This is a genomic window from Anaerococcus lactolyticus S7-1-13, from assembly GCF_000758765.1.
Classification (GTDB): domain Bacteria; phylum Bacillota; class Clostridia; order Tissierellales; family Peptoniphilaceae; genus Anaerococcus; species Anaerococcus lactolyticus.
Window position 1 is genome coordinate 1 of record NZ_JRMW01000033.1, and the last position, 57,671, is coordinate 57,671.

Genomic DNA, 57,671 nt, shown 5'->3' on the forward strand with positions numbered 1-57,671 from the left:
TACAAAATTACTCCACAAAAAGGGGCTGTTGCATAAGTCCCAACATAGAAAAAAGACGAGGAAACTAAACATCCTCGTCTTTTTCTGATACAATGTATTTATGAAACAAAATAGTAATACATCATCACTAACCAATTTTACACTAGTTAATGATACAATTCAATTAAAATTAAACTTTAACACAGAAATATACGTCCAAGATGATATAAAACTAAGGCTTGTAAAAAATATAATTGAAAGGATAGAACTAACAGAACTAAATAAAGTCTACTCATCATTTGGAAGAAAACCTACTGTAAATCCAGTAACCATGCTTCAAATAATAGTATTCTGCTATTCAGAAGGAATATTCTCATCAAGGGAAATAGAAAAATCATGCAAATATGATCTAAGAATAAAATATCTCCTAGATGGACAAACTCCACCAGATCACTCCACAATAAATAGATTTAGACAGAAAATAGTAAAACTAGCTCCTAATCTATTAAATCAAATGGTCCAAATACTAATAGAAGAAAAACAAATAGACCTATCAAGCATCTACATAGATGGAACAAAAATAGAAGCCTATGCCAATAGATACAGCTTTGTATGGCGAGGAAGCATAGAAAAATGGCAAGAAAAATTAAGAGTAAAAATAATAAAACACTTTGATTTAAATAAAGACTTAAGTCCATCTCAAGTACTAGAAGTAGTAAAAATAGCCTTTAATCAAGTAAGTAAAGAATGTACAGAAAAGAAAATAAACTTCGTATATGGGCAGGGCAAAAGAAAACATCAACTTCAACGAAACTATGAACAGCTAAAAGATTGGAAAACCAAGCTAGAAACTTATCAAGAGCATTTAGAAATAATGGGAGATTACAGAAACTCCTACTCAAAAACAGACCATGATGCAACATTCATGAGAATGAAAGAAGACCACATGAGAAATGGTCAGTTAAAACCAGCCTACAATATTCAACTAGCAAGTGCCTCAGGCTTCATCATAGGAGAAAATGTATCTCATCACCCAAATGATATGTATACCCTAAAACCATTCTTAAAAAAACTAATAGAAAAATATCCAAATAGTTTAGATAGGATAGTAGCAGACGCAGGGTATGAAAGTGAAGAAAACTATGTATACTTAGAAGAAAACAATCTAAAATCCTACATAAAACCATCAAACTACGAACAATCCAAAACAAGAAAATATAAAAAAGAGCAAGAATTTAGGGAAAGCTTAGTCTATGATGACATTCAAGACAAATACATATCACCAGAAGGAAAAATCTTTGTTAGATGTAAAGACAAGTACGATAAAAAGAAAAGTGGTTATGTAAGTATAAGTAAAGTCTACAGATGCTTTGACCGGAACAAAGGTGGCCAAAAAACCAAAGGAATCTACATAGCAGAAACATTCCAAAAATACAGAAAAGAATCCTTAGAAAATATAAAATCTGACCAAGGAATAGAAGAAAGATTAAATAGATCAATCCAAGCTGAAGGAGCTTTTTCTAAAATAAAGTCAGGCTTAAACTACAATAGATTTCATCACAGAGGAAAAGCAAATATAATAAGTGAAATATGCCTTCTATCAATGGCACTAAACTTAAATAAATTAGCTTCAAAAATTAAAAATAGGAACTTAGAAATCATAAAATACAAAGCTGCCTAAGAAAAAAATGTTAAAATGAGGAGCTCTATTACTTGAGCCTATTTTTAGGAAAATTGTGGAAAAATTTATCTTTACCTTTAAAATTTCTATATAATTAAATAGCTTGATACAAATATCCAAGAAAAAAGTGATGAGCAGAATAGTTTTAACTATTCTGCAACATCACCTATAATTTATTACATGTTCATTTGGCTTGCAACTTCAGCAGCGAAGTCTTCTTCTTTTTTCTCAAGACCTTCCCCAACTTGGAATCTTGCAAATCTTCTAATCTTAATGTTTTCTCCAACTTCATTAGCTGTATGTCTAAGTAGTTGTTCAATTGTTAAATCTGGATCCTTGATGAATGGTTGATCTAATAAGCAAACTTCAGAGAACCATTTTTTAAGTCTTCCTTCAACTTTTTTCTCAGCTATCATTTTTTTCTTATCTTCAGGCATATTATCGCTTGATTCATTGATAGCTTGGTTGATTAGAATTTCTTTTTGTTCTGCTACATCAGCTTCGTCAGCATCAGCTTCAGAGATGTATTTAGGAGCACTTGCAGCAATGTGCATTGCAATGTCTCTTGCAAAATCTTTTACAGTATCAGTATTTGCAGAAAAATCAGTTTCTGTATTAATTTCTACAATTACGCCGATTTTATCATTGTGAATGTAAGAACCAATAACACCTTCTGCAGCAACTCTACCAGATTTCTTATCAAGAGTTGCTTGTCCTTTTTCTTTTAGGATCTTTTGAGCTTTGTCAATGTCCCCACCTGCTTCTTCTAGGGCTTTTTTGCAGTCCATCATTCCAGCGGCAGTTCTCTCTCTTAATTCTTTAACTAATTTTGCACTAATTGCCATCTATATCTCCTCTATTTATTCAGCTTCGTTTTCTTCAAATGCTTGTGTTTCTATTTCTTTAGCTGCTTCTTCTAAATCTTCGTCAGAAAGATTTTCATCTTCAACTTCTACTTCAGAATCTTCTTCAAATTCATCTTCTTCAACTTCTTCGTTAGAAGGATCAAATTCGTTGCCTTGATTTGCTTCAATAACAGCATCTGCCATTACAGAAGTTATAAGTTTTACAGCTCTAATAGCATCATCATTTCCTGGTATTGGAACATCAACTTCGTCAGGGTCACAGTTTGTATCAACTATTGCTATTACTGGAATACCTAGGATTTTAGCTTCGTGTACAGCTATAGCTTCTTCGCCTGGATCAACTACAAATAATACATCTGGTAGTTCTTCCATATCTTTTATACCACCAAGATTCTTTTCTAGTTTGTCCATTTCTTTTTGGTATTGTAGAACTTCTTTCTTTGGTAGAAGATCAAATGTACCATCTTCTTCCATTCTTTCATATCTTTGAAGTTTCTCTACGCTTTTTCTAATTGTTTTAAAGTTAGTAAGCATACCACCCAACCATCTGTGAGATACATAGTATTGACCAGATCTCTTAGCTTCTGATTGAATTGAGTCTTGCGCTTGTTTTTTTGTACCAACAAATAAAACTCTACCACCATCAGCAACTATATCTCTCATAACTTTGTAAGCTTCTTCGATTTGGTTAGCTGTTTTTTGTAGATCTACTATGTAGATACCATTTCTTTCTGTGAAGATGAATCTTGCCATTTTTGGGTTCCATCTTCTAGTTTGGTGTCCGAAATGTACACCTGCTTCTAATAATTTTTTCATTGAAACTACTGCCATATTTACCTCCGTTTTTTCTTCCACCCATCTCAACTGAATATTAAACCACAATTGGCAACGCAATATCCATCCATGAGTGTGATTGTTGTAGTACCTAGATAATATACCACCTAAAACTTAAATTTCAACATTAAAACATCGCTTCTACAAAAGAATTTGAGTCGAACTTTTGTAGGTGATTAATACCTTCACCGACCCCTATATATTTAACAGGAACTTCCACCTCTACTTGCAAAGGAAAGATTACTCCACCCTTTGCAGTACCATCTAATTTAGTCAATATTAAGCCTGTAATATCAGTAACATTTTTAAATTCCTTAAGTTGGCTTACTGCATTTTGACCTGTTGTAGCGTCAAGAACTAAGAGATTTTCTCTATTTGCATTTACAGCGTGAGTGTCAATAGTTCTATTAATTTTTTCAAGTTCCTGCATTAGATTCTTCTTATTGTGAAGCCTACCAGCAGTATCACAAATAAGGATATCAACATCCTTACTACGTGCTGATTTAATTGCATCAAAAATAACTGCGGATGGGTCAGCTCCCTCCTTATGTGCTATAAGCTCAACTTCTGCTCTTACCGCCCATTCTTGAAGTTGATCAATAGCAGCAGCTCTGAAGGTATCAGCTGCTGCTAACATGACTTTTTTGCCATCATTTTTAAAGTTATTTGCAAGTTTACCGATAGTTGTAGTTTTTCCAACCCCATTTACGCCTATAACTAGAATTACAGTTAATTTTCCTTTTTCAAACTTAATCCCATTATCAAGATTTTTCTCATCTAACTTTTGTATCATTATTTCTTTTAAAACTGGATATATTTTATCTGAATCTTTAATAGACCTTTTCTTAATTTCGGATCTTAAATTGTCCACAATTTCAATAGTTGATGACATACCAATATCAGCAGAAATTAATATTTCCTCAAGTTCATCATACAAATCATCATCAATTTTTACGTTTCTAGTAAAAAGATTTGAAAGACTTGATGTAAAACTATCCCTTGTTTTACTTAGACCTTTTTTAAGCCTATCGAAAATAGATTCTTTTTCTTCAATAAATTCTTCACCTTCCGCTAGATTTTCATCATGTAATTCTTCATAAGCTTCATTGGGATTTTCTTCAGATCTATCCTCTTCATTTTCTTTATTAGTGTTTTCTAAGGTTAAATCTTCAGTTTTTAGAGTTTTTTTTTCCGTATTTTCAGACTTAGTTAAATCTATAAATCTGCCTGCTTTGATTTTATTTGATTTTTCTTCATCCTTGATTTCTTCGACTACTTCTTTGGCCTTTTCTTCTACTTTTTCAACCTCAGATTTAATCTCCTCTTTAACTTCACTTGCTTTTTCTTCAACTTCTTCGATTAAATTGTTGTTTTTATTAGCTTCATTAAATTTATTAAATTCTTCGTTAGTCTTGTCATCATCATTTGAATTAGAAAAACAATCACAAGTCATTTTCTCTTCAGTATCTTTTATAATATTTTTGTTTTCAAGTTCTTCAGTTTTTTTCTTTTTTTTCTTAAAAAAATTAAACATACCGACTCCTTAATTAATATTTGCAGGATTGATTGCTACAATAAATGATGTATCTGTGTATTTATTGATAAGATGATTTCTAATCCTGCCTATGGTATCTCTACAAATATCGAGGTCCTTGTCATAAACCTTCATAAGTATATTATACCTGTATTTATTATTTATTCTTGATATTTTACATGGATTTGGTCCTATTATTTCAATATCCAGTAGATCTTTCATGGCCTTTTTTAACATATTGGTAAATTCCTTAGAAATATCTATAGTATTTACTCTGTCTTCATTTAAGATCTTAACCGTAATTATATTTTTAAATGGCGGGTAGGAAAATGCTTTTCGAATTTTAAGCTCACTTTCAAAAAAACTTTGATAGTCATTTTTCTTAACAGCCTGGATTACAAAATTCTCAGGTTTATAGGTTTGTATGATAGCCCTGCCAGATTTATTAGCTCTTCCAGCTCTTCCTGCAACTTGAGTTAGAAGTTGAAAACTTGTCTCTTGGGCAGAAAAATCACCAACATTTAAAGATAAATCTGCAGATATGATGCCAACAAGGGTTACATTGTCAAAATCAAGGCCCTTAGCAATCATCTGTGTGCCGAGGAGTATGTCAATTTTTCCGGCCTTCATATCTTTATACATATGCTCATACCTTGCCTTACTTGTTGCCACCATGGAGTCCATTCTAAGGATATTTGCATTAGGGAAAAGTGTTCTTACTTCTTCTTCAAGCTTTTCTGTCCCAGCACCAAATTCTTTTATCTTTTTTGAATGACAGTTTGGACAAATCTTAACTTGATTTTTTGTTCTTCCACAGTAATGGCATACAAGTTTATTTACTCGTTTGTGAAAGGTCATAGCTACATCACATGCCTCACATTTTACAACATAACCACAAGCTCTACAAAAAGTAAAAGAATCGTGACCAATCTTATTTAAGAACAAAATTGTTTGTTCACCGTTTTTTAGATTGTGGCTAATTTGTCTTTGAAGTTCGTTTGAAAGCATGGAATAATTAGAATTTTTTAATTCTTCTCTCATGTCAACAATTAAAATGTCTGGCATACTTTTATTAACCCTAGTTCTGAGATGAAGAAGGTCTAACTTACCATCTCTAACCTCATTCATTGTTTGGATAGAAGGTGTGGCAGATGCCATAATAAGATTACAACAATGATAATTAGCTCTGAATTTGGCAATTTCTCTTGTATGATACTTAGGATCTTTAGAAGATATATAAGAGCTATCATGTTCTTCATCTATAATAATTGCTCCTAGGTTCTTAAAGGGAGCAAATATTGCAGATCGTGCACCTATAGCTATTTTAACTTCGCCATTTTTTATCATCATCCATTGATTAAATTTTTCTTTTGGAGTTAATCTTGAATGAATTATTGCTATTTTCTCTTTAAATCTGCCTGAAAATCTCTCTATAGTCTGAGGTGTTAAAGAAATTTCTGGAACTAATATAATAGCTTCCTTTCCTTGTTTAATCACTTCTTCTACGACTTGTAAAAATATCTCTGTCTTACCTGATCCAGTAACTCCAAATAAAAGAAATTTTCCATCTGGTTTTGCAAGAATCTTTTGATAGGCAAGGGCTTGCTCTTTATTTAATTGATGTTTATCATAATTTTTTACATCTAATTTAATTTCCTTGTTTGCTTCCTTTTGGACTTCCTCTATAATATTTTTTTTAATAAGAGATTTTAAGGAAGATAAGGAAGATGAAGTATTTTTAAGCAAATCACTCTGCTTGGTCAAGCCGTTGACTTTTAGATATTCTATAATTTTTTTCTGTTTTATAGCATTATTAGAAATTGTCGCATTAAAATCTTTAAGTTTAATATAGGTATCAAAGGAGATTTTTATTTTATCCCTGGCCTCATAAAAGATTTTAACTTTATCATTTTTTATCAAATCATTTAGTAGGTCCAAAGAATCAGGATAATATCTTATGATATCTTCCCTACTTCTTTCTACTTGTAAAAAATTAAGAAAATCATCACCTTTTACCTTTGCCTTATAAAAGGTTTTTATTTTATCAATACTTGTGGGTGGTAGTACCTGTTTGAGAGAAAGTTGGATTGGAGAAAGATACTCTTTTGACATATAAAAAGCTAAATCTAAAAGTTCATCACTTACTAACTTACTATCGTCAATAATAGAAATTATATCCTTGATCCCATAATCGCAATTAAATTCTTCTACTATCTGATAAACAAAAGCAACGACAGTCTTGTTGCCTTTACCAAATGGTACCAATACTCTCATTGCTCTTTGTAATTTATTATTTAATTTTTCTGGTATACGATAGGTAAAAGATCTATTTAAAAATCTGCTTTTACTATCAATAATTACTTCTGCGTACAAATCATCACCTTAATAGGTCTAATATTTTATTGGCAAGCTCGCTTTTTGGCATAATATCGAAATTAACAACTTTATCTTTAGATATAATTGATGCAACGTTGGTATCGACATCAAAACCAGCTCCCCATTTTTTTAAGTCATTTGCAATAATATAATCTAAATTCTTCTTCTCAAGCTTAGCTTTTGCATTATTTATTAAATCATCAGTTTCTGCGGCAAATCCGATTATAGTCTGGTTTTTCTTTATAGAACCGAAGTACTTTATAATATCAGTATTTTCTATCAATTCTAATTTTAAGCTCGAACCAGTCTTTTTAATTTTTTTATCACTTGCTTTTTCAACCTTATAATCTACAGGAGCAGCTGACATAATCAAAGCATCAGCATCTTCAAAATCTCTAGCAATGGCATCTTTCATTTCAGTATTTGTTTTAATCTGAATCTTTTTAATTCCATTTATCTTGAAAGGATTTACTGGACCAGAAATTAAAATCACCTCTGCTCCACGCTTACGAGCTTCATTGGCAATATTATAGCCCATCTTACCACTAGAATTATTTGATATGTAGCGAACAAAATCAATTTGCTCAACAGTAGGACCAGCTGTGATAATTATTTTCTTTCCTGATAAATCTTTTTCTGTGAAGTATTCATCCAGAAAGTCAACAATTTCAATAGGCTCTTCTAGCCTTCCATCTCCAACGGTATTGCAAGCAAGGATCCCTGGTTCGGGTTTGATGATTTTAATACCATCTTCTTTAAGAATTTTTAAATTTCTTTGTGTTGCCTTTGCCTTTAGCATGTTGTTATTCATAGCAGGAGCTATTACAACATCCTTATCGCAAGCAAGGTAAGTTGATAGAAGAAAATTATCTGCTATACCATTTGCCATTTTAGCAATTGTATTTGCACTTGCTGGTGCTATAAGCATAATATCTGCCCACTTAGCTAGTTCAATGTGGTGAACTTCTTCATGGTGGCCAACAAATAAATCTGTATAAACCTTACATTTTCCCATAGTTTCAAAACTTAATGGATTAACAAATTCTGTAGCAGACTTAGTCATAATTATCTTTAAATTTGCGCCTGCTTTTTTTAGGCGAGAACATAAATCTAAGACTTTATAGGCTGCTATTCCTCCACTTACCCCTAGGAGAATGTTTTTATTTTCTAGCATATTAGTGTTTTTTAGTTACCTTTCCCTGTATTATCTCATTTAAGGCTTGAGTAACAGGTTTTGCTTCAATTTCTTTTGTCAAAGGTGCTGAGCCATTAACAATTCTTCTCGCTCTTTTTGCACACATCATGCAGATTTCATACCTGCTAGGACTTACTTCTGATAATGTTTTAAATGATGGATTTTTCATTAATCCTCCTTGAATTCTAAATTTTCTTCCCTAAACACCTTATGTTTTTCTGCATTAATTATTTCATTTACAGATGTAATAGCTGAGTTTAGGTGGTCATTAATAACTATATAATCATAATCTTTAATATGTTGAAGCTCTTTTTTAGCGTTATTCATTCTGATTTTTATGTCTTCGTCGGTTTCAGTACCACGCCCTACAATTCTCTTTTTTAATTCTTTAAGGCTAGGAGGGGCTAAAAAAATAAAAACTCCGTTATCAGTATTTTTCTTGATATTAAGAGCTCCTTGTACATCAATTTCTAGTATTACGATTTTGCCTTCATTTATCTTTTTTTCCACAAATTCTTTGGGTGTTCCATAATAATTATTATGGACATGAGCATATTCAAGGAACTTGTCTTCTTCAATCATTTTTTCAAACTCGTCGTGGTTTAAATAAAAATAACTTACTCCTTCTATCTCACCATCCCTTTTCTTTCTTGTTGTGGCAGATACAGAATATACTAAGTTTGTTTGAGTATTCATCAAATCGTGAAGAACAGTACCTTTACCGACTCCAGATGGACCTGATATAACTAATAAAAATCCCTTTTTCATCACTCCCCCTTATTTAAATCATTTTACTTTTATATGCTTTTACTTCAAGTATCATCTATGATGTCATAGAGTATAATAAGAGTGAGGTGAATTATGAGTTTTGACGGAATAGTAACAAGAAAAATTGTAAATGAATTAAAAAAAGAGATTTTAGGTGGTAAAATTCAAAAAATATCTCAGCCTTCTAAAAATGATCTTATTTTTAATATATACTCAATGGGAAAGTCTTATAAATTATTTGTTAGCGCAAATAATAATGAAGCTAGAATTAATTTTACAGAAAAAAAATACGAGAATCCAGAAAAACCTGACAATTTTTGTATGGTTTTGAGAAAACATATTAACCAGGGAAAAATTATTGATATAAAACAATATGGACTCGATAGGGTTGTTGAACTTTCTATAGTTTCTATCGATGAAATGGGATTTGATACTAGCAAAAAACTAATTATTGAAATTATGGGAAAACATTCAAATGTAATTCTTACGGATACTAGTTACAAGATAATTGATTCTATAAAAAGAATTAATGAGCAGATGTCTTCTGTCAGACAAATTTTCCCATCTTTAACTTACGAGCGTATAAAAAGCGAAAAGATAGATATTACTGATGAAAACTTTAATAAAGATATTTTTTATCTAAACCCAAAACTCCCAAATAGTTTTCAGCCTTATAAGATCTTTTACACCTATTACGAGGGCTTCTCTCCTATTATAGGTAAAGAATTAGTCCACAGGGCTAAGATTGATCCTAGGATAAATTGGGGGCTTGTAAGCGAAGATGAAAAGAAGGAATTGAATAATCTATTTCTTGCTTTAAGAAATGATATTTTAAATGATAACTTAGGAGCTTATGACTATAGGGATGAAAGAAAAATTAAAGAATACCATGCAATTAGGTTAAGCCATTTAAATTTTACAGAGAATAAATATGATTTGATGAGTCTTGCTATAGATAATTTCTATTCTACAAATAAGTCTAATGACAGATTAGATCAAATGAAAGATTCTCTACTAAAAAAGATAAATAGTCATAAAAAATCAGTAAAGAAGAAAATTACCATCCTAAATGAAAATATCGCCAAAGAAGCCCTAGCCGATGATGCCAAAAAGAACGCAGACCTACTTGCAGCCAATCTCTACAGGATAGAAAATAAGGCAAAAGAAATAATTCTCGAAGATTTTTATAATGAAAATAAGCCTATAAAAATTTCTTTAAATCCGATGAATAGCGCCTGGGAAAATATTAACGGCTATTATAATAGGGCAAAAAAAATTAAAGCAGCTATTGTTTATGCTCAAGCAGACCTACCTAACCAAAAATCTTTACTTACCTATCTTGAACAATTAGAGGATTTTATTACTAGAGCAGACTCAATTTCTGATTTAGAGGATATAAGAGATGAGATGCAAGAAAACAAACTTATAAAGAAAAAAGCAAAGGATAAAAAGAAATCGAAACCTTCAAAACCTCTTCATTATCAAACCGAGAGTGGTGCGGATATATATGTAGGTAAGAACTCTAAACAAAACGATTATATCACCCTTAAAGTCGCAAGAAAAGATGATTTATGGTTCCATGTTAAGGATAGTCCAGGTAGCCATGTAGTATTAAAAACTGACCATATATACGAGGAAGATATACTAACAGCCGCCTACCTAGCAGCTAAAAATTCTTCACTAACAAATGATAATAAAGTTGATGTAGATTATACAGAGAAGAAAAACGTCAACAAGGCTAAGGGAGCAAAAGAAGGAATGGTATATTACGAAAAATTCTCAACTATAACCATAGACTTAGATAAAGAAACAAAATTTAATTTAAAAAAAATATAATATAAAAAACCGGCTCTTTATTTCAAGATCCGGTTTTTAAATTTCTAAAATATTTTCTTATTTATTAACAGCTTCTTTAAGAGTTTTACCAGCTTTGAATACTGGAGCTTTTGAAGCTGGGATTTGGATTACTTCTTCAGGTTTTCTTGGGTTTCTACCTTCTCTAGCTTTTCTGTCTCTAACTTCGAATGTACCAAATCCAACAAGTTGAACTTTGTCACCTTTTACAAGGGCTTCTTGAACTGTTTCTAAAAATGCGTTTAATGCTTTTTCAGATTCAACTTTTTTAAGACCACTTTTTTCTGATATGCTATTTAATAATTCTGATTTATTCATATTTCCTCCTATAAATCAACATGATTTCTGTTTAACTCTAAATTGATTATACATAACAAATTCAATAATTTCAAGCTTTATCAAATAAAAACCTTAATTTTTGCCGATTTTACTAATTTATTTAGGTAATCATCGTAGGCATCTTTGAGATATTTATCTTTTGTTTGCATTAATAACTCATTTTCGTTCTCATTGTATGAGTTAATCATCAATATCATAAACTTGTTATTATCTTCAAATATGTCACTAACCTTATCCTTTTCTTTTAATTTTGATTTTACTAAAAGAGGATCATCTATATATACAAAGTCTGAATTTATAACATCAAAATTTTTAACAGGACTTTTTAAAGCCTGTCTGAAATCGACCTGATTTTTAATCTTAGCCTTAACTTCTTCGCAAGCTTCTTTAGTATCAAAAACTAATACATTATACTTATACATCTTGTGAAGCTCTTCATTTGCTTTGTAATATTGAAGTATCTCTGAATCCTTAATCTTATTATGGGTTAAGAAATACTCATAGTGCATTTTTCTAATTGAGTCGTTGAAAATTACATCGGAGAAATCAGCTTCACTCATATTTAATGCTTTTATGTTAGCCTTAAGTGAATTTTTATCTCCCAACTCTTTTTCCATATCACTTCTTAGTTTATTTGCAGTATTATCATCAATTTCTATTTTTTTATCTGCCAGGTCATTTAACATAACCTGGTCTTTTATCATTGAATCTAATAAATCATCTCTAAGAATTTCTTTATTTGTCTTGCCCTTAGCATTTTTGGATTCTAGATAAGAATCACCATATTTTTTTGTATAAAAAGCAAGATAAAATTCTAATTCCTTATCAAATGATTGCTTAGCGATTGATTTCCCATCAACTATGGCAATAGAATTTGCTTCGTCCTTGCTCTTAGCGCAAGATGCTAATAAGCAAATACAAGTACATAAAGATAATATACTAATTATTACCTTTTTTATCTTTTTCATCTTCTTTATTTTCTTCAGCTTTATCTTCTTTAGTATCTACTTTTTTATCTTCTGTAGCTTTTTCTGCTTCCTTCTTTTCAGCTATAGTTGCTTCTGTAACAACATTCGCTTTCTTGTTAAGCTCTTTGATATAGTCTGAATATTTCTTATCATTTAAGGCTTTAGTAATTGCCTCTTTGTTATCTTCAATTGAATCAGCAATCTTATTTACCTTTATAATATGATATCCGAATTGAGTCTTAACTGGACCAGATATTTCCCCTTCTTTTAGAGAGAATGCAGCATCTTCAAATTCTTTTACCATTTGGCCTCTTGAAAAAGTTCCTAACTCGCCGCCATTAGCTGCATTAGCTGTATCTTTTGAGTATTCTTTTGCAAGAGCGGCAAAGTCTGCTCCCTTATCAAGCTTATCTTTTACTTCTTTTGCTGTTTTTTCGTCTGCTACAAGAATATGTGAAGCATCACGCTTAGCAAATTGATCTTTATTATCTTCGTAATATTGTTTAATCTCTTCTTCTGTTACAGGATGTTCTTTTTCAAACCATTCTCTATGTTTTTTATACATCAAATCTTTTTTAACAGTTTCTTTAAACTTTTCTACATCCATATTGTAATCATCAAGCATCTTGTCAAATTGTTCTTGACCACCAAATTGTTTAACTGAATTTAAGAATGCATCATTAACTTCTTTATCAGAAATTTCAATTTTATTAGCCTTCATATCGTCGGCAATTAATTTGTCTTGAACCATCATTTGAACAATTGAGTTCTTCAAATTTTGTCTACTAGCAAGCATTGATCCGTAGAAACTCATCTCAGCCTTGTAAGCATCCTTTGAAATCTTTTCACCATTTACAATAGCGATAGTTCCCTTATCTAGTTCTTTAATATCACTAGCTTTTTCTTCCATTTTCGAATCTTTTTTGTTGTCATTTGCTTGATTTCCACAAGCGCCTAGCACCATTGTTGATGCTAACATTGCGATTAATAATTTCTTTTTCATTATTTACTCCTTATTTTCTTAATTGTATCTAAAAGTTCGTATGTGTCAAGTAATTTAGTCTTTATTGCAGGAATTATAAATGCTGGTTTGTCAGATAAATCTAGGCTCATCACCCCCTTGTAGGTTTCATTTATATATTTTAATTCTTCAAATGTAAAATTATCCTTACTTGCAAAAAATAAATATATGCTATTATTAATTTCTCTTATTTCAGTGAAACCATTTTCTGAAGCGATAGCTTTAATAAGAGATACATACATTATATTATCCACTATTACAGGAATATCTCCATAAACATCAATCAATTCTTCAACCAAAGCATCGTAATCACTTTTATCATTTATATTTGCTATACGATTGTAAATTTCAATTTTTTGCGAAGAATCATTGATATAGGAATTTGGAATATATGCATCTATTTTTATATCAATGAAAGTTTGGTTTTCTAATTTAATTTTAACTTCCTTGCCTGATGCTTTTTCAACAGCTTCTTGAAGAAATTTTACATAAAGGTCATAACCAACAGCTTCAACATGACCAGATTGACTTTCACCTAAGAGATTTCCTGCACCTCTTAATTCCAAGTCTTTCATTGCTATTTTATAACCAGAACCAAAATCTGAAAAATCTCTTATGGATTTTAATCTCTTTTCGCCAATCTCGGTCAAAATTTTTCCTGACCTGTAAGTAAAATAAGCATAAGATGATCTGTATCCCCTTCCTATTCTACCTTTCAACTGATAAAGCTGAGATAAACCCATTAGGTCTGAATCATAGATTACTATGGTATTGACATTTTTTATATCCATACCCGTTTCTATAATTGTTGTCGCAAGTAGTATATCTATCTTGCCATCTATGAAATCCATCATGATATTTTCGATTTGTCTAGGACTCATCTGCCCATGGACAATCTCAATGCTGGCTTCTGGAACTAAATCTTTTATTTTCAAAAATAATTTTTCTATGTCATTTACCCTGTTATAAACAAAGTAAACTTGACCATTTCTATTTATTTCCTTAAGTATAGCATCTCTTATTATTCCAGAATCAAATTCTAAAACATAAGTATTTACAGGAAGTCTTTCTTCAGGAGGATCATCTAGAGTTGATAAATCCCTTATGCCTGATAAGGACATCTGAAGCGTCCTTGGTATTGGTGTTGCAGAAAGAGTCAACACATCAATTGATGCCTTGAATTTTTTGAATTTTTCCTTATGCTTTACGCCAAATCTTTGCTCTTCATCTATAATTAATAGCCCCAATTTGTTAAACTTAACATCATCAGACAACAGCCTATGAGTTCCAACAACAATATCAATTTTGCCAGACTTTATATCTTTTAATATCTTATCATCCTTAGCCTTGGTATTAAACCTGGATAACATAGCACAAGTAATTGGGAAATCCTTAAACCTTTCTACCATTGTATGATAATGTTGGTTGGCAAGAATTGTGGTTGGCACAAGAAAGGCAACCTGATATCCATCCATGATAGCTTTAAAAGCAGCTCTTAAAGCTACTTCAGTTTTGCCATAACCTACATCACCACATAACAACCTATCCATAGGATTTTCGCTTTCCATATCAGCTTTGATCTCCTCAATACTTCTTAATTGAGAAAAAGTCTCATCATATGGAAAGGAATTTTCAAACTCTACCTGCCAAGTAGTATCCTTAGAAAAAGCATGCCCCTTTTCTTTGGCTCTTTTTGCATATAATTTTACTAAATCATCAGCTATTTCATCAACTGCTTTTTTTGCTCTTTGCTTTGATTTTTGCCACTGTAGAGAGCCTAGAGCAGATAGTTTTGGTTTTTCTCCCCTATTACCAATGTATTTACTAACCAAGTTCATTTGATCTACAGGTATGTAAAGCTTATCGTTTCCTCTATATTCTATTAATATAAAATCTTTTTCAACATCATTTCTCTCAATTTTTGTAAGCCCTTTATAAATACCAATCCCATTGTTCTCGTGAACAACATAATCGCCTATCTCTAAATCTGAATAATTTATAATATTCTTAGATGATACTTTTTTGCGGTTATTCTTTTTAGAACTAGTCTTACCAAAAACCTCTTTACTTGTAAATACGAAAAGATCTACATCTTTGATATAGTATCCTTCACTGGAATTTTTATCAGAAATAATGATTGGTGTTTTATCAAAGTCTGTGTAATTTTCCTCAAAACCAGCAAGCAAAAAGTCGTGATCGATAAAACTTTTTAATAGATTTTCTTTTCTAGACTTAGAACCTGCAAATACATAAACTTTTTTATCTCTTTTTGCTAGATCAATACTTGTTCTTATGAAATTTTCTATATCCTTATTAAAATTTTCTGCTTCTATTGTCTTTAAATCGATAATTTTCCTTGGTGAAAATAATTTTGTTCTTTTAAGGATAGATGTGAAATTTATAATTGATTTTTCCGATATATTTTTATATATCTCACTACTATCTAACAAATAATTAGCAAAACTACCAAAGACTTCACCATTTTCCATTTGATAGGTTAAATCTTCTAAGAATTTTTCATCATCTTTTGTGACAGACTCATAAATCCTTGAAATATCATCAAAAATAAAGATAGTTCCAGCTGGTAGGTAGTCAATAAAGCTTGAATAATTTTCTGTTCTATAGGCATTAATCAAGTCTTTATTTGCAACATACATTTTTTGATCTAAAAAAGAAATAATTTGCTTATACTTATCTACTAGCTTTTGATCTTTTGTATTAGTAACTTCTTTCTTGTCTATATCATTAGAAATAGCCTTAATTACTTTTTTATAGTCATCAGAATCGTATAAAAGTTCATTGGCTGGGCCTATCTCTACGTTTTTTATTTTCTTTATTGTTCTTTGGGTATTTTTATCAAAGATTCTTATAGAATCAACTTCATCATCAAAAAGCTCAATCCTAACTGGGTCTTCATAATTAATTGGCCAAACATCAATTATTGAACCTCTTTTTGCAAAGTCACCTCTTTCCTCTACAAAATCTGTTGGATTATAATTAAGAGCACTAAGACTGTTAATAAAATCATCGACATCTATTATGCTCTCTTCATCTATAATAACAAAAGATTTGTTAAATCTATCTAAAGTCGTAAGTTTATTTTTTATTGCAGCAAAATTTGTAACTGTAATAAACTTTTCACCTTTTGACAAACTAATCAAACATTCCAATCTTTGATTGATTTTTTTATCATCAATTGATTTGATATTATAAAAGTTGGTATCTAAGTCGGGATAAAGTTTAGCTTTAGCAGAAATTTGGTTTATATCCTGCAAAAACTTTTCAGATCTTTTAGGATTATCTGTTATAAAGACCACATTTTCTCCAAGCGATTCAAAGATAGCCAGAGCAAGATGAGCCTTAATACCATCAGTTAAAGCTTGGATATATAGTGGAGAATAGTCTTTAAGTCCGTATTTAATTTTTTTAATCTGATCAATATTAATTAATTGTTCAATTAATTTATTCATTATTATTTTCTACCAGTTTGACAGAATTACACTTGTTCATTGCCATATCAATATCTTCTTTTAGAATAATTTCAATTCCCTTAGCAGCAAGTCTAATTTCATCTTCAAGTATACTTACTTCTTCTTTAGAAAAACCACTTAAAACAAAGTTTGCTAAGTCCCATTTTTCTGGTTTTTTTCCTATAGAAACCTTAATTCGTGGAAATTTATCATCTTGTATTTGATAAATAATTGATTTCATGCCATTGTGACTGCCTGCTGAACCTTTTTTTCTAATTCTAACAGTGCCAAAGTCAATATCAATATCGTCATAAATTACAATAAGTTTATCTATATCAAACTTATAAAAGTTTCTTAATTCTCTTACAGCCTCGCCTGAATTATTCATATAGGTTTGAGGTTTTATGAGCATGACTTTATGGCCAGAAATTTCTCCCTGACCATATAGTGATTTAAATTTTAATTTTCTTACATCTATATTATATTTGTTCGCCAAATAATCAATAGTCATAAAACCGACATTATGTCTAGTATTTTCATATTGTAATCCAGGGTTACCTAATCCTACAATATAATACATTATTCTATAACCGTAAACAGACCACTTATTGATTCGTAAGTATTGATTCTGTTAATAGCTTCAGCTAAAAGTGGTGCTATTGATAGCTGAGTAATCTTGTCAATTTTCTTCTCTTCTGGCAAGGCAATTGTATCGGTAATTACAACTTCCTTAACAGATGGTTTTTGTAGTTTGGTAATAGCATCACCTGAGAATACTCCATGAGTTGCAACTAGATAAACATCCTTAGCTCCATTTTCTACTAGATAATCTGCTGCATTTGTAATAGTACCAGCTGTATCAATCATATCATCAACAATTATAGCATGTTTGCCCTTAAAATCTCCGATTACAGACATAACTTCAGATACATTAGGCATTGGTCTTCTTTTTTCTATAATGGCTATAGGAAGCTTGAGATAATCGGCAAATTCTCTAGCACGTCTTACACCACCTAAGTCAGGACTTACTACTACAAATTCTTCTGGTTTATCAAAGGCAAATGATTGAAAATGTGTTGAAAGAAGTCTAATAGCAGAAAAATGGTCAACAGGAATATCAAAATAACCTTGAATTTGACCTGCGTGAAGATCCATGGTTATAACCCTATCAGCACCTGAAACAGTAAGAAGATTTGCTACAAGTTTTGCTGTAATAGGTTCTCTTCCCCTAGTTTTTCTATCTTGTCTAGCATACCCATAGTAAGGGATAACTGCATTAATATAGCCAGCAGAGGCTCTCTTACATGCATCAATCATTATTAATAATTCCATTAGATTATCATTGGTTGGATTTGATGTAGGTTGAACTATAAAAACATCTTTTCCCCTGATTGATTCATTAATCTTTATACTGATTTCACCATCTTTAAATTTATTGATATCAGCCTTAGTGAGTTCGATTCCAAGGTTTTTTGCAACACTTTCTGCTAATTTAATATTTGAATTGCCTGTTAATAACTTCAATTCCCCTCTTTGAATGTATTTGTTTCCTTTAGATGACATTTTTACTCCTTATGATTTTTATCTCTTTCCTTTTTTCTTTCAACATAACCCTTAATATGTTTTTGTTCTGCCCTTTCGATTATTAGTTCGCCCGAACTAACATCTTCAGTAATAGTAGAACCAGCTGCAACAAAACCTTCCTTCTCGACTTTTACTGGTGCAACTATGTTTGCATTTGATCCAATAAAAGCGCCGTCTCCTATGATTGACCTATGCTTAAATTTGCCGTCATAGTTTACAAAAACTACACCACAACCAACATTTATATCCTTACCAAGATCACTATCACCAATATAAGCAAGATGACCTGCCTTGGTACCTTCACCAAGTCTTGAATTTTTAACTTCAACAAAATTGCCGATATGAACTCCCTTGCCTATATGAGAATTTGGTCTTATCCTAGAGTATGGGCCAATGTTACTATTTTCTTCCATGTAGCAGTCTTCAATGACAGCATTATCAACCCTAACATAATCTTCGATTGTCGAATTGATTATCCTTGTAGATCCATCAATTAAACAAGACTTGCCTATCTTAGAGTTTCCATAAATTTTAACAAAACCTGATATAACAGTATCGCTACCAATTTCAACGCCTTCTTCAATAAAAGTAGTATCTGGGCTTTCAATTATTACACCATTTAACATATGTTTTTTATTAATTCGATTTTGTAAAATTTTGCTTGCCTTATAAAGTTCATACTTATTATTAATACCGTAAAACTCATCACAATCATTACTTACAAAAGCTGTGACTATCTTGTTTTCACTTTTTAGAACACCTATACAATCGGTTAGGTAAAGTTCATTTTGATCATTGTTTGAATCAATTTTAGCGAGTGCTTCTTTCAAATCCTGAGCCTTAAAAATATAAATTCCAACATTAATCTCATTTATATTTTCTTGACCATCATTTAGGTCTCTATCCTCTGTTATTCTTATAAAGTTATCATTATCATCTCTGATAATTCTTCCGTATCCCTTAGGATTATCTATTTTAGTAGAAAGTATAGTGCAAGAAGAATTAGTCTTAGCATGGTAAGCAATAAGATTCTCAAGAGATTCTTTCTTTATTAGTGGAATATCACCATTCAAAATTAGTACTTGGTCATTGTCTTCTATATAATCTAAGGCAAGACTAGCTGCGTAACCGGTACCATAAGGAATACCTGGTCCAATTTTTTGCTCAACTATTGTTACATCTGGGAATAACTCTTTAAGTTTATCTTTGTTTTTTCCTGCAATAATAATAGTTTCTGACTGATCAAAATCACTTGCATTTTTTACGTATTTTATAATTTCTTTATTTATCAACTTGTGAAGAACCTTAGAAGTTTCTGATTTCATTCTTGTTCCTTCACCAGCAGCCATTATTATAGTTTTAATCATCCTAACCTTCTGCCACCTCTAAGGCAAGTTGCATCATATTAGTATATGATTTTTGCCTATTTTCTGCACTATCCGAAACATTTTCAATCAGAGAATCAGAGATAGTAAAAATACCCAAGGCTTTTTTTCCATGTTTTCTTGCTGCCATAAATAGACCATAAGATTCCATTTCAACACATAGAATCCCATATTTTCGTAAATTTTCAAAAACTTTAGGCTCCATATTGTTATAAAACTGGTCTGATGAATGAACTTGACCACAGTGGGTCCTATATCCTAATTCTCTTGATTTCTCAACTGCTTTGACTAGCAAATCAAAATCCGGATTTACAGAGAAATGTATATTACCAAATAAATTATCATTTATTGATGATTCAGAACAAGCAGATTGTGCTATTACAATATCATGTAGTTTAACATCTTCTTGCATTGAACCTGCTGTGCCTACTCTTATTATGCAATCAACATCATAAAAATCGAAAAGCTCATTAAAATAAATCATAGAAGATGGGATGCCCATTCCGCTTCCCATTACTGATACTCTTTTACCCTTATAGTAACCAGTAAATCCTAACATGCCTCGAGTTTCATTAAATTGTGTTACATCTTCAAGGAAATTATCAGCTATATACTTAGCTCTCAATGGATCTCCCGGCATTAACACAGTTTTTGCTATTTGATCTTTGCTTGTAGCCGATATGTGCGGTGTTGGTATTGTCATATATACTCCTTTTTCATAAACAAAAATAGAGACTCAAAAAGTCTCAATTTTCCTCTTCTATTTTACAAATTTTATCTACGCGTCTTTGATGGCGTCCACCCTCAAATGGAGTTTTTGCAAACTCTTCTACTATCATTTTACATAGCTCGCTTCCAATAACTCTAGCTCCAATACATAATACATTAGCATTGTTATGTGCCCTACTCATCTTTGCTGAAAATGGTTCAGAAACACAAGCAGCTCTAATTCCTTTGATCTTGTTTGCAGAAATAGACATGCCTAAGCCTGTACCACAAATTAGAATAGCAAAATCAGCTTCGTTATTGATAACTTTTTCACAAGCTTTGACAGCAAAATCACTATAGTCACAAGATTCTTTATCATATGTACCTACATGGACAACTTCATGTCCAAGCTCTTGAAGTTTTTCGCAAACAGCAGGCTGTAAATCAATACCACCATGATCATTAGCTATAACAAATTTCATGGTTCCTCCTTTTAACTTTACATTCTAATATAAATATACGTCATCTATTCTTATATTCAAAGTAGAACTTGACAAGTTTTCAATATTAAATATGGTATAATATAGTAAATATACTTAAAGACTGAACTATTAAGGAGATTATAAATATATGTTTGAATTTAATTTAGATGGACACGATTTTAAATACGTTCATTTTATTGGTATAGGTGGTATTTCAATGAGTGGACTTGCCCATCTATTGTTTGAAAAGGGTTATAAGGTTACAGGATCTGATAGAAGCGAATCAGATACAGTTAAAATTTTAAAAAATCTTGGCATAGAAGTTTATATTGGTCAAAGAAAAGAAAATATTAAAAATCCTGACCTTGTCGTATATACAGATGCAATAGCTGATGATAACGAAGAATTAATTGAAGCTAAAAAACTTGATGCTCCTGTTGTTACAAGAGGCGTATTCTTAGGTGCCCTAATGAGAAATTATAAGAACTCTATTGCAATTTCGGGCTCTCATGGTAAATCAACAACAACCAGTATGATTTCAAAAATTTTATTACATTCAGATGAAAATCCTACTATCCTTCTTGGTGGTATTTTAGACGATATGAAGGGTAATGTTAAAGTTGGTAATGAAGATTTCCTAGTAACTGAAGCTTGTGAATATAAGGGTAACATCAGATATTATTTTCCACAAACAGTTATTATTTTAAATATTGATGAAGACCACTTAGATTATTATAAAGATTTAAATGATATAGTTAACACCTTTAAAGAATACCTAAGAAACCAAGATGAAAATTCAAAGACTATTTTAAATCTTAATGAAGAAAACAATAAACTAATCCTTGATGCTGTCCAAGGTGATCTTATTACTTATGGTCAAGAAAATCCTGATGCTGATTATTACGCAACCAATATAAATTTTGATGAAGTTGGTAGACCAAGTTTTGACCTAGTGATGAGAAATGGTGATGTTGAGCATTTTAAACTTGGTGTAATTGGAAGACATAATATAAACAACGCTATGGCTTCAATTATTGCAACTTATGAAAATGGGATTGATATTAATACAATTAGAGAAAATATACTAAAATACACAGGTCTTGATAGAAGGATGCAAATCATTGGTCATGTAAACAAGACAACAATAATGACAGACTATGGTCATCATCCATCTGAAATTTTAGTGACTTTAGATGCATTAAAAGAGCATACTAAGGGTAGATTAATATGCGTTTGGCAACCACACACATATTCAAGAACCAAAACCTTGTTTAATGATTTCTTAAATAGTTTTAATTCTGCCGATGAAATAATAGTTACAGACATTTATGCAGCTAGAGAAAAATTCGATCCTACTATCCATTCCAAGGATGTTGTTGATGCAATGGTTAAGAAAGGGCTAAATGCCAAATATATCTCAACTTTCGAAGAAGCTAGAGATTATATATACACAATAATAAAAGATGATGACCTTGTAATAACCACAGGATGTGGAAACCCAGATAAACTTGCAAAAATGATTGTAGAAGACCAAAAAAATCTTGTAAATATCTAAAAACTATTTAATAGCCAAATAAAAACCAGTCACATAAGCAAATGCTTATATGGCTGGTTTTTTAGTCTTGTGCAAGAGCAAGTGATATTGTCATTGCCTCATCTATTTTGTTCATTATATCTACAGAAAAAGTTCCAATTTTTTCCCTAAGTCTTTTTTTATCAATAGTCCTTAATTGCTCCATCAATGCCACAGAATTTTTAGGAAGACCATATTTGTTTCCTTTTAGTTTAACGTGGGTTGGAAGTTTAGCCTTATTCATTTGACTTGTGACTGGAGCAACAATTATTGTAGGTGAATATTTATTGCCTACATCATTTTGTACAACTATAACAGGTCTTACCCCTCCCTGTTCGCTACCGACTACAGGAGAAAGATCTGCATAATATAAGTCTCCTCTTTTAACTTTCATATATTTCTCCTAAATAATCGCGTCTTGCTATAACCATTCCTTCTTTTATATAAATCCTTTTAACTCTCATAGATATATTTGTCATAAGCTCATAGGATATAGTTCCGATAAGATTAGCATCCTTATCTATTTCTTTGTAAATTTCTACCCTATCGCCTATTTTAACGTCAAGGCCTGTTACATCGACCATCATCTGATCCATACATACTCTACCCAAAACCTTGCAACCATAACCGTTTATGTAAACTTTACCCATGTTTGAAAAAGCCCTACAATAACCATCTGCATAACCTATTGCGACGGTTGCTACTTTCATAGGTTTACTACTTACAAAGGTTCTTCCATATGAAATCGGCGTCCCTTTATCAATATTTTTTATAAAATGAACAAAAGAGTAAAGCTTAAATGCTTTTTCAAGTTTTATTTCAGTATTATCCCTGACAACTTCTGATGGATATAGGCCATATAGGCATATGCCTATCCTATACATATCTTTAAAAATCTTCTGCCTAATTGTCCCAGCAGAGTTGGCAAGATGAACAAATTCTAAATCAAAATCATTTTTTATCTGTTCAATTATATAGTCGAAAATCTCTTCTTGCTTCTCGGTAAAGCTATTATCCTCTTCGTCAGCAGTTGAGAAATGACTAAAGGCTGAAATTATTTTTATATTACTTAAGGTCTTTAATTGCCTAATATTTTCAATTTGGTCAGCTCTAAATCCTATTCTGCCGTGCCCTGTATCCAAGACAAGATGGGCCTTAAGCTTGTAACCGAGTTTATCAATTTCTTTGGCAAGGCCTAAATCATAAACTGAAATATCAATATCATTTTCAAAACATTTACTAATATCATCCAAGCCGACATAGCCTAAAATGAGGATTGGTTTTTTTATACCAGCCCTTCTTAACAAAATCCCTTCACTTAATCTAGCCACAGCAAAATAATCTACCAAATCTTCTATTTCTCTGCCAACTATATCAGAACCTAGTCCATAGGCATTAGCTTTTACCACAGCACAAAATTTCGAACGATGATTTAAATTTTTTATTTTAATAATATTATTTCTAATTTTATCGATGTTTACTTCTAAATATGTTTCTTGCATAACTACCTCAAAAGTCGAATTGCTTTTGGTAAATAAGTGATTATATCACTCGCTATAAGAGATTCTTCACATAAGTAACTACTAGCTAGATCTCCAGCAAGAGAGTGAAGATAAACTCCTAGTTTTGCTGCATCAAATTCATTTAAAATTGGAAGCAGGCCTGATATCACGCCCGTCAAAACGTCCCCACTTCCAGCAGTTGCCATTCCAGGATTACCTAATTTATTTATATATAATTTGTCCCCATCAGTTACTAGGGTGTTTTCAGATTTTAAAACAAGTATAATCTCATATTTTTTTGCAAATTCCTTTGCAATTTTAATTCTTTCTTTATTTATTTCACTTATAGAAAGTCCTGTTAATCTCGAAAATTCCTTTAAATGAGGAGTTAAGATAATATTTTTCTTACTTAATACCGATTTATCTTTAGCTACCGCATTTAATCCATCTGCATCAATAATAATTTTACCATTAAACTCATTAATTATATTACCTATTAACTTATTTAAGCTTGGATCCGTACCCATACCTGGGCCTATAGCTAGGACATCCTTATCATTTAAGTATCCAAAAATCTGATCAAGTATATAATTATTATACTTTAAATTATAAGAATCAATAGTGTTTATAATAGGCTCGCAAGACTTAATCTGTAAAATTTTACTAATAGATGATGGAACCAGTAGATAAACGAGCCCTGCCCCTGCTCTAAGACATGCTGTTGCAGATAGAAAACAAGAACCGGACATACCTTCTGATCCACCAAGTATAGCGACTTTTCCATAAGTGCCCTTATGGCTTTCTTTTTTTCTTTTGGGCAAAATATTTCTCATTTCATTTTCTATTGTGAGATTTGGTATTTCATTATTCATACAAATAGCTATGGCCTTACCATCATCATGAGAAATCGAAACTTCGCATTCGCATATTTTACTGTTTATAGAAATATACGGACGATTTTTTTCGTGTAAAACTTCAATCTTTGCTTCCTTAAGATATGTTATATCAAGATTATAGGCTTTTATAACCGCTTCTTTTAAGGCAAAAATTCCAGCTAAGGTCTGATAGGAATTTTCTTTCTTAAAAGCATATGAGAGCTCTTTTGAAGTGAAAATTTTCCTTAAAATTTTATCTGATTTTTCTTTTATTTTGCTTACTGAAATTATATCAATGCCTATCACTGAATACCTCACCTTGTTTCAACTTCTTTTATGACTATTTTACTTTTTATCTGTTTTAGATTTAGACTATTGGTCTAAATACATTTTACATTTTAAATTTTATTCTTAATTCGAAAAAGGGAAGTGTCCTCACACTTCCTATTCTCCTATCTTTTCTTTTAAAAGTTTATTGATTTCTTGAGGATTACCCTTACCCTTGGTTTTTTTCATAGCTTGACCAACCAAGAAACCAAAGGCTCTATCTTTTCCATTTTTGATATCTTCAATAGATTGAGGATTTTCTTTAAGAACTTCGACTACAATATCCTCTAAGAATGAAGAATCTGAGATTTGAAGAAGATTTCTCTCTTCTGCAAGTTTTTCTGGATCTTCGTTAGTAGTATAGATATCTCTTAGAAGTTTTTTAGCCACATTATTGTTAACCTTATTTTCCTTAGCAAGATTAATCAATTTAGCAAAATTATCAACTGTTAATTTCATATTCTCAGCAGTTTCATCAGCTTCATTTAATCTTCTAGATAATTCTGTTAGAATCCAATTAGCAGTTGTATTTGGATCTTTTACAAATCTATCTGTCTCTTCAAATAAATTAGCCAGATTTCTATCATGGCTTAAAAGATTTGCATCATACTCAGACAACTTGTAGTCTTTGATGTATCTTGTTTGTTTTTCACTTGGTAATTCTGGTAGATGTCCCCTGATATGGTTAATAAACTCATCAGAAAGATAAATATCAGGAATATCACCATCAGCTGAGAATCTGTAGTCATTTCCGACTTCCTTATTTCTCATATGAATAGTCTTAAGCTCAATATCATCCCACCTTCTGGTTTCCTTAACACCAGTCTTACCTTCTTCCAAAAGTTTTGTTTGTCTTTCGACCTCATAACTTAAGGCATTTTCTATAGCTCTTATTGAGTTGATATTTTTAATTTCAGCTATTTCAGTTCTAAGATTTGATTCTTCGTCTTTAATGTTGACATTTACATCCACACGCATAGAACCTTCAGCCATTATACAATCAGAAACTCCAAGGAATTTTAGAGTTGCTGCTAGATTTTCTACAAATTCTCTTGCCTCCTCTGGTGAAGATATGTCAGGATCTGTAACTATCTCTATTAAAGGTACCCCAGCTCTGTTATAATCCATAAGTACTGTATCATCATCGTTATGATTTGATTTTCCAGTATCTTCTTCCATATGGATTTCCCTTATATTAATGTGTTTACCACTAGCAAGCTCCAAGTATCCTTCATAAGCATATGGCTTATCAAACTGGGTAAGCTGATAACCTTTAACTAAGTCTGGATAAAAATATTTTTTTCTATCGACCTTTTGTTCATTTCGAATTTTGCAATTAAAGGCAAGTCCAGCCATAACTGCGTATTCTACAGCTCTTTTATTCATTTGTGGTAGTGTGCCTGGATGACCTAGACAAATAGGACATACGTTGGTATTAGGTACTGCTCCGAATTCATTTTTACAGGAGCAAAACATTTTTGTATCTGTAGATAACTCAACGTGGATCTCAAGACCTATTATTGTTTTAGTTTTCATTTAATCTCCTTAAAAATTCTTCTCCAGCATTTAACAATTTGCTATCTTCGTTTGCATTTGCAATAAATTGAACAGAACCTGAAATTCCTTTTCTAACAGGAACAGATAAGCCACACATTCCAGATAGATTTACAATAACGTTAAAACCATCAGATTTAAAATCACTTAATGGATCTTGGTAATCGTCATCTAAACTTGGTGGTAGGTTTGTAACTGTTGGGGTTATTATAAGATCATAAGTTTTAAATACTTCTTCTAGTTCTTGTTTGATTAACGTTCTTAATTTAAGACCTTGTCTGTAGACTCTTTGATTATCATCAGCAGATAAGTACATGGTTCCAAGAGCTATCCTTCTTTGAACTTCCTCACCAAGACCTTCTGATCTTGAATTTATAAATAATTCGTCAACTGATGTGTACTTATCACTTTGGTAACCAAACCTGATTCCATCAAATCTTGACATGTTAGATGATACTTCGCTTGACATAACAACATTATATACTGGATTAGCATATTTAGAATACTTAAGATTTATTGGAGAAAGGTCGGCTCCCAGCTTTTTAAGCTCATCTAGAGCGCTATTATAATCTTTTTCTACAGTAGAATCAATATCCATATGCATCTCATCATCTGATGGAATATAAGCAATTTTCTTTCCCTTAAAATCATAGGTATCCATCTCATACTTGTAATCATCAAGTCTTACGGTCATATCATGTTCATCTGGACCTTCTATAACTTGAGCGATAGTCCTAATATCTGCAACATTTTTTCCAAAAACTGAAACTTGATCTAAGGTGTTTGCCATTGAAACTACACCATTTCTACTTACCATAGAATAAGTTGGCTTATATCCAAGGATATTACAATAACTTGCAGGGCACCTTACAGATCCACCTGTATCAGTACCAAGGGCAATTAGCACATCTTCTTTTGCAACAGCTGCAGCTGATCCTGATGAAGAACCTCCAGTTAGTCTTGTTTTATCAACTGGGTTTTTAACAGGACCAAAATAAGAAGTTTTTCCTCTGCCACCCATAGCAAATTCATCCATGTTAGTTTTAGCGATAATAATTGCATCTTCTGCTAAAAGATTTTCCACAACTTTTGCGTCAAACATAGGTCTAAAATTCTCCAGCATTTTTGATGCACAGGTCATATTCATATTTTTATATGAAATATTGTCCTTAACTGCAACAGCTATACCAAAAAGCGAACCAAGTTCTGCGCCACTCGCTAACTTTTCATCAAGCAACTTAGCTCTTTTTAATGAATCTTCTTCATCAAAAGTAATATAGGCATTTGTGTCATCGTTTTTGATTTTTTCAAGAATGTTTTTTGTATTCTCTTCTACACTAATTTCTCTATTTTTATATTTATCTATAATATCCTTTATATCCATCATTGCTCCTATAGTTTCCAATCTAATCTAAAGTAACCAAACTCAGTATCTTTTGCATTTTCTAGTGCTTTTGACCTTGCAAGTGATTCTTTAGGTGTGTCTTCTCTAAATACAGCCTTATGATTTTTTATATATTCTGTCATCTCAACATCTTTTGTATCAACTTCAAAAATCTCTTCAATAAAACCTAAAACCCTGTTGAATTTATTTGCAATCACTTCTTTATCTTGATTTTCTAAACTTAAATGGCTAAGGTTGTAGATTCTCTCTACTTCTTTTACATCCATCCTATTCTCCTTTTAATTCAGATAAGAAACTATATAGCTTCTCATCTTCATATATTTCTACATTTAATTCTATAGCCTTATCTTTTTTTGATCCAGCTTTTTCTCCAGCAAGTACAATATCTGTATTTTTTGATACCGAACCTCTTACATTTGCTCCGTTATCCTCGAGCATCTTCTTAATATCATCTCTGCTATATCCATCAATAGTTCCAGTAATTACAAAATTAATTCCATCTAATTTTTTTGAATCACTTGTGTTTTCTCTTGGATTATTGAGATTAATACCCTTAGATAAAAGAATATCTATAGATTCTACTATATTTTTATCGTGGAAAAATTCTACTATATTTTCACCAGTAATTTCACCAATATCATCAATTTCAATTAATTCATCTACTGTAGCATTTCTTAATTTATCAAATGATTTAAATTTGTTAGCCAAATCTCTAGCTGTTCTTTCGCCAACATTTGGGATACCTATGGCATAAATGAAAGCATCTAAATCCCTATTTTTGCTATCTTCTATTGAAGCTAATAGATTTTGTGTTTTTTTAGGACCGAACCTTTCAAGTTTTATTAACTCGTCATAGGTTAAGTCATAAATATCATAAATTTCTTTTATGCTTAATTCTTCTATTAATTGACCAATTGTTTTTTCTGATAAGCCCTCAATATCCATAGCATTTCTTGATGCATAGTGTTCCATCCTAGCTAGAAGCTGAGGTGTGCAAGATATTGAATTAGGACAAACTATGTGGACCTTTTCTTGAATTAATTCACTATGACAATATGGACAATGAGTAGGTTTTTCTATTTTTATTGTTCCTGGTTGATTTTCATCTACTACTCCTAAGATTTCAGGTATTACATCATTTGACCTTCTTATAAAAACGTCTGATCCAATTTTTACTTTTTTTCTTTCGATATCATCATAGTTATTTAGGGTCGCTCTAGATACTGTAACTCCCGAAAAATCAACCGGTTCAAGAATAGCAGAAGGAGTTACTTTACCAGTCCTACCAACATTCCAAATAACATCAAGAAGTTTAGTTGTGAATTCTTCTGGTTCAAATTTAAAAGCTATTGACCACCTAGGGAATTTCTCAGTAACTCCCAGTACTTCTTGTGTTTTTTTATCGTTTATTTTTATAACAACTCCATCAGTTAAAACATCTAGAGTTTTTCTTTCTTCTTTTATACGTTCAAGTTCATTAATTATTTCATCAAGACTTGTAACTTTCTTGTGATAGGGATGAACATTTAATTTCATCTCTTTTAAAAACGATAACATTTCTTCTTCATTTTTAAAATTAATACTATTTGTTGGAACAGCATAGAAATATGCAGTTAAATGTCTTTTTGCTGTCTCCTTAGTATCTAGATTTCTAATAGCACCAGCCGCTGCATTTCTAGCATTCTTAAGCTGAGTTTCATTTTCTTTATTATACCTGTCTAACTCCGAAAGAGGCATAAGTGCTTCACCTTGAATTTCAAGTAAAGATTTTTCCTTAATGGTAAAAGGTATGGACCTTATAGTTTCTGCCTGAGCCTTAACTTGTTCACCAACTATTCCATTTCCACGTGTCGCAGCTGTTTTTAATATGCCATCTTCATAGGTCAAATTAATGGTAAGACCGTCAAATTTATATTCCATGACAAATTCTAAATTAGGTAAGCGCTCACCACTTGTACTTTCGTATGCTTCCTTAAGTCTTTTGCATCTTTCAATCCACTCTTTTATTTCATCGTAAGATTGAGCTTTATCTTGACTTAATAGTCTTGTTAGATGGTAATGTTTTTCAAATTTATCTAGAATTTGTCCCCCAACCCTATTAGTAGGTGAGTTTTCTGGAACATAAGCTAAATTTTTTTGTAATTTTATCAATTGATTATATAGCTTATCATACTCACCATCAGAAACTAGAGGCTTATCTAAAGTGTAGTAATGATAGTCTAGTTCATTTATTCTTTCAATTATTTTTTTAAGTTCATCTAATTTATTCATATCTATACCTTTTTAATTGGTGCATAGGCTTGGTTAAGTTTCTTAAGTCCTTTTTTATCAAAGGCAATTACAAGTTCATTTCCTTCTGGACTTTCCTTAACTTGGACGACCATTCCTCTTCCCCACTTGCTATGTTCAATAGTATCTCCTACCTGGTAGGTAGAGTCATCTTTCTTAAAGGCTTTTATCTTAAGGTCAAGAACAGATTGTCTGGTCTTTTCCCTCATATAATCTTCGTTCATTGCTTGCTCATAAGATTTGGATTTATAGTCAATATATTCCCTACTTGTTTCTTTTTTTATTAAATCTTTTATTTCATCGATAAAACGAGAAGGCTTGTAATATGTGACCTTGCCATAATTTCTTCGCATCTGAGCACTTGTCAAAAATAACTTTTCTTCAGCACGAGTGATTCCGACATAAAAAAGTCTTCTTTCTTCCTCAAGATTTCCCTCATCCAAACTCCTCTTGCTTGGAAATAATCCCTCATCAAGACCAACTATAAAGACAACTGGAAATTCGAGCCCCTTTGCCTGGTGCATAGTCATAAGTGAAATAGATTCATTATTTTCTTCAGTCTTATCAATATCAGATAAAAGGGAGAGGTTTTCCAAGTAATCTCTTAAATTATCCTCAGGATTTGCCTCCTGGTAGTCAGCAGCTGAAGAAATAAATTCATTAATATTATCAACCCTTGCCCTATCTTCAACAAGAAGAGATTTTTCTAGCGACCTAAGATAGCCAGTCTTTTCTAACACTTCATTAATTAGATCAACTATCTTATATTTATCAACATTTATAAATATTTCTTCAAGAGGTTTATAGAATTTATCGGTGAGATTTTTTAACCTATCAGTCATTAAGATTGAAAAATTATCATCAGTTATTAAGTCAAGCATTGATATACCGTGACTAATGGCAATTTTTTCTATCTGATCTATTGATTTATCACCTATACCACGTTTTGGTTCGTTGATTATCCTCTTTAAACTAACATCGTCCTTGCTATTAACCAAAATATTTAGATAGGCAATTAAATCTTTAATTTCTTTCCTATCATAGAACTTTAGGCCGCCAACAACCTTATAGGCAATTAGATTTTTAAGGAGAGCTTCTTCGAAGGGCCTTGACTGGGCGTTGGTCCTATAAAGAATTACCATATCACTTTCCTTGTAACCATCAGCTAATAAATTTTTAATAGTATCAATAACAAATTTACTTTCATCGCTTTCTATTGAGGTTTCCTTATATAAAACATCAGCTCCATCGCCATTTTCGGTCCAAAGATTTTTTTCTTTTCTTTCAAGGTTATTTGCAATTAAAACATTAGCGGTATCTAAAATCTTAGATGTAGACCTATAATTCTGCTCAAGTTTAATAATCTTTGTATTCTTAAAGTCTTTTTCAAAACTGAGGATATTTCTAATATCAGCTCCCCTAAAAGAATAAATAGATTGATCAGCATCGCCTACTGCGGCCACATTTTGTTTTTTACCAGCAATAAATCTTATTAGTTCATACTGTGAATTGTTTGTATCTTGAAACTCATCGACAAAAATATAATCAAACTTATTTTGATAATACCTAAGAGTTTCTGAATCTTTAACAAATAACTCCAAAACTTTCTCTATTAAGTCATCAAAATCAAGTGCATTATATTCGTATTTCTTTTTTTCATATTTCTTAAAAATTTCAGCGATTTCATCTGCATTTTGCATATAAAAATTCATTTTTAAAAAATCTTCCGGACTTATCGACTTATTTTTTGCATTCGAAATTATGCTTTGAGCAAGCCTTGGATTTATATCATCTTTGTAGCCTAGATCTTTTATGATGTCTCTTATAAGGGTTCTCTGGTCTTGGGTATCATAGATGGTAAAATTATTAGAATATCCAATCTTTTCAATATTCATCCTTAAAATTCTAGCACATATAGAGTGAAATGTACCAATCCATAAATAGGCAACATCCATGTCAAGTAAAGAGCTTACTCTTTCTTTCATCTCATTGGCTGCCTTATTGGTAAAGGTTATGGCTAAAATATTTCTGGGATCTACAGATTCTTCTTTTATCTTATAGGCAATACTAGAAGTGAGCACTGAAGTTTTACCACTTCCAGCTCCAGCTAGCACCAAAAGAGGTCCATCCTTATGTAATACAGCTTCTTTCTGCCTGTCGTTTAACCTGTCTAAATTCATCTACACATCCTTCCTTAACCCTAACATTATACCGCAAAAAAAAGAGTAAGTAGGCTTACTCTTTTGATTCTTTTAAATCCTTTTCAATTAATTTATCTAGGACTAACTCATAACCACCTGAACCATAGTTAAGTGATCTATTTACCCTAGAGATGGTAGCAGTTGAAGCTCCCGTTTCTTCTTCAATTACTGAATATGTTTTTCTAATCTTAAGTAGTTTTGCTACATGAAGCCTTTGTGAAATAGATTGAATTTCTCTAGCTGTACATATATCAGTAAAGAATTGGTAGCACTCTTCAATATCCTTAAGCATTAAAATAGCTTCAAATAACTCATCAGCTTCTTTTGTTCTTAGTTTTGATTCTGTCATCATATCATTCTCCTTAAATAATTATTTTTATGATTTTTCTGCACAAATTCTCATTTCTCGCTAAAATTGGACCGTGCAAGTATGTCCCGATAGTATTTTTATAGATAAAACCTTCAGTATTATCTTCTCCATTGTTGCCATTTCCTTCTATAACCTGACCAAATGGAGTTTGATTGTCGGACAAAAATGTCCTACCACCATGATTTTCAAAGCCAACGCATGTTTCATCAAATCTTTTTACATAAATTTTTATTTGGCCCGTAAATCGATTCTTTGACTCCTGATTTAAAGTATAGTGGTCAAAAATATTAAGACCTTCTATCTTTTCTCCATTAGCACCATAGTAGTACTTGCCTAATAGTTGATAGCCACCACATATAGCAAGGAATAACCCGTCATTTTCGATATAATTAACGAGTTCATCTCTTTTTTTAATAAGATCATCTTTAACTATATTTTGTTCGTAGTCTTGACCACCCCCAAAAAATACAAAGTCATAATCAGAAGCTCTAAAATCATCACCTAGAGACACTATCTTTCTTTCTGAATTTATACCCATTCTTTTTAGTTCATACTCAAAGGCCATTAAATTTCCAACATCACCGTAGGTATTCAGAAGGTTCCCATATAGGTGACATATTCTTATCTTTCTTATAAGGCAAGCACCTCCCTTAACTTAAGCATAGCTGTATAGGTTGATAAAATATAAATATTATCTGTTTTTGCGTTTTTAATAACATCTTTTATCTGGTTTACATAATCAAACTCTATGATCTCTCCATCAAAAAGATTAGCTATTTCAAGCCTTCTTTTCATATCAATTTTTCTTTTACCAGATACATATATATCTTTTATATCAAGCCCTGCTAGTTTTTCATAATATGAATCATATATCCAACTAACATCCAATCCATCAGCATAATTATCATTAAGTAAACAAATAAGACTAATTGGTTCTTTTTCTAGAGTTACCAAGTCGATGACTTGGTTAAGGCCAGTTGGATTTTTGACAAGATTTATAACAACATTTTTATCAAAAACATTTATATTTTCTTGTCTCCCAAAAACATTTTTCTGTTTTTTAAGCCCCTTATATATCTCATCATAAGATAATCGCAACTCATAAGCAACTGCCAACGCAGTCAAGGCATTATAAATGTTATAAACTCCACCAACATTTACCTCGTAGGCTCGCCCATCAATAAAAAATTTAGAATGATTAGGGTCAAGACTTGCAATTTTATCAATCGTATACCTTATTTCAGGCGACTTAAAATCACAATTAGGACAAGCAAAATCACCTAAAGAAGAATAATTTACTGTCCTATACTTTAGGATACTGTGGCATGATGGACATATAATACCATCTGAGTTAAACTCAGCATCCCTATCGTAACCTATATGATCATCATCTCTAATTGCAAAATATATTGGGTTAAATTTCTTAAGTTTATCATAAGAAAAAATAGGCAGGTCACCATTAGCAATAATTCTTGCTTCTGGCATTAGATTTAGGCCTTCAATAATTTTATCTAAAATATTATAAATCTCCCCAAACCTATCCATTTGATCTCTAAATATATTTGTCAGAGCAACATAATCAGCCTTCAGATATTTGCCAATTCTAACTATATTGGCCTCATCTACTTCCAAAACAGCAACTGTTTGTTCATTAGGCGGATTATCTAAGAGCGATGTAATAATACCCTGTACCATGTTTGAGCCAGATTCATTGGTTAAAACTATTGGATAGTGCTCCTTAAGGATAGTTGCCAAGAAATGCGTAGTCATGGTTTTTCCATTAGTGCCGGTTACGAAAATAAACTTGGTATTTTTTGATAACTCTTTTAGAATATCCTTATCTAGTTTGTATGCAACATAACCCGGCAGGGATGTTGCTTTTCTATTCAATAGCTTTAATGTACTTCTAATTGATTTGGCTAATACTTTAACCAATTTGCTTTTTAAACTCATGCAATTATTATATCCTTTTTTTACCAATACTTCAATATTAATAAACTATTTCAAAACTTGTTTCTGCTTCATCAAGTGGGACTTCGAAAATATTTTTACTTTCTATAATAGCAAAGTTAATATTTTCAAGTCCCTTAAAAAATCTCAATAACTGATTATCGTTTCCTTGGATATATACTTCAACACTTTGATCATATAGGTTCCTAACACTACCTGTTAATCCTATTCTATCTGCCAATATTTTCACTTGAAACCTAAAGCCCACTCCTTGGACCCTGCCTTTAAAAATTATATGATACCTTTTCATAATAACTCCTTAAGTTTATTATACTTGACAAAAATAATAGTAAAAATATAATTATTCTGGATACCCCCTAGGGGTGTGAAAGGAGGTTAGATGAAACAAAGATTTGATGTTTATGGAATGACATGCGCTTCATGCCAAGCAGCTGTTGACAGGGCTGTCAAGAAACTTGGCGTAGACGATGTCAATGTCAATCTAATAAATGAAACAATGAGCGTTAACTATGATCCAAATAAAATATCAGATGAAGACATAATTAACGCTGTTTCAAAGGCAGGATATGAAGCTCGTGTAAAAAACATGAAAAAAAACAAAGCAAAGGCAAGTGATAATCTTAAAGAAATTGAGGAAGAAAACACTAAATTCAGGCTTAAAATCTCATTTTTCTTTATGGCTGTTCTTATGTATGTTGCTATGGGCCCTATGGTAGGGCTACCTATTCCGATGTTTTTAGCAGGTACGGAGGGAGCAATTAATTATGCATTTGTGCAATTTTTGCTAACAATTCCCGTCATTTTTGTTAATAGGAAATTTTTCATTTCTGGTTTTAAGTCGCTTATAAATAAGAATCCTAATATGGACGCCCTTGTAGGTCTGGGATCTTCATCAGCCTTGATTTATGGCATTTTTGTTATTATGCGTATGGCTCATGCTGCAGGTCGAGGAGATTTTGCAACAATAGATTCATATAGACATAATCTCTATTTTGAATCATCTGCTATGATATTAACTTTAATTACTCTTGGTAAATTTTTTGAAGCTAGGAGTAAGGGCGAAACAAAGGCTTCATTAAAAAACCTAATGAGTCTTACCCCTGATATAGCAAGGGTGATTAGAAATAATAAAGAAGTTGAAATATCAACAGAAGACATAGTAAAAGATGATATTATAATTATTAGACCTGGTGAAAGAATTCCTGTAGACGGAGTAATTATTGAAGGTTCTTCTATAGTTGATGAGTCTGCAATTACTGGAGAGTCCATACCCATTAGTAAAAATATTGGTGATGATGTAATATCAGCTACAATAAATATCCAAGGGTCTTTTAAGTTTAAAGCTACAAGGGTCGGAGAAGATACAACACTTGCACAAATTATAAGTCTTGTGAACGAAGCTAACGAGACAAAGGCACCTATAGCAAAACTTGCAGATAAGATTTCTGCCATTTTTGTACCAGCTGTAATATTAATTTCTATAGTTACATTTATTGGTTGGTATTCTTACACAAAGAATTTTGAATTTGCCCTAAACCTTATGATTTCTGTCTTAGTTATATCTTGTCCATGCGCACTAGGTTTAGCAACTCCAATGGCAATCATGGTTGCCACTGGCAAATCTGCTGAACTTGGACTTTTATTTAAAAATGCTGAAAGTCTAGAAAATCTACACAAGGTTGATGCCATCCTATTAGATAAAACTGGAACTATCACAGAAGGCCGACCTGTTGTGACAGATTTATTTACACAGATGAATGAAGTTTCTTTCTTAGAAATAGCTGCATCTTTGGAACACTTGTCAGAGCATCCACTTTCAAATGCAATTAACGCTTATGCTGAAGAAAAAAATATAAGCCTCTTATCTGTAGAAGGTTTTGAGTCATTAGTAGGTAGAGGTATTAAGGGAATTATAAATAATACCATCTATTATGCAGGAAACCTCAGACTAATGGAAGAAAATAATATCAGTATAAATGAATATGAAAATATCAATGATAGATTAGCAAAAGATGGTAAAACATCAATGTATTTTGCAAACGCAAATGAAATAATTGGTCTTATAGCCGCTAAGGATATACCTAAAGATACATCAAAAATCGCCATTGATATCCTCAAAAATGAGAACTTTGAAGTCACAATGGTCACTGGTGATAATGATTTGACAGCGGAGGCAATCAGAAAAAGCTTAAATATTGACAAAAAGTTTGCTGAAATCCTCCCTCAAGATAAGGATAAGGTTGTAAGGACCCTACAAGCAGAAAATAAAAAAGTTGCTATGGTAGGTGACGGAATAAACGACGCTCCTGCTCTTGCAAGGGCAGATATAGGAATCGCCATTGGAAAGGGTTCTGATATCGCTATAGACTCGGCTGATGTCGTATTAGTTAAGAATAACCTTCTTGATCTAGTAAGATCAATTGACCTATCTAGAGCAACAATAAAAACAATAAAAGAAAATTTGTTTTGGGCTTTCTTTTATAATATTATCCTAATCCCCCTTGCTGCAGGCTTATTATATCCAAAATTTGGTTTGACACTAAATCCAATGTTTGCCTCAGTCGCTATGAGTTTTTCTTCAGTCTTTGTTTGCTTAAATTCACTTAGACTTAGGAAGTTTGAATCAAGCGCTAATAAATACCAAAATACAAAAGAAAATATAAAGGAGAATGAAATGAACGAAGTTAAAAAAATGATTGTTAATGTTGATGGAATGAGCTGTAATAACTGTGCAAAACATGTTAAGAACGCACTTGAAGAGATTAATAATGTAAATTCTGTTATTGTAAATCTTGATAAGAAAAATGCAGAGCTTACTTATGAAGGTAACATTGATAAAAAAACAATAGAAAATGCTATTACAGAGGCAGGATACGAGTTTAAGGGCATACAATAAATAAATGAAAGCTGACAAAAAAAAGACTATTAGAAAGCTTAAAACTGTCGGTGGACAGATAGATGGTTTGATAAAAATGATAGAAGATGATAGATATTGTATCGATATTTCAAACCAGGTAATGGCATCTATTTCAATCCTAAAAAATATAAATAAAGATGTCTTAAGAGGTCATCTCGAACATTGTGTTTATGACAGTATGAAGCAAAAAAATGAAGATGATTTAAAAGAAAAAATCGATGAGATAGAAAAAATTATCGATAAACTTAATAAAATCTAAAAGTAAAAGAAACTCCCCTAGCCAACATGGCCAGAGGAGTTTTAAAGTTAAAAATTATAAATATATGACATGAATCCTTCATTTTTTTCAAGCATCTTAAATAGCATTACGCCGATAATTGAAACCATAACAAATTCACTTAACATAAATTGCATTAAAAGTACAAAAAATACTTCATCGCTAGCTAGATATATCCAGGTACCAATAGCAGGTATAGAAACTAATAAAACCGGAAAAATTGATGCGATGTATAAGTTTTTAGCCTTTATCATTAGCATAAAAGCAATATATGATGAAAGTGTACCAAATACAACGTCAAATAGCATCATTGGACTAAATAAATTTGCTATAGCGCATCCCAAAACAAGACCAGGGATAAATCTCTTGTTGTAAAAAACAAGCAAAACTAAGATTTCGCTAAACCTAAATTGGATTGGACCATAAGATGCTACTGGTAACATAACTGTTAAAACAGCATACAAAGCTGCTATAACTGCAGATTTCACTAAGAAATTAGTGTCATCTAAACTAAAATACTTCTCTTTCATTTTTTTCTCCTTGATATTTTTTTAGTAATGGGTGCCAAGAAACATTACTCGATTATTATATGCTTAATAAAAAAATTTTAAAGTTTTATTTAATTGAAGCAATACTAATTTCTAGTAAAATGATATTATGAAAAAAATATTTATAGTACTTATATCTCTACTTAGCCTAACTTCTTGTTCAAAAAAACCAAATTTTGACATCAAAGGCTTTATAGATGAAGAAAGCGTAAAAATAATTGAAGATATAAAATCACTTGCTAGCGATACCTTTAAAAGGAAAAATTTTCTTGACTTTACATATGAAGTAAAACCAAAAAAGAAATCAGATGTTAGAGAAGATTTAATAAAAAATGTTGAAGAGGCAGCAAAAAAAGATAAAAAAGCCCAATGGGTCTATGATAATTTCTACAATTTAGATAATGTAGATGCATTTTTAACTGGAAATGATCCAGACACTATAGAGTTTGTATATAACAAAAACCACAATTTTACCGATTTTAATTTTTATAAGGGTGAATCTGTAAAATTAAAAAGGAAAACTCCTTATTTCATCCAATGGGACAACAGGTGGGCATATGATGCTCTCTACCCTACTAACATAGGTGTATCTGGCTGTGGCCCGACATCTCTTGCCATGATAGTATCAAGAATGACAAACAAACTAATCTATCCAAATGAAATGGCAAAAAAAGCTTCTAAGTTTATGAACGACGGAGGTATGGACTGGGTTTTTATAGATCACATAGCCAAGGAATATAAACTTAAAGTTAGTGACATCATCCTTGATAAGGAAAAAATGATTAAGGCCCTAGAAGAAGGTCCCCTATTGATTTCTGTAGGTCGTGGTTACTTTACTCTTTATGGCCATATTCTCGTTATTGATTCATACAAAGATGGAAAATTTTTAATAAATGACCCTAATAGTGTCAGAAACTCTATAATAGAATGGGATTATGACGATATCTCTAACCAAATTTTAAAAATTTGGAAATTTACCAAATAAAAACTTGACATAAGATGGCGATGGTGTTATAGTATTAAGGTAGTCGAAAGACATTATGCACCATTAGCTCAGCTGGTAGAGCACCTGACTCTTAATCAGGGCGTCCAGGGTTCGAATCCCTGATGGTGCACCAAGAATTTTTAAACAGAAGGCTTATGCCTTCTTTTTTTGTATTCAAATATATTTTTCCTAAATTTTGTTAAATATTAGTCAGAAGTAATTTTGATTTTATAAATTAAAATAAATTATTAAATTTTTATCAATTTGCCCTTTACTTTTCATTTTTCGCCGTATAATATTATAAAGTTTGAGATTTAGGAGGAATTAATGAAATTAGAAACAAAAAATCTCACCACTGTTGGTATACTGGGAGCCATTGTAATTATGCTTGGCTTGACCCCTCTGGGTTTCATCCCCCTAGGTATGCTTTCTATTACTAGCTTACATATACCAGTAATAATAGCAGGCATTCTGGAAGGTCCTATTGTTGGAGGTCTAGTTGGACTAATATTTGGATTTTTCTCCCTATTTAATGCAATGACAAGACCAGGACCAATATCTTTTGTCTTTTATAACCCACTTATTTCTATACTACCAAGAATATTAATCGGTGTGGTAACAGGTCTTTTCTACAAGGCTCTTAAAGATAAGGATAATAACAGACTTCGTTTATTTATGAATATATTCTGGTCAGCTATTGTAATAGTCTTAGCCTATGTAACTGTTAAGTCTTTTATGACTGATGTAGCATTAATAAATAAAATATTTTCAATTATATTTTTAATTATTGCTTGTGTAATGCTCTACTTATCAGTCAAAAATAAAAAGGCAAATTTTGCTATAGCAGTTAGTTCATTTATGGGCACCCTAACAAACTCAGGTCTAGTGCTTGGTCTAATCTATATTCTCTATGCACAAAAATATGCAGAGGCCATAGGTATTAGCGCTGACCTTGCTGCAAAAGCTATTTTTTCTGCTTTTGTCACAAATGCTATACCAGAAGCAATTGTTGCTATACTCGTAGCAAGCGCCGTTGTTACATCATTTAGTAAAAGAAGAAGGTAAGAAAAATGCACTCTCGCTATTAAGCTAGAGTGCATTTTTTAGTGATGTTGTATCATTTTATTGGCTAGGTTTAAAAATCTTAAGGCTAGATAATAATCATCTCCCATAAGATCGTAGATAGCATCTTCTGTTAAGATTCCTTGGTTGATTGAAGAATCAATTTTACCTTCATTCGAATCATCGTAGTCCTTTTGGAATTGATCGCTGTAGTAATATTCAACCAGCTTATCAAAGTCTTCCCTGTCATTTTCTAATTTATCTAAGATTTCATTAACCTTTACCAAAAGTTCCTTATAATTTTCGTATGTTTCTGTATGTTTAATTAAGTAATTATAGTCCATTTTCTTCCTCTCCTAAGCTTTTTATAATATAATCAAGTTGATTTTTAATGGCAGGAACTTTATTTGAATCTCCTGCATTACAAGCTACTATGATAATACCCTCTTTTTTTAAAAAGATAAGGTATTGTCCCCCAGCTCCTGATGCATAGGTCACACCATCTTTACTGGTCCAAAGACTATAACCGTAATAATCATTTGCTAGATAGGATTGATCTATATAGTCTTTTTCGTTTTTATATAATTTACTAGCTATCTTTCCTATCCACTCTGATGAAACTATTCTTTCACTATCATAAACTCCATCATTTATTACAATCTTTCCTAATTTTAATAGGTCATCCGGTTTTAGATATAATTTACTAGCACCAACCAGATACTTTCCATACCTATCCCAGCGTGGATTATTAATACCAACCTTAGAAAAAATATTCTTATTAATAAATTCGTACAGGTCATAGCCAAGATATTCCTGCATTGTAGCTGCAAGAACATAATAGCCTGCATTAGAATATAAAAACTCCTCACCTGGCTCAAAATACAGAGGATATGATAAGGTATATTCTAGGAGTCTATCCTTATCCAAATCTTCTATATCCTTACTCATTAAAATAATATCCCTATAGCCCATAGTGTGAGTCAGGCAATCTCTAACACGGATATTTTTTAGCTTTGAAAGATTTTTCTTATTAGAAATATTAATCTTATCCTTTAAGATATCATAAATAAGTGTATCCTCATTAAAATCACCCTTTGTCATATCAATTAAGATGCCACAAGCAAGACTGGTTACAAACTTGGCTATAGACCTTATATTAATTGTTTCGTCCTTTGAGTTGTCAAATAGGAGCCCCTCATCTCTAGAATAAAGTATTAACGATTCCATTTCTAACTTATTAATTAAAATTTTATCTATCATTTTAAACCCCTTCTTAGTTAAGAAAACAAGTACGTTATCCACATTAAAAAGCGATTTAATAATTTTTAAGAGCCCTTTCCATGCGTCTCTTATCATCTTTTCGCTTAATAGATTCTCTCTTATCGTACATTTTTTTACCCTTAGCTAGAGCGATTTCAATCTTTACTAGACCATTATTTTCGTAAACTTTAAGAGGTACTAGGGTATAACCATCAACTGTTTTTTTGCCTACTAATTTATTTATTTCTTTTTTATGAAGCAAAAGTTTCCTAGTTCTTGTTGGATCTATCTTATCAAATCCTTCCATATAAGGAGTTACATGCATACCATAAACAAACATCTCACCTTTTTTATCAGATATAAAGGCTTCCTTGATTGATACCTTTCCAGCTTTGATAGATTTTACTTCACTACCCTTTAATTCAAGCCCTGCTTCATATTTTTCTTCTATGAAATAATCATGAAAGGCTTTTTTATTATTGGCTAATAATTTCATCTTCATCCTCCAAATAAAAGTCTATTTCTCTTTTCACAAGGTCTACATTTACAACCCTAATTTTCACTTCTTGTCCAATATTGTAATATATCTTAGTATCAACATCAAAAGCTCTTAGGCTATCTTCAATGAAGTCATACCTGTGGTCTGAAAACTTATACATAAATAGGCCTTCAACTGTATTTTCAAGCTCTATAAACATTCCAAATTCAGTTATTGATGATATCCTGCCCTCAAAGACTTCTCCAATAAAGCGAGTCATATACTTACACTTCATCAAGTCTTCCACAGCTCTTTCTGCATCTTCACTGCGTCTTTCTGTTATAGATAAGTGATCGGCAACCTCTTCTAGATTTGATTCAAGACTTGTTTGATTTATTTTATTGAGCTTATTTTCTATAAAGAATTTTAAAATCCTATGAACAATTAGGTCTGGATACCTTCTTATAGGGGCTGTAAAATGGGTGTAAAACTTCGTAGAAAGGCCGAAATGTATATCATTATAGTTTGCATACCTTGCCTTTTTCATTGTCCTTAGCATAAGCATATTAATGATTTTTTCTTCCTTCTTACCTTCTACTTCTTTCAAAATATTTTGGAAATCTTTTGGGTGAAGGTCATTTCCCTTTATATTGTAACCCATAGCATTTAAAGCTCTTTTAAAGCCGTCAAGTTTTTCTTCACTTGGTTTCTCGTGAATCCTGTAGATAAAAGGGAAATCCATATAGGCAAATAAACTTGCTACAGTTTCATTGGCTATAAGCATAAATTCCTCAATCATTTTATTGCCAGGTCCTCTTTCAAGAGCCTCTATATTTAACACTTCTCCAGTTTCAGACACGTCTATTTGGCTTTCCTCAAAATTAAAATCAATTGATCCACGATTTTCCCTAGACTTTTTTAAAATCTTATAGAGTTCATCAAAAAGACCCAATTTCTCTTTTAGGACTGAATCATCGAAGACGTCCTTATCACCTTCTAGGAAATCATTGACATCATCATATACAAGCCTCTTATCCGATTTAATATAAGCTTTATAGAAATTATTATCAATAACCTTACCTTTTTTATCTATGGTCATCTTTGCAGTTAGGCTTAGGCGGATTTCGCCAGGATTTAAGGAACAGATCCCATTTGATAATTTTTCTGGAAGCATTGGAATAACGATATTGTATAAATAGGTAGAATTTCCTCTCTCATAGGCATCATCATCCAAGGCTGTATGTTTTTTTACATAATGACTCACGTCAGCTATATGGACATAGAGATCGTAATTGTCACCATTTTTTTCTATAGAAATGGCATCATCAAAATCTTTTGAATCTCTACCATCAATAGTTACAGTAAAAAGCTTTGATAAATCAGTCCTACCTTCAAGTTCGTTTTGATTTACCTGATCTTCAATGAATACTAATTCTTTTTTTGTTTGCTTAGAAAAATCAGTAGGTATTTTCTTTTGTCTCACTATTGATAGTATATCTATGTTTTTGTCATTTTTACTACCAATTATTTCAATAATTTTTCCTTCAGGATTTCCAGATTTTGGGTAAGTAATAATTTCAACAACTACCTTATCTCCATTTTTAGCTCCTAGAGAATTTTCTTTATTGACATAAATATCTTCATGTTGACTCTTCTCATCGCAAATTACAAAACCAAAATTTTTGTTAGCTTGATAGGTGCCTATTAATTCTTCATTTGCTTTTTCAAGGATTTCTACAACTTCACCTTCTGCGTTTTTGGATTTCTCCTTTTGTCTAATAATTCTAATCCTTACCTTATCATTATTATGAGCATTGTTAAGCTTATCTTTTGAAATATAAACATCGTCAAAGTTTCTATTATTAGAAATAAAAAATCCATAACCACCTGAAGCAATAGAAATCTTTCCTATTAGGTTGAGTTCTTCTTCAGTTAAGGGCAAGATTCTTTTTTTATTTGAAATTCTAATTTTATTATCTTTAATTAGTTCATCTATTATGTCTTTAACTGCGGCTTTTGTGTACTTATCAGCTTTTAAATAAAGTTCTAATTCCTTTAAGGTCATTGGAATGTAGTCACCATCGTATATTAAGTTCAAAATTAAATCTTTTATATTCATACCTACTCCTTTTGACTACTAATAAAAAAAGAGGTCATACTCTTGACCCCCTTAATTTATTGCTATAAAAATAATACTTCCTAAAAATAAAAGTACTCCTCCAAAAATTACAACCTTATCTAGCATTTCATTTTTTGATTTATGTGCACTTTTACCAAAAACATTTGTCTGTGTTCCAGATAATGCTCCTAGTCCGTCAGTTTTAGGATCTTGTAGAGTAACTGCAACAATCACTATTGCAGATGCAATCATCATTATTACTGCAAGAAAATTTGACATATAGACACCTCCGTTCATACTGTTTTATAATACCACAAATAGGCTCATATTTCAATATTTATTATAAAAATAAAGACTTGCCCATTAAGAACAAGTCTTTATAAAAATTATTATTTTAAGTTGTAAAGAGCATCTAAGCCTTTAAATCTTGCATCATCCCAAAGTTCATCTTCAATTCTTAGAAGTTGGTTGTATTTAGCAACTCTGTCTGTTCTTGAAGGTGCACCTGTTTTGATTTGACCAGCATTAACTCCTACTACTAAATCTGCAATTGTTGTATCTTCAGTTTCACCTGATCTGTGAGAAACTATTGCTGTATAGCCAGCTTCTTTTGCCATTTCAATGGCATTAAGTGTTTCAGTAAGAGTACCAATTTGGTTAACTTTGATAAGAATTGCATTAGCAACGCCTTCAGCTATACCCTTTGAAAGTTTCTTTGTGTTTGTAACGAATAGGTCATCACCAACAAGTTGAACTTTTTTACCAAGTCTTTGAGTAAGTTTTGCCCAACCTTCCCAGTCATTTTCATCAAGACCGTCTTCGATAGAAATAATTGGGTATTTGTTAACTAATTGTTCTAGCCAATCAATCATTTCATCTTCTGTCTTAACTGTACCTTCACCATCAAGGTGGTATTTACCGTCTTCTTTGTTGTAGAATTCAGATGAAGCGCAGTCCATTGCTATATAAACATCTTTGCCTGGTTCATAACCAGCAGCTTTTATAGCTTCACAAATAATTTCAAGAGCTTCTTCGTTTGATTTAAGGTTTGGAGCAAATCCACCTTCATCACCTACAGCTGTATTGTATCCCTTGCTTGAAAGAACGGATTTTAAGCTGTGGAATACTTCTGTTCCCATTTGTAGAGCATGAGCAAAGCTATCAGCTCCTAGTGGGAATATCATAAATTCTTGGATATCTACAGAGTTATCAGCATGTTCTCCACCGTTTAAAATGTTCATCATTGGTGTTGGAAGTAATTTAGCATTTGTTCCACCAATGTAGTTATATAGTGGCATACCAAGTTCATCTGCTGCTGCTTTTGCTACTGCAAGTGATACACCAAGGATAGCATTTGCACCTAATTTGCCCTTATTTTCTGTACCATCAAGTTCGATCATAGCATTATCAACACCAATTTGGTCAGTAACGTCAAAGTTGTATTCAAGTTCTTCAGCAATGATTTCATTTACATTTTCAACTGCTTTAAGAACTGATTTTCCTAGATAATAATTTTTATCTCCATCTCTAAGTTCTACAGCTTCCCATTCACCTGTTGATGCACCAGAAGGTACTGCAGCTCTACCAAAGCCACCTAGTTCTGTTTCAACTTCAACTTCAACAGTTGGATTTCCTCTTGAATCAAGAATTTGTCTTGCATATACACTTGTAATTAAGCTCATTTATTTCTCCTTTTATTTTTTAAAATTTACTAATTGTTCAAAATCACTTGCTTTAAGACTTGCGCCACCGATTAGACCACCGTCTATATTTTCTTTGGCAAGAAGTTCTTTTACATTTGATGGTTTCATAGAACCACCGTATTGAATTCTAATCTTTTCGCTAGCATTTTCGCTGTAAGATTCTTTTATGAAGTTTCTTATAAAACCACACATAGAATCAGCATCTTCTGCAGAAGCAGTTTTGCCAGTTCCAATAGCCCAAATTGGTTCATAGGCTATAATGACTTTTTCAACATCAGCTTCACTTACGTCTTTTAAATTTTTTGTTAATTGGTCTTTAACCTTAGCTTCATGTTTGTTTTCTTCTCTTTCTTCAAGAGTTTCACCAACACAAAGAATTGGTACTAGGTCATGCGCAAGGGCAGATTTAACCTTTTTATTTACAAGGCAATCACATTCCTTGAAATATTCTCTTCTTTCAGAGTGACCAATAATTACGTATTTTGCCTTAACGTCTTTAAGCATTAATGGTGATATTTCACCAGTGAAAGCTCCACTTTCTTCAAAATACATATTTTCTGCACCATAATTAATGTCAGTGCCTTCAAGAACTTCTTGAGCTACAAGTAAATCAATAGCTGGTACACAGAATCCTGCTTCTACACTAGAATCAAGATCTAAAGCTTTGATTTCTTCAAGAAGTACCCTAGCTTCGCTAGGAGTTTTGTTCATCTTCCAATTACCTACTATAACTGGTTTACGCATTCATTACTCCTTACTTATCTTCAATTGCAGTTATTCCTGGTAGGTCCTTACCTTCTAGGAACTCTAAGCTTGCTCCACCACCTGTTGAAACATGGGTAATCTTATCTTTAAGACCAGCCATTTCAATAGCAAGAGCACTATCACCGCCACCTACTATTGTAACAGCATCAGAATCAGCAAGAGCTTTAGCAACTTCGTTAGTACCGTTTGAGAATTCTTTTATTTCAAATACTCCCATAGGTCCATTCCATACTACTGTCTTGGCAGCTTTAATTTTTTCAGCAAATAATTTAGCTGTCTTTGGTCCAATATCTAAAGCTTCTTTATCAACTGGAATATCATCAATATCAACTATTTCTGTATCAACTCCAGCTTCAATTTTATCAGCTATAACAACATCAACTGGTAATAGGATTTCTACTCCATTAGCCTTAGCTTTTTCGATTAATTCAAGTGATAGGTCCATCTTATCTTCTTCAAGAAGTGATTTTCCTATTTCCTTACCCATAGCTTTTAGGAAAGTATAAGCCATGCCACCACCGATTAGGATAGTGTCTACTTTTGTAATTAAATTTTCAATTACACCAATCTTATCAGATACCTTTGCTCCACCTAAGATTGATACAAATGGGTGATCAGGAGCTTCTAGGGCCTTACCCATAACTTCGATTTCTTTTTCAATTAAGAAACCAACAGCAGATGGAAGTATGCTTGCTACTCCGACATTTGAAGCGTGTGCTCTGTGGCTTGTACCAAAGGCATCATTTACATATAAATCAGCAAGAGAAGCTAATTCTTTAGCAAAGTCTTCGCCATTTTTAGTTTCTTCTTTTCTATATCTTGTATTTTCAAGTAAGGCAATTTGACCATCAGCAAGTTTGTTTACTTCTTCTTTTACTTTTTCATCTACAACTTCATCACTTGGAATGAAGGCGAATTTATCTTTATATTCATTTTTTAAGTAGTCTGCAACTGGTTTTAGTGAAAAATCAGGATTTGCTTCACCCTTTGGTCTACCTAAGTGGCTCATAAGGATTACCTTAGCACCGTTTTCTGATAGGTAGTTAATTGTAGGTAAAGCTGCTTTTATCCTAGCGTCATCTGCAATTTTTCCCTTTTCTTCTTTTGATAAAGGAACATTAAAGTCAACTCTTACTAATACTTTTTTGCCCCTTACATCTAAATCTTTTACTGTTTTTTTATTCATTATTCACCTCGTAAAAAAGGCGAGATATTATCTCGCCCATTTAATACTCTTAAAGATTTGCTAGATAATCAAGTGTTCTAACTAAGTTAGATACATATCCCATTTCGTTATCATACCAAGCAACAGTTTTAACAACTTGTGTTCCATTTGCTCCTTCAACTATTTTTGTTAGTTGAGAATCAAATATTGAACCTGCTGGGTAACCGATAATGTCACTTGAAACTATATCATCTGTTTCATATGCAAAAGCATCGTTAGAATATTTCTTCATAGCTGCATTTACTTCTTCTACTGTTACTTTCTTTTCAAGTACTGAGTAAAGTTCTGTAATAGAGCCTGTGATTGTTGGTACTCTTAGAGCTGATCCATCGATTTTACCTTCTACTTCTGGAAGTACTTTACCTACTGCTTTAGCTGCACCTGTTGAAGCTGGGATTGTATTTTGAGCTGCTGCTCTACCGCCTCTAAGGTCCTTTTTGCTTGCTGGTGTATCTTGGATAGCTTGAGTTGCTGTATATGCGTGGATTGTTGACATTTGACCTGAAACAAATCCAAATTCTTTTAGTAATACATTAACCATTGGTGATAGGCAGTTTGTTGTACAGCTTGCGCCTGAAACAACTGTTTCTGAACCATCAAGAATTTCATGGTTTACACCAAATACGATTGTTTTCATATCGCCTTTACCAGGTGCTGAAATAAGAACTTTTCTAGCTCCTGCTTTAATGTGAGCTTCTGCTTTTTCTTTCTCAGTAAAGAATCCTGTACATTCTAGAACGATATCTACGTTTAATTCTTTCCATGGAAGGTCTTCTGGATTTCTTTCAGCAAAAACTTTAATTTCTTTGCCGTTGATTTTAAATCCATCTTCTGTTAATTCAGCTTCTCCATCGAATCTTCCTTGAGCTGTATCATATTTGAAAGCATATAATAAACCTTCTTTGTCAATAAGGTCATTGATTGCTACTACTTCAATATTATCTTCTACTGCTGCGATTCTTCTTAAGGTAAGACGTCCAATTCTACCAAATCCGTTAATTGCTACTCTTGTTGTCATTATTGCCTCCTAAAAATTCGTTTCTACATCTATTAATATACATTTTGTTATTACTTTGTCAATATTCCTACCAGGATTTACTTTCTAGATACCTATTGGCCATGATTGCTGCAACACATCCATCACTAGCTGCAGTAACAGCTTGCCTAACTGATTTCTTCCTGGTATCTCCTACTGCAAAGACTCCTTCTATATCTGTTTTCATATCATCGTCGGTAAGGATATATCCATTTTCCATTTTAAGCATATCCTTAAATAGTTCGGTTTGAGCTATATTGCCAACGAATACAAAAACACCTATAGGCGATCCATCTTCATTTTTTATAACTTTCTCTTCCTTAGTCTTTACATTTTCTAATACTAACTCTTCTACTTCCTTATCACCTCTAATCTCTTTAACTACACTATTATATTCAAACATGATTTTTGGGTTGTTTTTAACATTTTCTACAACAACTCCACTCGCTCTAAATTCATCTCTTCTATGGATTATTGTTACAGATTTGCCATAACGAGTAAGATAATTTGCCTCTTCAAGAGCAGAATCACCACCACCTACTACGTAGATATCTAGGCCTTGGTAGAAAGGACCATCACAGGTTGCACAATAAGAAACTCCCCTATTCGCAAACTCTTCTTCACCTTTTACATCAAGTTTCCTGTGTCTTGCTCCTGTAGAAATTATAATGACCTTGGCTTGATATTCGTTAGAATCAGTCTTAACTGTTTTAATTTCTCCATCTAGCTTAACTTCCTCTACATTTTCAAAAACAAAATCTGCATACTGTTTGGCTTGTTCTTCCATTCTTTCAGAAAGAGCCATTCCTGTTGGATTTTCGATAGAACCAGGATAATTTTCCACATAAGCAGTTCCGGAAATCTGTCCACCAGCTATATCTTTTTCTATTATTAATGTTTTTAACTTACTCCTACCTGCGTACAATCCTGCAGTCAAACCTGCCGGACCCCCGCCTATAATTATTATATCGTACATATAACTCCTTATTAAAATTTAAAATCTACTTGCCTTAAAGCTTCATATAAGACAATAGAAACAGAATTTGCTAAATTTAATGACCTATCAATTTTAGGAGTCATGGGAATTGTAATAATTTTTTCCTTATAAATTTTAAGTAGACTTTCGTCTATCCCCTCTTTTTCTCGTCCAAAAATTAGATAATCTTCATTTTTAAATTCTACATCTACATATCTGTTTTGGCTGGGTGTTTCTACTAAATAAAAATTTTTATCTTTTATGAATTCTAAAAACTCATCAAGACTATCATGAATAACTAAGTCAACATATTGCCAATAATCAATACCCGCTTTTTTTAAATATTTATCAGATAAATTAAATTTAAAGGGTCTGACTAGGTGGAGTCTTGATTCAGTTAGAACACAAGTTCTGGCTATATTGCCAACATTACCTGGATGTTCTGGCATAAGCAAAACTACATTAAACATTTTTATTAGCCTCTAAAACATAATTTACAGCTTCAAGTATACCATTGGATTCATTATCTGCTACAACAACATCAGCCACGTCTTTTAACTCTTTCTTAGCATTTCCCATAGCAAAGCCGAGTCCAGCTCCCATCACCATAGGTATGTCATTGTAAGCATCTCCTATAGCTGCAACTTCACTGTTATATATACCCAATATTTCACAAATCTCTTCTATAGAGAACCACTTTGTGGCATCTTTGTTGCCGATTTCTATTATAGAATCACCAGAAGCTGTCATATAAAGTTTATCCTCAAATTCTTGCTTAAGCAATCCTAAAATTTCTTCTTTTGAAATTTCTTTTTCATCTATACCAGATATTTGAAATTTAACGTCTTTTTTACCATTTTTTATCAAATAAGAAACTGGATCTTTTTTTATTATTAAACCGACCTGATAATTCATACCATAATCATTGTTAATAAACAAATGCTTAATACGGTCAAGATTCAATCTATTAGTATAATAATTTTCTTCATCATAAAAATGAAATTCTAATTCATGTTTTAAACAAAACTCATATAAGGCCTTAAGCAAATCATCATCTATATGATAGCTTTTATAAACTTCCTTACCATCTAGACTAATTAAGCTCCCATTTGTAGCTACTATAGGGCCATTTATTCCTAGCAAATTCTGATGAAACTGAATTGAAGGAAACACCCTACCGCTTGCAAGGACAACCTTGATTCCTGCTTCTTGAAGTTTTTTAATAGCTTCATTGCTTGCACTTGTCAACAAAGACTTATTATCTAAAAGTGTTCCATCTATATCAAAAGCAAATAATTTAATCATGACTTCTCCTATAATAAATACATAATTTATTTATCAAACATTCTTCACAAAGTGGGTTTCTAGCCTTACATAAGGCTCTACCATGAGTAATCAATTGGTGATGAGTCTTAGACCATCTTGACTTGTCTAAATTTTTTTCCAACTGATCCTGAGTCTTGTCAACATTATTAGCATCTGCAAGCCCAATCCTATTTGCGACCCTAAAAACATGGGTATCTACAGCTATAGATGGAATACCAAAGGCATTTGCACATACCACATTAGCAGTTTTCCTTCCTACTCCAGGAAGCTTTTGCAATTCCTTTTTATCTGCTGGAACAATAGAATTATAATCTTCGATTAAAATCTTACTTGCTGCTTTTATATTCTTTGCCTTGTTCCTATAAATACCTATTGTCCTAATATGATTTTCAAGCTCTTTGATATCCATATTTGCAAAATCCTCAGGTGTATTTGCAACCTTAAACATCTCCTTAGTCACCTTATTTACACTAACATCAGTTGCTTGAGCTGAAAGTATTGTTGCAACTAAAAGTTCGAATGGAGTAGTGAAATTGAGCATCGAATGATCAACATCAGGATACATTTTATCTAATAAATCTAGGACTTCGCCTATTTTCTTTTTACTTAAAATAATACCACCATCTTTCTATATTATTATACTAGTCTTATTTTTACATGCTAAAATTGTATTTGCTTAATTTCTGTTATATAATGTATAAGAACTGGAGTGATATAATGTTTAATTTAAAAAAGAAAAATTTTAAGGATTTTGACATCCTACTATTAATTTCTACCTTAGCACTATCGATATTTGGGCTAATAGTTTTATATTCTGCATATGGCGGAAAAATTGGTTCAATAAAAACACAAATTTTCTCAACCATTTTAGGTTTTATACTCATCGCAATAATTTGTACCCTAGATTTAGATGTAGTAAAAAAACCCTATAAGATTTATTATGCTGGAATGATTGGCCTTTTGCTTATAACCCTAGTTATAGGTCGAGGTCTTGATGAGTGGGGCGCTAGAAGCTGGATTTATATTGGTTCGTTTTCCTTCCAACCAGCTGAAATTTCAAAAATAATTCTTATTATAACCCTCGCTGCCTTTTTAGATAAGTATAAGTATGCGATAAATACACCACTTGTACTTTTTAAGACAATCATATTTGTTGGCTTACCAATTGGTTTAATACTTATGCAACCAGACTTTGGTACTTCAATGGTCTATGTATTTTTTATTGCTGCAATGATTTTTATTGCAGGTCTATCTTGGAAGTGGATAGGACTTTTATCTTTAGCCGGAATTGCATTAGCAATTTTTCTCCTTGCAAACCTTAAGGGATTTAGAGCTGATAGAATTGAAAACTTCCTCAATCCATCCAGAGATACATCAGGCTCTAACTGGCAACAACAGCAAGGTATGATAGCTATTGGATCTGGTATGTTAAATGGCAGGGGCTACTTAAATGGAAGCCAATCTCAGTATGGTTATATACCAGAAAAAGAAACCGACTTTATATTTTCAGTCTTGGCTGAGGAGCTGGGATTTATTGGCGCAATAATAATGATAGCCTTATTTACCATCCTAATATTTAGGTTGATAAATATTGCTAAATCATCAAACAATACCTTTATTAGCCTTTTAGTAACTGGCATAGCAGGACTAATCTTTATCCATATTTTCGAAAATGTTGGTATGACAATTGGTATTATGCCTGTTACAGGTATACCCCTACCATTCTTCTCAAATGGTGGTACCTTCCAACTTTTAATTTTAGTTTGCATAGGCTTTGCCTTATCCGCATCAATGCAGAAAAACCAATATGATAACGGCATCATTGACTATGAAACAATAATGCCACTTGAAGTTAGTATGGTAAGACCATCTAAGAGAAAATAATGAAATTAATCAACAAAAAAGTCATCGTAATTTTTTACGATGACTTTTTTGCTTTGTTGCTTTTAACAATTTTTGTTTTTGAGAATTCTTCTCTTTCTTTTTCTTCTATGCTCTGAGAAATATTCTTTATAAGTTCAGTCTTTTGTGGTATCTGAATCTTTTCCAAACTGTTCACTTTCTTATTTGATTTTCTTATCTCGATTTCTAAATTATTAATTGTACTATCAAGTTCAGCTAGTTTAAATATATCAGCTCTTAGTTTGTTAAAGGCAATAAGAGCCTCATCAAAAAGTGAATTGGTTTGATAAAAAGAATATGATAAGGACAATTTCTTAGGATTGAAACTTACTTCAGCCATGTCTGTCTGCATGAACTTTGTATTTTTTGTTTCAATCGAATTGTCAATAGGTATAAGACCTGCTAAACTTTCTAGCTTAGCTTGGCCTATGCTTGCCATAGCCTTATTAAAGCTATGACTAACATCATTCATTGTTTGATTAACTTTTTTATTCAAACTGTCCCTATCTTTAATTTTACTCTCATGAGCATTCATAAGAGCCTTTCTCTTTTTATCAAGAATATCTAGACCAACATCTAAAAGCTTTAGCTCTTCTTTGGCTTTTATGAGGTTAGCCTTGCTTGCAATTTGTTCGCTATTCATCAGCTTTTCCTATGAATTTATCAAGGTTCTTCTCAGATACTCTGTGAAGTTCATTTCTTGGCAATATTTTTAGTATGTCCCAAGCAAGATCTAGGCTCTCTTCTAACTCTCTATTTTCACTTTGAGCTTGGGATAAAAATTTGCTTTCAAAAACATCCCCAAACTCTAAATACTCCTTATCAACAGCTGATAAGTCATCTTCTCCGACAATTTGTGCAATATTTCTTACGTCAATTACCTTTGAATATGATTCATACAACTGGTTCATTACATCTTCATGATCTGCCCTAGTGTATCCTTCACCTATACCATCTTTCATTAGTCTTGATAGAGATGGTAGTACGTTAATAGGTGGATAAACACCCTTGCTTGATAGTCCCCTATCAATAACAATCTGACCTTCAGTAATATAGCCTGTAAGGTCAGCTACAGGGTGTGTAATATCATCATTTGGCATAGTTAAAATTGGGATAAGAGTTACAGATCCCTTTACTCCTTCAATCATACCCGCTCTTTCATAAAGGCTCGCAAGGTTTGAATAAAGGTATCCAGGATAACCCTTCCTAGATGGAATTTCGCCCCTTATTGAAGAAACTTCCCTGAGCGCTTCACAATATGAAGTCATATCTGTAATTATTACAAGAACGTGGTAGCCTTTTTTATAAGCTAAATATTCTGCTGCTGTTAGGGCGCACTTTGGAGCAAGTAGCCTTTCCATTATTGGAGAATCTGCCAAATTTTGATACATAACAAGCTTGTCTTTTACACCTGCTTTTGAGAAAGCATCCTCAAAAAACATAGCCTCATCCTTCTTAATACCCATGGCTGCGAATACAAAGGCGAAGTCTTCGTTTGTTTTAAGTTTTGCTTGCCTAATAATTTGAGCAGCAATTTCATTATGAGGTAGACCTGATCCTGAAAATATTGGTAATTTTTGACCACGTATTAATGTTGTTAAGGTGTCAATAGCAGAAATGCCAGTTTGGATGAAATCTCTTGGGTATTCCCTTGCAACAGGATTTAACGCAAGACCTTCTACAGGATAGGTCTCATCAGCATAAATATCTCCACCATTATCAATAGGCTCACCTATACCATTAAAAGTCCTACCCAGAATAGTTTCATTTAGTGGTAGTTCTAGAGGTCTCTCATAAAAACTTACAACTATATCTTCAACAGAAAAATTATCTGTATTAGCATAAACTTCTACTGTTACTGTATCATCATCGACCATAACAACTGACCCTACAAATTCCATTCCTGCTGCGTGAACAGAAACTAAGGCATTATATGCAATATCAGTTACTTTTTCAATTTCAATAATAGATGATTCAATTTTTTTAATTTTAGTATATTCTTTTCTCATCAGCTACCCCCTCAAATTAGCAAAATAATTCTCAATCTTAGAGCCTAGCTGATTAAGCTTTTCTAACTTATCATTCTCAACATTATATTTCATCTGACTTATTTCATTTAATAAATCAGAATTATAAATCTTTTTATATGAAATGCCATCTTTTAGGGCTTGTTCACTTAAGTTGTTATATTTATCAATAATGTCTAACATCATAATTTGCTTATCTACAGGTACATATTTATCAACTGCATTATAAGCGTTTTGTTGCAAAAATCCGTTTCTAATTAGGGCAGCAACATCGAGAATATTTTTCTGCTCATCAGATAAGGCATCAGATCCAACTAGCATCATAATTGATTTAACTTCTTCTTCAGAAATCAAAACATTCATAAGCTTATTTCTTATAGAAATAATATCTGAATTGTAATGCTCTTTGTAATAATCTTGCATTTTTTCCAGATAATTAGTATATGATGTTAACCAATTTATAGCTGGATAATGTCTTGAATAAGCAAGCTTTCGATCCAAACCTAAAAATACATTTACGCTTCTTCTTGTAGCTTCTGTAACTGGCTCAGAAAAATCTCCACCTGATGGAGATACAGCTCCTATTAGGGTAACAGATCCCTTAGTTCCATTTAAATTTTCAAAATAACCAGCTCTCTCATAGAATTTTGAAAGTCTACTAGCAAGATAGGCTGGATAACCTTCTTCTGCTGGTATTTCTTCAAGCCTTGCTGATATTTCTCTAAGAGCTTCTGCCCACCTTGATGTGGAGTCTGCCATAAGAGCAACATCATAACCCATATCCTTATAATATTCTGCTATAGTTATACCTGTGTAGATACTTGCTTCTCTCGCTGCTACTGGCATATTAGATGTATTTGCTATAAGAATTGTTCTTTGCATCAAGTCTTTGCCAGTATTCGGGTCTATAAGATCAGGGAATTCTTCTAGTACTTGGGTCATCTCATTTCCCCTCTCACCACAACCGATATAGACAATTATGTCAACATCAGAATATTGGGCAAGTTGGTGTTGGAGCATAGTTTTACCTGTACCAAAACCACCTGGAATTGCAACAGTACCACCCTTTGCAATAGGGAAAAATACATCCAAAACTCTTTGACCTGTAACAAGTAGGTTCTTTAAGCTGAGAGCTTTCTTAACAGGTCTAGGATTTCTAACTGGCCAATACTGATAAAGCTTAAGCTCATAAACACCTTCATCATTTTCTACTTTAAGTATAGTATCTTCTAGCTTATATTTGCCATCTTCTTTTGCTTCTATTATTTCACCATCAAAACTTGACATAAGTCTATGCTCTATTACTTCAGTTTCTTTAATAGTAGCATAAATATCAGCTTTTCTTATCTTATCGCCCTTTTTAAATTTGATTTTAACATCCCATTCTTTTTCCAAATCTAGATTATCAAAACCAATACCTGATGGAATAAAAGCTCCATGCTTATCCATAATATGTTTAAGAGGTCTTTCAATACCATCAAACATATTTCCCAATAAACCTGGACCTAGTCTAACAGAAAGAGGCATTGATGTAGAAATAATATCCTCTCCCACTTTTAGACCTGATGTATCCTCATAAACCTGAATGGTAGCAAAATCGCCCTCAACAGAAATAACTTCTCCGATTAGCTTTAAATTTCCAACCGACACCATCTCTCTGATTTTAAGATTTCTTGCATTTTGAGCATAAACAACAGGTCCATTAATTGTTTTAATTATTGGATTCATTAAAACGCTCACTTTCAAGAACTTGGTATAATTTCTTACCAAATTCATATTTTCTATCTCTTATTCTCTCTTTATAGCTAAAGTTATATCTAAACTCATTATTTATATCTTTAAGTATAAAGCCACCAATGTAAGTCTTATCAATCGCTTGTTTATTTTTAAAATCTATTAAATCTAAGTCATCATGAAGGACACATACAACAATTTCATCTTCAGACAAATTAAG

The 57,671-nt window shown here is 32.1% G+C and carries 54 protein-coding genes and 1 tRNA gene (1 of these 55 running past the window's edge); 9 read left to right on the top strand and 46 right to left on the bottom strand.

Annotation, left to right across the window (positions count from 1 at the left end; genetic code table 11):
• The first annotated feature begins 100 nt into the window (after window positions 1–100).
• Window positions 101–1,660 carry an IS1182 family transposase gene (locus HMPREF1630_RS04580; RefSeq protein WP_037325895.1) on the top strand — a complete coding sequence of 520 codons (1,560 nt, stop codon included), beginning with the start codon at window positions 101–103 and terminating at the stop codon, window positions 1,658–1,660.
• 176 nt (window positions 1,661–1,836) lie between these two features.
• On the opposite strand, the gene tsf is transcribed toward HMPREF1630_RS04580, so the two are convergent.
• The 7 genes from tsf to gmk form a co-directional block, all read right to left on the bottom strand.
• Window positions 1,837–2,505 carry a translation elongation factor Ts gene (gene tsf / locus HMPREF1630_RS04585; RefSeq protein WP_037327513.1) on the bottom strand — a complete coding sequence of 223 codons (669 nt, stop codon included), beginning with the start codon at window positions 2,503–2,505 and terminating at the stop codon, window positions 1,837–1,839.
• A 15-nt stretch (window positions 2,506–2,520) separates the two neighbouring features.
• On the bottom strand, window positions 2,521–3,357 hold the full coding sequence (rpsB, locus tag HMPREF1630_RS04590) for a 30S ribosomal protein S2 (protein ID WP_037327515.1): 837 nt from the start codon (window positions 3,355–3,357) through the stop codon (window positions 2,521–2,523).
• A gap of 130 nt (window positions 3,358–3,487) precedes the next feature.
• Window positions 3,488–4,894, bottom strand: a complete 1,407-nt coding sequence (gene ftsY, locus HMPREF1630_RS04595) for a signal recognition particle-docking protein FtsY (protein WP_037327516.1) — start codon at window positions 4,892–4,894, stop codon at window positions 3,488–3,490.
• Window positions 4,895–4,903: 9 nt separating this feature from the next.
• Window positions 4,904–7,267, bottom strand: coding sequence for a primosomal protein N' (gene priA, locus HMPREF1630_RS04600; protein ID WP_037327518.1), 2,364 nt, complete (start codon window positions 7,265–7,267; stop codon window positions 4,904–4,906).
• Between the two features lie 4 nt (window positions 7,268–7,271).
• Window positions 7,272–8,444, bottom strand: coding sequence for a bifunctional phosphopantothenoylcysteine decarboxylase/phosphopantothenate--cysteine ligase CoaBC (coaBC, locus tag HMPREF1630_RS04605; protein WP_037327519.1), 1,173 nt, complete (start codon window positions 8,442–8,444; stop codon window positions 7,272–7,274).
• Between the two features lies 1 nt (window position 8,445).
• On the bottom strand, window positions 8,446–8,634 hold the full coding sequence (gene rpoZ / locus HMPREF1630_RS04610; protein WP_037327521.1) for a DNA-directed RNA polymerase subunit omega: 189 nt from the start codon (window positions 8,632–8,634) through the stop codon (window positions 8,446–8,448).
• Entirely contained in the window at window positions 8,634–9,233 is a 600-nt protein-coding gene (gmk, locus tag HMPREF1630_RS04615; RefSeq protein ID WP_004827510.1) for a guanylate kinase, read from the bottom strand. The genes rpoZ and gmk overlap by 1 nt, the downstream gene beginning before the upstream one ends.
• Before the next feature lie 93 nt (window positions 9,234–9,326).
• Here gmk and HMPREF1630_RS04620 point away from each other — a divergent pair, with 93 nt between their 5' ends.
• Window positions 9,327–11,069, top strand: a complete 1,743-nt coding sequence (locus HMPREF1630_RS04620) for an Rqc2 family fibronectin-binding protein (protein ID WP_037327522.1) — start codon at window positions 9,327–9,329, stop codon at window positions 11,067–11,069.
• A 57-nt stretch (window positions 11,070–11,126) separates the two neighbouring features.
• On the opposite strand, the gene HMPREF1630_RS04625 is transcribed toward HMPREF1630_RS04620, so the two are convergent.
• The 9 genes from HMPREF1630_RS04625 to rpiB form a co-directional block, all read right to left on the bottom strand.
• Window positions 11,127–11,405: an HU family DNA-binding protein gene (locus HMPREF1630_RS04625; RefSeq protein ID WP_004827512.1), complete on the bottom strand. Its 279-nt coding sequence runs from the start codon at window positions 11,403–11,405 to the stop codon at window positions 11,127–11,129.
• A gap of 80 nt (window positions 11,406–11,485) precedes the next feature.
• The gene (locus HMPREF1630_RS04630) at window positions 11,486–12,394 is read right to left on the bottom strand and encodes a SurA N-terminal domain-containing protein (RefSeq protein WP_004827513.1); all 909 of its coding nucleotides are present in this window, start codon (window positions 12,392–12,394) and stop codon (window positions 11,486–11,488) included.
• Window positions 12,366–13,397: a foldase protein PrsA gene (locus tag HMPREF1630_RS04635; protein WP_037327524.1), complete on the bottom strand. Its 1,032-nt coding sequence runs from the start codon at window positions 13,395–13,397 to the stop codon at window positions 12,366–12,368. Before HMPREF1630_RS04635 ends, HMPREF1630_RS04630 begins: the two co-directional genes overlap by 29 nt.
• Window positions 13,397–16,885: a transcription-repair coupling factor gene (gene mfd / locus HMPREF1630_RS04640; RefSeq protein ID WP_037327525.1), complete on the bottom strand. Its 3,489-nt coding sequence runs from the start codon at window positions 16,883–16,885 to the stop codon at window positions 13,397–13,399. Before mfd ends, HMPREF1630_RS04635 begins: the two co-directional genes overlap by 1 nt.
• Entirely contained in the window at window positions 16,878–17,465 is a 588-nt protein-coding gene (gene pth / locus HMPREF1630_RS04645) for an aminoacyl-tRNA hydrolase (protein WP_037327527.1), read from the bottom strand. Before pth ends, mfd begins: the two co-directional genes overlap by 8 nt.
• Window positions 17,465–18,448, bottom strand: a complete 984-nt coding sequence (locus HMPREF1630_RS04650) for a ribose-phosphate diphosphokinase (RefSeq protein ID WP_004827517.1) — start codon at window positions 18,446–18,448, stop codon at window positions 17,465–17,467. Before HMPREF1630_RS04650 ends, pth begins: the two co-directional genes overlap by 1 nt.
• 2 nt (window positions 18,449–18,450) lie before the next feature.
• Window positions 18,451–19,836 (bottom strand): bifunctional UDP-N-acetylglucosamine diphosphorylase/glucosamine-1-phosphate N-acetyltransferase GlmU, encoded by a 1,386-nt coding sequence (gene glmU / locus HMPREF1630_RS04655; protein WP_037327528.1) that lies wholly within the window; start codon window positions 19,834–19,836, stop codon window positions 18,451–18,453.
• A gap of 1 nt (window position 19,837) precedes the next feature.
• Window positions 19,838–20,557 (bottom strand): purine-nucleoside phosphorylase, encoded by a 720-nt coding sequence (gene deoD, locus HMPREF1630_RS04660; RefSeq protein ID WP_004827519.1) that lies wholly within the window; start codon window positions 20,555–20,557, stop codon window positions 19,838–19,840.
• A 43-nt stretch (window positions 20,558–20,600) separates the two neighbouring features.
• Window positions 20,601–21,044, bottom strand: coding sequence for a ribose 5-phosphate isomerase B (rpiB, locus tag HMPREF1630_RS04665; RefSeq protein ID WP_004827520.1), 444 nt, complete (start codon window positions 21,042–21,044; stop codon window positions 20,601–20,603).
• A 148-nt stretch (window positions 21,045–21,192) separates the two neighbouring features.
• On the opposite strand from rpiB, the gene murC reads away from it, so the two are divergent.
• Window positions 21,193–22,599, top strand: coding sequence for a UDP-N-acetylmuramate--L-alanine ligase (murC, locus tag HMPREF1630_RS04670; RefSeq protein WP_037327530.1), 1,407 nt, complete (start codon window positions 21,193–21,195; stop codon window positions 22,597–22,599).
• A gap of 61 nt (window positions 22,600–22,660) precedes the next feature.
• On the opposite strand, the gene HMPREF1630_RS04675 is transcribed toward murC, so the two are convergent.
• The 12 genes from HMPREF1630_RS04675 to HMPREF1630_RS04730 form a co-directional block, all read right to left on the bottom strand.
• Window positions 22,661–23,011 carry a type II toxin-antitoxin system PemK/MazF family toxin gene (locus HMPREF1630_RS04675; protein WP_004827522.1) on the bottom strand — a complete coding sequence of 117 codons (351 nt, stop codon included), beginning with the start codon at window positions 23,009–23,011 and terminating at the stop codon, window positions 22,661–22,663.
• Window positions 23,001–24,119, bottom strand: coding sequence for an alanine racemase (gene alr, locus HMPREF1630_RS04680; protein WP_037327532.1), 1,119 nt, complete (start codon window positions 24,117–24,119; stop codon window positions 23,001–23,003). Before alr ends, HMPREF1630_RS04675 begins: the two co-directional genes overlap by 11 nt.
• A 2-nt stretch (window positions 24,120–24,121) precedes the next feature.
• A complete protein-coding gene (locus HMPREF1630_RS04685; RefSeq protein ID WP_037327533.1) occupies window positions 24,122–25,300 on the bottom strand; it encodes an NAD(P)H-hydrate dehydratase in 1,179 nt (392 codons plus the stop codon).
• A 138-nt stretch (window positions 25,301–25,438) separates the two neighbouring features.
• A complete protein-coding gene (gatB, locus tag HMPREF1630_RS04690) occupies window positions 25,439–26,857 on the bottom strand; it encodes an Asp-tRNA(Asn)/Glu-tRNA(Gln) amidotransferase subunit GatB (protein ID WP_037327534.1) in 1,419 nt (472 codons plus the stop codon).
• Window positions 26,847–28,259: an Asp-tRNA(Asn)/Glu-tRNA(Gln) amidotransferase subunit GatA gene (gatA, locus tag HMPREF1630_RS04695; protein WP_037327536.1), complete on the bottom strand. Its 1,413-nt coding sequence runs from the start codon at window positions 28,257–28,259 to the stop codon at window positions 26,847–26,849. The genes gatB and gatA overlap by 11 nt, the downstream gene beginning before the upstream one ends.
• Before the next feature lie 8 nt (window positions 28,260–28,267).
• Window positions 28,268–28,546 (bottom strand): Asp-tRNA(Asn)/Glu-tRNA(Gln) amidotransferase subunit GatC, encoded by a 279-nt coding sequence (gene gatC / locus HMPREF1630_RS04700; RefSeq protein WP_004827527.1) that lies wholly within the window; start codon window positions 28,544–28,546, stop codon window positions 28,268–28,270.
• A 1-nt stretch (window position 28,547) separates the two neighbouring features.
• Window positions 28,548–30,551, bottom strand: a complete 2,004-nt coding sequence (gene ligA, locus HMPREF1630_RS04705) for an NAD-dependent DNA ligase LigA (RefSeq protein WP_037327539.1) — start codon at window positions 30,549–30,551, stop codon at window positions 28,548–28,550.
• Window positions 30,552–30,553: 2 nt separating this feature from the next.
• On the bottom strand, window positions 30,554–32,749 hold the full coding sequence (locus HMPREF1630_RS04710) for an ATP-dependent helicase (protein ID WP_037327541.1): 2,196 nt from the start codon (window positions 32,747–32,749) through the stop codon (window positions 30,554–30,556).
• Between the two features lie 55 nt (window positions 32,750–32,804).
• Entirely contained in the window at window positions 32,805–33,119 is a 315-nt protein-coding gene (locus HMPREF1630_RS04715) for a YerC/YecD family TrpR-related protein (protein WP_037327686.1), read from the bottom strand.
• Between the two features lie 13 nt (window positions 33,120–33,132).
• Window positions 33,133–33,765, bottom strand: a complete 633-nt coding sequence (locus HMPREF1630_RS04720) for a type 1 glutamine amidotransferase (RefSeq protein WP_211204220.1) — start codon at window positions 33,763–33,765, stop codon at window positions 33,133–33,135.
• 5 nt (window positions 33,766–33,770) lie between these two features.
• Window positions 33,771–35,093: a Mur ligase family protein gene (locus HMPREF1630_RS04725; protein WP_037327546.1), complete on the bottom strand. Its 1,323-nt coding sequence runs from the start codon at window positions 35,091–35,093 to the stop codon at window positions 33,771–33,773.
• Window positions 35,094–35,130: 37 nt separating this feature from the next.
• Window positions 35,131–35,400, bottom strand: coding sequence for an acylphosphatase (locus HMPREF1630_RS04730; protein ID WP_037327548.1), 270 nt, complete (start codon window positions 35,398–35,400; stop codon window positions 35,131–35,133).
• 90 nt (window positions 35,401–35,490) lie between these two features.
• On the opposite strand from HMPREF1630_RS04730, the gene HMPREF1630_RS04735 reads away from it, so the two are divergent.
• Window positions 35,491–38,007: a heavy metal translocating P-type ATPase gene (locus tag HMPREF1630_RS04735; protein WP_037327550.1), complete on the top strand. Its 2,517-nt coding sequence runs from the start codon at window positions 35,491–35,493 to the stop codon at window positions 38,005–38,007.
• A gap of 4 nt (window positions 38,008–38,011) precedes the next feature.
• A complete protein-coding gene (locus HMPREF1630_RS04740; RefSeq protein ID WP_004827535.1) occupies window positions 38,012–38,287 on the top strand; it encodes a metal-sensing transcriptional repressor in 276 nt (91 codons plus the stop codon).
• Between the two features lie 47 nt (window positions 38,288–38,334).
• Here HMPREF1630_RS04740 and HMPREF1630_RS04745 read toward each other — a convergent pair whose 3' ends face one another.
• Window positions 38,335–38,835: a QueT transporter family protein gene (locus HMPREF1630_RS04745; RefSeq protein ID WP_004827536.1), complete on the bottom strand. Its 501-nt coding sequence runs from the start codon at window positions 38,833–38,835 to the stop codon at window positions 38,335–38,337.
• Between the two features lie 127 nt (window positions 38,836–38,962).
• Here HMPREF1630_RS04745 and HMPREF1630_RS04750 point away from each other — a divergent pair, with 127 nt between their 5' ends.
• The 3 genes from HMPREF1630_RS04750 (at window position 38,963) to HMPREF1630_RS04760 (ending at window position 40,903) form a co-directional block, all read left to right on the top strand.
• A complete protein-coding gene (locus HMPREF1630_RS04750; protein WP_004827537.1) occupies window positions 38,963–39,838 on the top strand; it encodes a C39 family peptidase in 876 nt (291 codons plus the stop codon).
• Between the two features lie 57 nt (window positions 39,839–39,895).
• A tRNA-Lys gene (locus tag HMPREF1630_RS04755) sits at window positions 39,896–39,971 on the top strand.
• A gap of 194 nt (window positions 39,972–40,165) precedes the next feature.
• Entirely contained in the window at window positions 40,166–40,903 is a 738-nt protein-coding gene (locus HMPREF1630_RS04760; RefSeq protein ID WP_004827538.1) for an ECF transporter S component, read from the top strand.
• A gap of 38 nt (window positions 40,904–40,941) precedes the next feature.
• Here HMPREF1630_RS04760 and HMPREF1630_RS04765 read toward each other — a convergent pair whose 3' ends face one another.
• From HMPREF1630_RS04765 to nth, 13 genes are all read right to left on the bottom strand, one after another.
• Entirely contained in the window at window positions 40,942–41,244 is a 303-nt protein-coding gene (locus tag HMPREF1630_RS04765) for a DUF4298 domain-containing protein (protein ID WP_052039369.1), read from the bottom strand.
• Window positions 41,234–42,160, bottom strand: coding sequence for a serine hydrolase domain-containing protein (locus HMPREF1630_RS04770; RefSeq protein WP_037327553.1), 927 nt, complete (start codon window positions 42,158–42,160; stop codon window positions 41,234–41,236). The genes HMPREF1630_RS04765 and HMPREF1630_RS04770 overlap by 11 nt, the downstream gene beginning before the upstream one ends.
• Before the next feature lie 55 nt (window positions 42,161–42,215).
• On the bottom strand, window positions 42,216–42,656 hold the full coding sequence (gene smpB, locus HMPREF1630_RS04775) for an SsrA-binding protein SmpB (protein WP_037327555.1): 441 nt from the start codon (window positions 42,654–42,656) through the stop codon (window positions 42,216–42,218).
• Window positions 42,637–44,757 carry a ribonuclease R gene (gene rnr, locus HMPREF1630_RS04780; protein WP_037327558.1) on the bottom strand — a complete coding sequence of 707 codons (2,121 nt, stop codon included), beginning with the start codon at window positions 44,755–44,757 and terminating at the stop codon, window positions 42,637–42,639. The genes smpB and rnr overlap by 20 nt, the downstream gene beginning before the upstream one ends.
• A gap of 51 nt (window positions 44,758–44,808) precedes the next feature.
• Window positions 44,809–45,036 carry a preprotein translocase subunit SecG gene (gene secG, locus HMPREF1630_RS04785; protein ID WP_037327559.1) on the bottom strand — a complete coding sequence of 76 codons (228 nt, stop codon included), beginning with the start codon at window positions 45,034–45,036 and terminating at the stop codon, window positions 44,809–44,811.
• Window positions 45,037–45,146: 110 nt separating this feature from the next.
• Window positions 45,147–46,439 (bottom strand): phosphopyruvate hydratase, encoded by a 1,293-nt coding sequence (eno, locus tag HMPREF1630_RS09425; RefSeq protein WP_004827544.1) that lies wholly within the window; start codon window positions 46,437–46,439, stop codon window positions 45,147–45,149.
• A 12-nt stretch (window positions 46,440–46,451) separates the two neighbouring features.
• Complete coding sequence (gene tpiA, locus HMPREF1630_RS09430) at window positions 46,452–47,204, bottom strand: triose-phosphate isomerase (protein WP_037327563.1); 753 nt, start codon at window positions 47,202–47,204, stop codon at window positions 46,452–46,454.
• A 10-nt stretch (window positions 47,205–47,214) separates the two neighbouring features.
• The gene (locus HMPREF1630_RS04800; RefSeq protein ID WP_037327564.1) at window positions 47,215–48,411 is read right to left on the bottom strand and encodes a phosphoglycerate kinase; all 1,197 of its coding nucleotides are present in this window, start codon (window positions 48,409–48,411) and stop codon (window positions 47,215–47,217) included.
• Window positions 48,412–48,460: 49 nt separating this feature from the next.
• Complete coding sequence (gene gap / locus HMPREF1630_RS04805; protein ID WP_004827547.1) at window positions 48,461–49,468, bottom strand: type I glyceraldehyde-3-phosphate dehydrogenase; 1,008 nt, start codon at window positions 49,466–49,468, stop codon at window positions 48,461–48,463.
• Window positions 49,469–49,535: 67 nt separating this feature from the next.
• Window positions 49,536–50,462 (bottom strand): thioredoxin-disulfide reductase, encoded by a 927-nt coding sequence (gene trxB / locus HMPREF1630_RS04810; protein ID WP_037327566.1) that lies wholly within the window; start codon window positions 50,460–50,462, stop codon window positions 49,536–49,538.
• Window positions 50,463–50,473: 11 nt separating this feature from the next.
• The gene (locus HMPREF1630_RS04815; RefSeq protein ID WP_037327569.1) at window positions 50,474–50,932 is read right to left on the bottom strand and encodes a tRNA (cytidine(34)-2'-O)-methyltransferase; all 459 of its coding nucleotides are present in this window, start codon (window positions 50,930–50,932) and stop codon (window positions 50,474–50,476) included.
• Window positions 50,925–51,767, bottom strand: a complete 843-nt coding sequence (locus tag HMPREF1630_RS04820) for a Cof-type HAD-IIB family hydrolase (protein WP_037327571.1) — start codon at window positions 51,765–51,767, stop codon at window positions 50,925–50,927. Before HMPREF1630_RS04820 ends, HMPREF1630_RS04815 begins: the two co-directional genes overlap by 8 nt.
• Window positions 51,760–52,404, bottom strand: coding sequence for an endonuclease III (gene nth, locus HMPREF1630_RS04825; protein WP_037327572.1), 645 nt, complete (start codon window positions 52,402–52,404; stop codon window positions 51,760–51,762). The genes HMPREF1630_RS04820 and nth overlap by 8 nt, the downstream gene beginning before the upstream one ends.
• A 101-nt stretch (window positions 52,405–52,505) precedes the next feature.
• Between nth and rodA the strand changes: the two genes are divergently transcribed.
• The gene (gene rodA / locus HMPREF1630_RS04830; RefSeq protein ID WP_037327575.1) at window positions 52,506–53,672 is read left to right on the top strand and encodes a rod shape-determining protein RodA; all 1,167 of its coding nucleotides are present in this window, start codon (window positions 52,506–52,508) and stop codon (window positions 53,670–53,672) included.
• 34 nt (window positions 53,673–53,706) lie between these two features.
• On the opposite strand, the gene HMPREF1630_RS04835 is transcribed toward rodA, so the two are convergent.
• The 4 genes in view from HMPREF1630_RS04835 to HMPREF1630_RS04850 are tightly spaced (at most 3 nt apart) and all read right to left on the bottom strand, a layout consistent with a single transcriptional unit that may run on beyond the window.
• Window positions 53,707–54,333: a V-type ATP synthase subunit D gene (locus HMPREF1630_RS04835; RefSeq protein WP_004827552.1), complete on the bottom strand. Its 627-nt coding sequence runs from the start codon at window positions 54,331–54,333 to the stop codon at window positions 53,707–53,709.
• Window positions 54,326–55,699 carry a V-type ATP synthase subunit B gene (locus HMPREF1630_RS04840; RefSeq protein ID WP_037327577.1) on the bottom strand — a complete coding sequence of 458 codons (1,374 nt, stop codon included), beginning with the start codon at window positions 55,697–55,699 and terminating at the stop codon, window positions 54,326–54,328. Before HMPREF1630_RS04840 ends, HMPREF1630_RS04835 begins: the two co-directional genes overlap by 8 nt.
• Window positions 55,700–55,702: 3 nt before the next feature.
• Window positions 55,703–57,445, bottom strand: coding sequence for a V-type ATP synthase subunit A (locus HMPREF1630_RS04845; RefSeq protein ID WP_037327579.1), 1,743 nt, complete (start codon window positions 57,443–57,445; stop codon window positions 55,703–55,705).
• On the bottom strand, window positions 57,429–57,671 hold the 3' portion of the coding sequence (locus tag HMPREF1630_RS04850; RefSeq protein WP_037327580.1) for a V-type ATP synthase subunit E family protein. The gene runs 363 nt beyond the window's last position; 243 of the gene's 606 nt are visible here — the last part of the coding sequence; its start codon lies off the right edge, out of view; its stop codon occupies window positions 57,429–57,431. The genes HMPREF1630_RS04845 and HMPREF1630_RS04850 overlap by 17 nt, the downstream gene beginning before the upstream one ends.

Bases quoted from the DNA above. Each gene is read 5' to 3' on its own strand.
- gap (WP_004827547.1), bottom strand. From the start codon at position 49,468: ATGACAACAAGAGTAGCAATTAACGGATTTGGTAGAATTGGACGTCTT.
- rpsB (WP_037327515.1), bottom strand. From the start codon at position 3,357: ATGGCAGTAGTTTCAATGAAAAAATTATTAGAAGCAGGTGTACATTTC.
- HMPREF1630_RS04770 (WP_037327553.1), bottom strand. From the start codon at position 42,160: ATGATAGATAAAATTTTAATTAATAAGTTAGAAATGGAATCGTTAATA.
- HMPREF1630_RS04730 (WP_037327548.1), bottom strand. From the start codon at position 35,400: ATGAAAAGGTATCATATAATTTTTAAAGGCAGGGTCCAAGGAGTGGGC.
- rpiB (WP_004827520.1), bottom strand. From the start codon at position 21,044: ATGAAATTTGTTATAGCTAATGATCATGGTGGTATTGATTTACAGCCT.
- HMPREF1630_RS04815 (WP_037327569.1), bottom strand. From the start codon at position 50,932: ATGTTTAATGTAGTTTTGCTTATGCCAGAACATCCAGGTAATGTTGGC.
- HMPREF1630_RS04715 (WP_037327686.1), bottom strand. From the start codon at position 33,119: ATGACAGAATCAAAACTAAGAACAAAAGAAGCTGATGAGTTATTTGAA.
- HMPREF1630_RS04625 (WP_004827512.1), bottom strand. From the start codon at position 11,405: ATGAATAAATCAGAATTATTAAATAGCATATCAGAAAAAAGTGGTCTT.
- deoD (WP_004827519.1), bottom strand. From the start codon at position 20,557: ATGACAATACCAACACCGCACATATCGGCTACAAGCAAAGATCAAATA.
- HMPREF1630_RS04580 (WP_037325895.1), top strand. From the start codon at position 101: ATGAAACAAAATAGTAATACATCATCACTAACCAATTTTACACTAGTT.
- smpB (WP_037327555.1), bottom strand. From the start codon at position 42,656: ATGAAATTATTAGCCAATAATAAAAAAGCCTTTCATGATTATTTCATA.
- tsf (WP_037327513.1), bottom strand. From the start codon at position 2,505: ATGGCAATTAGTGCAAAATTAGTTAAAGAATTAAGAGAGAGAACTGCC.
- HMPREF1630_RS04820 (WP_037327571.1), bottom strand. From the start codon at position 51,767: ATGATTAAATTATTTGCTTTTGATATAGATGGAACACTTTTAGATAAT.
- ftsY (WP_037327516.1), bottom strand. From the start codon at position 4,894: ATGTTTAATTTTTTTAAGAAAAAAAAGAAAAAAACTGAAGAACTTGAA.
- secG (WP_037327559.1), bottom strand. From the start codon at position 45,036: ATGTCAAATTTTCTTGCAGTAATAATGATGATTGCATCTGCAATAGTG.
- alr (WP_037327532.1), bottom strand. From the start codon at position 24,119: ATGCAAGAAACATATTTAGAAGTAAACATCGATAAAATTAGAAATAAT.
- HMPREF1630_RS04710 (WP_037327541.1), bottom strand. From the start codon at position 32,749: ATGAATTTAGACAGGTTAAACGACAGGCAGAAAGAAGCTGTATTACAT.
- HMPREF1630_RS04675 (WP_004827522.1), bottom strand. From the start codon at position 23,011: ATGAAAGTTAAAAGAGGAGACTTATATTATGCAGATCTTTCTCCTGTA.
- HMPREF1630_RS04800 (WP_037327564.1), bottom strand. From the start codon at position 48,411: ATGAATAAAAAAACAGTAAAAGATTTAGATGTAAGGGGCAAAAAAGTA.
- HMPREF1630_RS04740 (WP_004827535.1), top strand. From the start codon at position 38,012: ATGAAAGCTGACAAAAAAAAGACTATTAGAAAGCTTAAAACTGTCGGT.
- HMPREF1630_RS04745 (WP_004827536.1), bottom strand. From the start codon at position 38,835: ATGAAAGAGAAGTATTTTAGTTTAGATGACACTAATTTCTTAGTGAAA.
- tpiA (WP_037327563.1), bottom strand. From the start codon at position 47,204: ATGCGTAAACCAGTTATAGTAGGTAATTGGAAGATGAACAAAACTCCT.
- rodA (WP_037327575.1), top strand. From the start codon at position 52,506: ATGTTTAATTTAAAAAAGAAAAATTTTAAGGATTTTGACATCCTACTA.
- gatA (WP_037327536.1), bottom strand. From the start codon at position 28,259: ATGGATATAAAGGATATTATAGATAAATATAAAAATAGAGAAATTAGT.
- coaBC (WP_037327519.1), bottom strand. From the start codon at position 8,444: ATGCTAGAAAATAAAAACATTCTCCTAGGGGTAAGTGGAGGAATAGCA.
- gatC (WP_004827527.1), bottom strand. From the start codon at position 28,546: ATGGATGTAAAAGAAGTAGAGAGAATCTACAACCTTAGCCATTTAAGT.
- HMPREF1630_RS04635 (WP_037327524.1), bottom strand. From the start codon at position 13,397: ATGAAAAAGAAATTATTAATCGCAATGTTAGCATCAACAATGGTGCTA.
- murC (WP_037327530.1), top strand. From the start codon at position 21,193: ATGTTTGAATTTAATTTAGATGGACACGATTTTAAATACGTTCATTTT.
- eno (WP_004827544.1), bottom strand. From the start codon at position 46,439: ATGAGCTTAATTACAAGTGTATATGCAAGACAAATTCTTGATTCAAGA.
- rnr (WP_037327558.1), bottom strand. From the start codon at position 44,757: ATGAATATAAAAGATTTAATTTTGAACTTAATATACGATGGTGACTAC.
- HMPREF1630_RS04735 (WP_037327550.1), top strand. From the start codon at position 35,491: ATGAAACAAAGATTTGATGTTTATGGAATGACATGCGCTTCATGCCAA.
- HMPREF1630_RS04765 (WP_052039369.1), bottom strand. From the start codon at position 41,244: ATGGACTATAATTACTTAATTAAACATACAGAAACATACGAAAATTAT.
- HMPREF1630_RS04725 (WP_037327546.1), bottom strand. From the start codon at position 35,093: ATGAGTTTAAAAAGCAAATTGGTTAAAGTATTAGCCAAATCAATTAGA.
- gatB (WP_037327534.1), bottom strand. From the start codon at position 26,857: ATGAAAACTAAAACAATAATAGGTCTTGAGATCCACGTTGAGTTATCT.
- pth (WP_037327527.1), bottom strand. From the start codon at position 17,465: ATGTATTATATTGTAGGATTAGGTAACCCTGGATTACAATATGAAAAT.
- HMPREF1630_RS04845 (WP_037327579.1), bottom strand. From the start codon at position 57,445: ATGAATCCAATAATTAAAACAATTAATGGACCTGTTGTTTATGCTCAA.
- HMPREF1630_RS04650 (WP_004827517.1), bottom strand. From the start codon at position 18,448: ATGTCATCTAAAGGAAACAAATACATTCAAAGAGGGGAATTGAAGTTA.
- HMPREF1630_RS04750 (WP_004827537.1), top strand. From the start codon at position 38,963: ATGAAAAAAATATTTATAGTACTTATATCTCTACTTAGCCTAACTTCT.
- HMPREF1630_RS04840 (WP_037327577.1), bottom strand. From the start codon at position 55,699: ATGAGAAAAGAATATACTAAAATTAAAAAAATTGAATCATCTATTATT.
- HMPREF1630_RS04835 (WP_004827552.1), bottom strand. From the start codon at position 54,333: ATGAATAGCGAACAAATTGCAAGCAAGGCTAACCTCATAAAAGCCAAA.
- mfd (WP_037327525.1), bottom strand. From the start codon at position 16,885: ATGAATAAATTAATTGAACAATTAATTAATATTGATCAGATTAAAAAA.
- trxB (WP_037327566.1), bottom strand. From the start codon at position 50,462: ATGTACGATATAATAATTATAGGCGGGGGTCCGGCAGGTTTGACTGCA.
- glmU (WP_037327528.1), bottom strand. From the start codon at position 19,836: ATGATTAAAACTATAATAATGGCTGCTGGTGAAGGAACAAGAATGAAA.
- HMPREF1630_RS04630 (WP_004827513.1), bottom strand. From the start codon at position 12,394: ATGAAAAAGATAAAAAAGGTAATAATTAGTATATTATCTTTATGTACT.
- gmk (WP_004827510.1), bottom strand. From the start codon at position 9,233: ATGAAAAAGGGATTTTTATTAGTTATATCAGGTCCATCTGGAGTCGGT.
- HMPREF1630_RS04760 (WP_004827538.1), top strand. From the start codon at position 40,166: ATGAAATTAGAAACAAAAAATCTCACCACTGTTGGTATACTGGGAGCC.
- HMPREF1630_RS04620 (WP_037327522.1), top strand. From the start codon at position 9,327: ATGAGTTTTGACGGAATAGTAACAAGAAAAATTGTAAATGAATTAAAA.
- ligA (WP_037327539.1), bottom strand. From the start codon at position 30,551: ATGAATAAATTAGATGAACTTAAAAAAATAATTGAAAGAATAAATGAA.
- rpoZ (WP_037327521.1), bottom strand. From the start codon at position 8,634: ATGAAAAATCCATCATTTAAAACATTATCAGAAGTAAGTCCTAGCAGG.